Origin of the sequence: Romboutsia sp. MSSM.1001216sp_RTP31141st1_G3_RTP31141_220114, assembly GCF_039031195.1 — a bacterium.
GTDB lineage: Bacteria > Bacillota > Clostridia > Peptostreptococcales > Peptostreptococcaceae > Romboutsia_C > Romboutsia_C hominis.
The window spans coordinates 173,015-230,685 of record NZ_JBCIUO010000003.1; the positions used below are offsets into that span (position 1 = coordinate 173,015).

Below are 57,671 nucleotides of genomic sequence, written 5' to 3' on the forward strand. Positions count from 1 at the left end.
TTTTTCTATCTTGTTAGCTATATCTATAGCTAACTCTTTATCTTCATCAAACTTGCTATTTATAGTTGATTTATAAATAGCATTATATATCTTACTTTTATCAAAGCTCTCTTTTGTTCCATCTCTTTTTATTATATTTATCATTAGCTAATCCCTCATATTAATATTTTATATTTTGATTATTAATATCTTTCCTTAATCTAGTTTAAATTATTAATATAAAAAACTAATTAATTTTATATATACTTTTAGTTTAAGTAATAATTTAGTATATTCTTAACCTTAGGTACTACATATTCACTAGTAGATTTATTTATATTCTCTACTATCATAGATATAGCTATTTTGGGGTCATCTTCATTTACTGCAACAAACCATCCATTATTAATACCGCTATTATCATCTTTACTATTTTTAATTTCAGCAGTTCCAGTTTTCCCCATTATATTTTTACCTTCTATTTTAGCAAGATATCCAGTTGAATCTTCATCGTTTATAGCACCTTTAAAGCATTTTTTTAATTCTTCTATATATTTCTTATCTATAGCATTTTTATATACTTTACTTTCTTTGTTTTCACTTATAACAAGTCTTGGTATCATTATATTTCCATCATTAACTAAAGCACTATAAGAAAGTACAACATCTAGTGGTGTCATTAAAATTTCCCCTTGACCATATCCTGTATCTCCTAAAAGAATTTCATTGTCTAATTTCCCATTATTAGATATTTGAGAGTTTTGCATAGGATATTCAAAAGTAATTTTTTCTCCTATTCCAAATTTTTTAAGACCTTTTATATAATCTTCTTCTCCTAATTTTATAGCCTTATCTGCAAAGTATATATTATCAGAATATTTTACTGCATCGTATAGATTAACAGGTCTTTTTGTATCTTTTACTCTTGTTACGCTATAATTCCCCCAACTACTATCCTTTTGCCAACTCTCCCCCTTTATATCCATGTATTCGTTAGGATTTATAACTCCACTTTCTAATCCAATACTAGATGTAATTAGTTTTATAGTTGACCCTGGAGAGTATGAATCATTAGCTCGATTTTCAAACTGTATATTATTTTGATTTTCCCACTTATTAGCTATTTCTTTAGTCTTGTATGTAACCAGTGTATTAGAATTATAAGATGGAGAACTTACCATAGCTAATACTTCTCCATTTAGAGGATTAATTGCTATAGAAGCTCCTTTATCTCCTTTTAATTCATTGTATATACTATCTTGAAGTTTAGAGTCTATAGATAACTTTATATCTTCTCCATTTCTTTGATTTACTTTGCCTATTTCTATTTTCTCATTTCCTCTTTTTAGATAAGCCTCTACTCCATCAATTGCTCTTAGTCTATCTTCATATATTTGTTCTAATCCTGCTTTTCCAATCTTACTAGTCTGTGAATATCCTTTACTTTTTTCTAATTCTTCTTTTGTTATATTTCCTATATATCCAATTAAATTTCCCAAAGCTTCACTATTTTTATATACTCTAGACACTTCTTCTTTTATACTAATGCCTTCTATTAATTTCAAATTATTTATTCTATCATTTTCGTACGGTGATACATTTAATAAATGTACTAACTGGCTACTTGGCTTATCTTTTATTGTATCTTCTATATATTCTTTGCTTATATCTAGTATTGTTGCTACCTTGTCTATATTTTCTATTTTGTTTTTATTAAATACTTCTGGATGTATATAAACTGAATTTACATTAGAGTCAATTGCTAGTTCTTCGTCGTTTCTATCTAATATTTTTCCCCTAGTGGCCTTTTTGGTTTCTACTCTTACTAAATCTCCTTTTTTCATATTAGGTAGTATTAAACTTTCATCCCATAGTATTTTATATCTATCATCTTCCTTAACTAAATTTATATTTAAATTATCATAATCTAATTTGCCTACGATAGTGTTTATACTCATAGATGCTAATATTTTTAAATCTTTATCAATCTCTTTTATTTTTATATTTATATCTCTTGCGTTTATTGAGCCATAAATTTTTTCATATCTATTTGTAAATTCTTCATAGGATATCTCCTTCTTGGATTTAATAGATATATTTTCATATAATTTATCAAACTTTCTATCGTTTAAATCCTTAGTAAAACTATCTATAATTTGTTTTACTTCACTTTCATTGCTACATCCTACAAACAATAATGTAATCATAATAATTACCCCTAATAATATAAGTATTTTTTTTAATCCCCCCATAAAAATCCCCCCTATTTAAAATATTTAGATTTTATTTTATTTACCTCATCATGCTTTATAGCTATTGCTTTTCCAACCTCTCCTCCTAGTATATTCCATACATAGTTATGAACTTCTACTGCATTATCAAAATCACCTTTTTTCCAATTTAATAATTGTCTATTTAGATATTCCTTAACACCATTATCTTTTATATATCCTAAAGAAGTTATGGCTATATCTACACTTTCAGGTGTTATCTCTACCATCCCATACTTTCTATCATCTATAGCTTTTATAATACTATTTGCCATTTCATGTATAAACTGTATGCTTTGATATTCACTATTTGGCATATATAAATTATTTACTTGTACGTTATCTTCCTCTTTTATATCTTCATTTTTTTCTTTATCTGAAATTTTAAGTTCTTTATTTAAGTCTTCATCTGTTTTATTTACCTTGTACTCTGTAGTTTCTACTACTTCAAACTTTATACTACCATTTTCATCTAACTTAGCTTTTGGTATATATTTATCTACTCCTATAAAAGATGCTATTTCATCTACTTGTAAAGTGTCATTTATAGTTTGGAAGAAATTTTTAACTGGTGGTAACTTGTGTGCAAGCACAGGGTTATATATACCAACAGATAATATAATCCCTAGGCTTGCTGCTATATACATAAATTTCCTTTTGCTTTTTTCTATCTTAATATCTTTTTCTGCATTATTTATGGCATTTTTTATTAAAATATTTAAGTCACTTGGAACTTCAATTGACTCTATTTTTTCTTTATCTATGTAAAAATCATTAATTTCTTTATCTATGTCTTTTATATCTATATCTATATCAATTAAATTATCTTCAACTTTATTTTTTTTACTCATTCCCATAGCCCTCCTTTAATATACTTTTCATATCTTTTATTGCTTTTCTTAGATGAGTTTTTATAGTATTAATAGGACGGTCTAGTATATTTGATATTTCTTCTACCTTTAAATCTTCTATATATCTAAGTATAATTGCATCTTTATATTTATCTTCTAATTCATCTATAGCATTGTATAAATCTATTTTTGTTTCAATCTTATCATCTATTAAAACTTCTTTTGTATATGAATTTTCATTATGTCCTAAATCTATCATCCCATTTTTTCTTAAATAATCATTTGTTGTGTTTATAAGTATTTTACTTATCCAAGTTTTAAAATACTTAGGCTCTTTTAATTTTTGTATATTCTTGTATGCTTTATATACTGTTTCTTGAAATATTTCCTTTGCATCTTCCTCATATTTACACCTTATATATATTTCCTTGTATAGTCTTTTTGAGTATATATTTATCAATTTCTCAAAAGCTTCTTTATCACCTTTTATTGCCTTTTCGGCTAGTATTACTTCATCCACTTTTTTACTCCCTTCTTACTTTCATTTCTGATTACATTTATTAGACTCTGGGTTTTAGTAAAAAGTTTTAACTTTTTTATAAAAATATAAAAAATACTAGAAAATTTTATTCTAGTATTTTCAGCAAATATTTTAAGTTTACCTTTTATATTTTTATACCATATACTGTAGTTATAATAATGTTATAATTTTTATATATATTTTTTAAGTCAATAAATTTAAAATCTTATTAATACCTTTATTATATCAATATACTTATTTTTTCAAAAAACGGTATTAATAAAGCATATATAATAATGTTACTAATCATTATATATATTCATTTTTTCTCCCCTTGCAAAGCCTATTACTTTAATACCTAATTCTTTTGATAATTTCATAGCCATATCAGTTATAGCTGATCTTGATACTATATATTTTAAATTTAAATTAAAGCATTTTAATATTATTTCAGATGTTATTCTTCCACTTGTAAGTATTAATTTATTATTTATATCTATATTATCTACTAAACACTTCCCTATTACCTTGTCTAATGCATTATGTCTTCCTATGTCTTCTTTAAAAAATAATATCTCTTTAAAATTACTAAGAGCTACACTATGTACCCCACCAGTATTTTTAAATACTTCTGATTTTTCATTAAATTTATTTATAAGCTTATTTATATTTTTATAATCTAACTTATCTATATTTAAAGTATCATCAAGTTTTATTTTTAACTTTTTTAAAGACTTATAATATATACTCCCTTTACCACAACCACTAGTTATAGCTCTTTTTTCATTTAACTTATTATTTATATTGTTTTTATTAACTATTTTTATATCTACATATCCTTCTTTTTCAAATACATTAATGCTATTAATATCATTATATGAAGTTATTATCTCATCTGAATACAAAAATCCTACTGCTAAATGTAGTAATGAACTTGGAGTACATATTAGTGTTATATATTCATATTCGTTTATATATATAGTAAATAAATACTCTACCACTATATCATCATCAACTTCTATTAATTCCCCATTTATGTATCTTTTTATTTTATATTTTTTAACCACATCCATAGCTATATATTTCCTTTTTATAAGAATCTAGTTCTTCTCTTGTATTTAAGTTTGTAAACATATTTTCATTAAATTTATTATTTTTAAATTCATCTTCTTTAACATAATACACATTTTTATTATTTCTTTCAAAAAAGCTTATTATAGATTTTCTATTTGAGTTTAATATATAATCTTTCATTTCATATCCTAATTTTTTTTTATAAGCACCATGAAAAAGCTGTATTTTATCATTTAATATAGATATATAAATATGAGATTCCTTTTTACCTTTTATGTCTTTATTGACCATTGCTTTAATGTATTTTATATAATTATCATCTAAGACAGGCATATCACAAGCTATTATATAAGCATATAAACTACTACTATTTTTAAGCCCTACACTTATTCCTGCCAGTGGTCCCATACCCTTTATTTCATCCTCTACAACTTTGTACCCTAAATCTTTATAATACTCTTTTTTATTAGTCACTATTATTATTTCTTTAAAGTGTTTTTTAAGCTTTTTAGCAATATCTAATATTAATCTCTTTTCATTGATTACTAAAAATTGCTTATCAAACCCCATTCTACTACTTTTTCCGCCAGCTAGTATTATAGCTGTATTTAGATTATCCATATTAATCACCTTTATATTAAAGTAGTGTTTTAAAAATAAGGATATAAATTAATTTATATCCTTATTTACTATATTTTAAGCATGTGCTAATTCTTTATTTCTTATTTTTTCTACTTTTATAGCACATACCTTTAAATCTGGTACTTTACTCACCTTATCTAATGTAGTATTAGTAAGATAATTTGCAGCTCCATCAGCAAAGTGGAAAGGCATAAAAAATACATCTTCATCAACTATATCAGTTATTCTTACATAAGTTTCTATTTCTCCACGCTTTGAAGATACCTTTATTTTTTCATTTTCTTTAAATCCTAGCTTATTGGCTGTTATTGGATTTACTTCTATATATGAATGTGGTGCCTTTTCATTAAGACCCTCTACCTTACCTGTCATTGTTCTGGTATGATAATGATATAATATCCTTCCATTAACTAATGTATATGGATACTCTTCACTTAAACCTTCAAAACTTAATGTATAATCACAAGGAACAAATGTTGCTTTACCTTTTGCAAATTTATCTGTATGTAATATTTTAGTGCCCTCATGATTAATGTTGGTACATGGCCACTGTAATCCTTTCATTTCTATTCTTTCATAAGTTATTCCAGCGTATGATGGTGTTAATTCACTAATCTCTTTCATTATTTCTTTTGGAGATTCATAGGTTTTATCATATCCTAATTTATTCATGATCTCCATCAATATAACCCAATCAGGTTTTGAATTATATACAGGCTTTATAGCTTCCCTTATTCTTTGAACTCTTCTATCCGTATTTGTAAATGTTCCATCTTTCTCTGCAAAAGATGCAGCAGGTAAAACTACATCTGCAAGTTCTGCTGTTTCAGTTAAGAATATATCTTGTACAACCAAGAAATCTAGTTTTTCTAGAGCCTTTTTTATATGATTTATATCTGGGTCTGATATCATAGGATTTTCACCCATTATATATAAAAACCTTATATCGCCATGTCCTATAGCATTAGTTATCTCTGGAACTGTTAAACCTACCTTATTAGGCAATTTTACTCCCCATGCATTTTCAAATTTTTTAACAATATCTTCATTTAATACACTTTGATATCCTGTAAATACATTCGGTAAAGCTCCCATATCACATGCACCTTGCACATTGTTTTGGCCTCTAAGTGGATTTACTCCAGTATATTCTTTTCCTAAATTACCGCATAAAAGTGCTAAATTTGATATACTCATTACATTTTGGGTTCCTGTTGAATGTTGAGTTATACCCATAGAGTAAAATGTTGCACTGTCATTAGTTGCATATATTCTAGCAGCTTTTATAATATCATCTTTATCTACTCCACATATTCTAGCACCTTCCTCAGGTGTATAATCTTTAACTAATTCTTTTAAAGCTTCATAGTTTTCAGTTCTTTCTTTTATATATTCATCATCTTGTAAATTTTCAGATATTATAACATTCATCATAGTGTTTAATAAGGCTACATTTGTTCCAGGATTTATCTGTAAAAATACATCAGCTCTTTTAGCTAGCTCTATTTTTCTTGGGTCTGCTACGATTAATTTCGCTCCTTTACTTACTGCTTGTTTTATTTTCGCTCCTATAACAGGATGATTTTCTGTTGTATTAGAGCCTATTACAAATATAGATTCTAAATTACTTACCTCTTCAATGCTATTTGTCATAGCACCACTACCTAATGTAGTTGCAAGACCTGCAACTGTTGAGGAATGTCAGAGTCGAGCACAATGGTCTACATTATTAGTTCCCATTACTCCTCTTATCATTTTTTGGAATAAATAGTTTTCTTCATTACTACATCTTGCTGAAGATAGCCCTGCAAAAGCATCACTACCATAAACTTTCTTCGTTTTATTAAAGTTTTCTAATATGTAGTCATATGCTTTCTCCCAAGTAACTTCTTCAAATTTTTCACCAACTTTTATTAGTGGATTTTTAAGTCTATCTTCATGATTTATAAATTTGTATCCAAATTTACCTTTAACACACAGTAGTCCATCATTTACTTCACCAAATACTGGTTGAGATCCTACTACCTTATCATCTTTAACTTGTAACTCTAATTGACATCCCACTCCACAATAAGAACAAGTAGTCTTCACTTTTTTAGTGTTGTAAAAATCTGCATTTTTAGGAACTAGTGCTCCTACTGGACAAATTGATACACAATTACCACAAGATACACAACTTGATTCATTTAAATTTTCTCTAAAGAATGGAGTAATTTCAGTTTCATAACCTCTATCAACTGAACTTATAGCACTCACTTCTTGTAATTCTTCACATACTCTTACGCATTTTTTACAAAGAATACATTTATTTGGGTCATAATAAAAAAATGGATTACTGTCATCAATAGGCAATTTCTTAGGCTGGTTGTCATATTTAGGTTTGAAATTATTTAGATATATACTTGAATAGTCTTGTAATTTACATGAACCTGATCTTGCACATGTTGTGCACTCTAATGGATGGTCTGATATCATAAGTTCTAATATTTCTTTTCTTGCGCTTTGTACTTTCTTGCTATTTGTTAATATTTCCATTCCTTCTTTTACTATTTTTCCACAAGCTACTTCTAAATTTTTACTTCCTTTAATCTCTACTACACACATTCTACATAGTCCGCTTGGATTTAATCTTTCATCATTACAAAAGTTAGGCAATTCTATTCCTATACTTTTACAAGCATTAAAAATTGTGGTTCCTTTTTTAACACTAACTTTAGTATCATTTATAATTATATTTACCAAAGTATTACCCCCTATTAAAATTTAACTGTTTTAATATTTTCAACCATATATACTTCTATTCCTTCTATAATATGATATTTTATATTAACTTATGAAAAAAAAGCCTATGAAAATACATAGGCTTTTTTTATTTATTAGGTTTTTTATATACACTTTTATGAATGTACTCTGTATCTATTACATTTCCATTTGAATCTTTATATTTTCTATAAGTTTTTGATGCATCTAAACCATTTTGTTTAAATGCCTCTACATATATTTCTATATTTTTTTTATCACTATCATTTCCATATATCCTACAAGTTAAAGTACCATTTCCTACTACGGTTTTCACATATACAGGATGGTTATATTGATTTTTAAATCTAAAATCAGTTCCACCGTCATTTACCATAGCATCTCTACCTATTGGAACATAAGTTGATAATAAGGAATGATTAGTTATTGAAATTAGCTTAAGCCCAGATTCTAAAACTGCATTATATAAAGTAGTAGAAACTTGACATACGCCTCCACCTAATCCATCTTCTAGCTTTCCATTTATAATAACAGGTGCATCCTTATATCCATTAGCCTTATTTCTCACCCCTGTATATTCATTATATGAGTATTCTTCACCAGGCATTAAAAGTACATCACTACTTTTATTTCCCGCTACTCTTATATTTTGTACTCTCCCAGTTAAAGATGTAGAAAACTTAGTTGTAAATTCTCCTAATAAAGTATTTACACTTTTAGCATCTTCAGTTTTAACATGAGGTTTTTTTATATTTACCTTTAAATTTATATCACTATAGTTTTTATTCTTTATATTATTTAATATTACATCTTTAGTGTTTGCTATGTCTAATTCTTTACCAATTGTTGATGGTGATGTACTAATTCCTCCATAATTTGATATATAAACTTTCGCATTAATCATATCAACATTTATATCTTTTGATATATTTTGTATTTTTTCACTAAGCTTAGCCTCATTGTAATTAGAATTTATATTGAACTCTTTTTTATCCTTTCTAAGTGATAAATATCGTTTTATGTTTTCTATGTAACTATCAGTTTTAGTATAGTTATAAGCTTTATCAATTACATTTTTTGTATCATAAGTTAGATCTATATCATTTGGAGATATCTTATATGATTTATCTTCATACAAAAGATTTATGTCACGTGGTGATATATTTTCATCTACAACTTTAATAGCTTCTTCTTTTGTCATATTAGATACATCTACATTTTCTATATATATGTTTTTTGCTATTTTATCATTATAAATACAATTTTTATTAAAATAATTAATCATAATTCCAAGTATAAATATTAACCCTATACTAGATATAATAGATGTCTTTCTTTTATTCTCTTTAAGTCTATAAGACCTAGATGACTTTTTTTCTTTACTCATTACTCCACCTCATTTTAAATTGTAATTAAATTATATTTGATTAAATTTTTTCAAACAAGATTAGAATAAAATGTGTAACTTTATTGTTACATTTTATCTGAATTTACAGATTATTGGATAATGATCTGAATAGTCTATCTTATCTATATAATAATCATCTATAGTTATTAGTTTGTCTGAGAATATATAATCTATTCTAGCATCATTTTTTATAAATGTTCCTTTTTGGAAATTTCCTGTATAAATAGCTACATCATTATACGTATTTATACTTAAATTTTTCTCATTTAAATCTCCGCATATTATAATCTTATTCGGTAGTTTATTTGAGTAATTTAATATCTCATTTATCTGAATATACCTTTCGTTTTTATCTAATCCTAAGTGGGTATTTATAATATTAAACTTTCCATTTTTAGAAAATACGTTTGTATATAAAAATCCTCTTTGTTCTTTTTTACTAGTTAGCAACACGTGTTCGTGTACGTCTATTTCATATTTTGAAAAAGTGCATATACCATACATCATATTTTGATTTATAATATTTGCACAAAATACTCCATCCATATTTAAGTTTTGTTTTAACTTCGCAAACTGTGGATACAAAACTTCTTGTAGGCAAATAACATCAAATTCTTTGCTCTTTAAGTATTTAGTTATCTTATTTAAAGTGTTTTTATTATTTAAATCACTAGCCTTATGTATATTATATGTTACCATTTTCATACCAAAGCCTCCTTAATTACACTTATTTATAAAATATTAAAACCTAGCTTAGACATGTTATCAGCTAAGCTAGGTTATTTTTTAATGCTTAATTTCCTTTTGAATTTTTGTAAACCTTCCCTTACTACCTATAAATATAAATCCTGTTCTATTATACAATTCATTTAACTCACTTAAACTTACTTCCCCATTTTTTAAATTAGATAATGTTATCTCCTTTATATTTCTAGTAGTTATCATCCTTAGTAACACTCCTTTTTAAAATCTTTATATCTCATTATATTTTTAAACTTTTTTAAATATTACTATTTTTTAAATTATTTATATATTTTAATTTTAAAACAATCGTTCCTTTACTTTTCTTACATTTTAGATTATATACCAAACAACCGTTCTTAGCAATAGCAAATATACATTTTTTGATATTAATATTATTTTTTATTTTTCTATGTATATTTTGTTCTGTTTTTTATAATTTATTTAAATACTATATTTTGTCTAATCTTTATGTATTTTTTAAAAATATTTGAATTTTAAGGATTATCATTGTTGCAATTTGAGGAAAACTATTTATGTTTGTAATATTATCTTGCCTTTATTTTATTGTTTATTTCTTCTCCAAGTACTACTATTATATTGAGGGGATATAAAAAAAGGGGGATGAATGTGAAAACTACAGTTAATAAGACCATTCCATTTAAGCAAAGAGATAATGATAAAAACAATAATATAAAGCCTGATAATAAGTCTAATGTCTATGGTAAAGTCATTCCTTATCCTAGGTTTAAAAAGAAAAAAGAAAAAAGTGTTAATTTTATCAAGAGTAATAAAATATTTTTCATTATACTTTCTATAGTATTATTCTTTAGTTTGATATTTTTTATAGATACAACTCTTTTAAAAGGTAAGATCGGTCCAACTGGAAGACCTTTATCAATTAATAAACAAACTAATATTGCTGTTTCTGATAAAGAATTCAAAACTTATTCTGAAATTCTAGAAAAAGATATAGTTAGTGTATTGTCTATAAACAGCAAGTATAATATATCCCCTAATTCTATGCATAAAAATGGAGATAGAGTGTATGTTCAAGGTGATATACACATAAACGGCAAAAATAGCCAACCTTTTGATGCAATACTCGATAATAGCAATACTAGCTCGATTGTTATAAATGGAGATGAATATGTAAAGTAAAATATAAATATATAATCTTTAAAGTAAAAAAATAGGTAAAAAGCAATTAATTGCTTTTTACCTATTTTTTATAAACTTATTATTTCACCTGTATTATTAGTATTATATCCGCCTAAACTTTTAACATTTTTTAAAAATTTATTGTCTTTTATTACTTCGAGTAGGTTTTTTATAAACTCAAGTTCTAGGTATTCAGTTTTAATAAGTAAATCATATTCTTCTTCACATATAGGTATAAAATCTAAATCAAATACTTTAGCTGCTGAATATACACCTAATCCACAATCACAATCATCATTTTGTATTGCTTTGGCTAGTGACATATGAGTTAATTCTTCCCTTTCATATCCTTTTATATCACTCTTTTTTATGTTTTCTTTTTTTAGTAAATAATCAAATAACACTCTAGTTCCAGAACCTTTTTGTCTATTTATATATCGTATATTAACCAAATCTTTAATTCCTTTTATATTAAGTGGATTCCCTTTCTTAACTATTAAACCTTGTGTTCTATTTACAAGTTTTATTATAGATACATCTTCATCTATATATTTCTTTACATAAGATTTATTATAAGTTTCACAGTCTACATCAAATAAATGTATTGGAGCTATATGGCACTCATCCTTTTTTATAGACAATATTCCTTGAAAACTACCAACATGAGTTGAACTAAGCTTAAATTTTCCTTCAGTTTTTTTAGTCAACTCATTATTTATTAGATCCATAACTATATCATGACTTCCTATAGATACTATTGTTTTTTCTATTTTGCTTATATCATTCAATAGTTGTACATCTACATAGCTACCTTCTTCTATTCCTTCTATATTTTGAGGTATTGTTATAACTCCATCAGCATGTACTAAGCTAGTTACAGTTCCCGCTCCTCTTTTTATAGGCGTAGCGACATATTCATTATTTATATTTCCTACTTTAACTCTTACAAATTCTTTATACTTTAATGAACTCATTATTCTCTTTGTAAGTCTTGCCCTTATAACATTCCTTTTTTCTATCTCTTTATGTGTAAGTTTTGATATTACTTCTTTTACTATGTTTTCCATTACAACCCATCCAGATACAGGATATCCCGGTATTCCTATTATAGGTTTATTTTGACCATATCCAAGTATTGCAGGTTTTCCAGGTTTTATAGCTATTCCATGTATCACTACTTTTCCTAATTCTTCTATTATGTCATATGTATAATCTTCTCTACCTTGTGATGAGCCTGCGTTTATAAGTACCATATCGCACTCACTTAGTGCTAATAGCACACTTTGCTTTATTTTATAATAATTATCTTCTACTATTGGATAAACAACAGGTGTTGCTCCATACTCTAGTATAAGCCCTTCAAATAATTTAGAGTTAAATTCTATAATATCTCCGATTTCAGGTGTTTTATATCTATCTATTAATTCTGTTCCTGTTGGTATAATTCCTACCTTAAAATCTTTAAATACTTTTACTTTATCTACCTTTGCACTTATCATAGATGCTATATCTTGAGGTCTTATTTTATGAAAGCTTGGAACTATCATCTCTGTTTCAACTATATCTTCCCCTAAGCATCTTATATGCTGCCAAGGAATTGCCGGTTTATAAATTTTTATTTGTCCATCCTTTTTCTCTAATAAATCCTCTACCATTATAACTGCATCAAATTCCTTAGGTATAGGATCTCCTGTATCTACTTCTATATATTCTTTATCCTCTTTTAAAGTTATTATATTTTGTTCATTAGCCATAAATGTAAGTTTTGATTTTACTGCTACTCCATCCATTGCAGAACAGTTATAAAATGGAGATGATAACTTTGCAAAAACAGCATCACTTGTAACTTTGTTTAAACATTTATCTACATCTATAAATTTAGTATCTATTTTTTTTAGACTTAATATTTCATTAATATATTTTTTTAATCCTTCTTCTAATGAAATATTAGATAGATATCCCTTCATATCCTTCCCCCTATATTTACTATGATTAAATCTTTAAAAAGTATATACTTTAACTATATCTCCATTTTTTATACCTTCTAATTCTCTATCGATTTTTACATATCCATCACACTTTGCAAACTGCTTTATAGTACTTGATTTTGAAAATATAGGTACACATACTAGCCTATTGTCTTTTTTCTCTATATTTACACCTAAATATTCTTCTCGTCCTTTAGCCTTATGATAGTTGTATGTAAATTCACAAAGTGTATATTCTTCCTTATCTATATTATATAAACTTTTTATATATTTCTTAAATATTGCCTCTATTACAAAGGCACAAGATAAAGGATGACCTGGAAGTCCCATTACCAATTTATTACATATACTTGCTATTATAGTTGGCTTTCCTGGTTTTATAGCTATACCTTCTACTAAGACTTCACTATTTTCAAAGCTTTCTATTGCTTTTAATGTTTCGTCTTTTTTACCTACAGAGCTTCCTCCCGATATTAAAATTATGTCACATTCATTGAGAGCTTTTTGGATTAAATTTATTATGTCATTAAGATTATCTTTTGCTGATGGGTATATGATAGGATTTAAATTTATGTTTTTTAATTGACCATATAGTATGTATGCATTTATATCTTTTATCTTAGCTTCTTTTATATCTTCACTTATATCTAATATTTCATCTCCCGTTGATATTATACCAACAGTAAGTTTTTCATAAACATCTACTTCTTTTATATTAGCTCCTGCTAATACTCCAATATCTCTTTCATTTATAAGATGTCCTTTTTCATATAATACTTCATTTTCTTTTATGTCTTCTCCGACCTCTACTATATTTTCATTAAATGATATAGAATTTTGTATGAGTATATCTTTTTCATTTAACACTTCACAATATTCTATCATTACAACTCCCTGTGAATTTTTTGGTACCATAGCACCTGTTGGAGTATACACACAAGTTTCTTCTTCTAATAAAGTATTACAAATTTTTCCCATATAACTTTCGTCTATTTTTTTTAAGCATACAGGATTTGATTCACTAGCTAAAAATACATCATTAAATAATACTGAATATCCATCTACTAATGATTTTCTAAAGTGAGGTACATTTATATTTGATTTAATATCATCTGATATATATCTATTTAAGCCATCTATTAAACTTACTTTCTCAGAAATTATATCTTTTTTAAATTTATTTTTCATTATTTCTAATACTTTATCTACTGTTGTTACATCAAATAATTTCATAACTATCCCCTTTTAATAACATTAAATAGCAATACTAACTCCAAGTATTGATTTTGCTAGTATTTTTTTATCTTTATCATTTAAAATATCTTTTTCCATTAAAAGTTTGCAAAAACCTAGCTTTTCACATTCTTGTAATGTTTTATTTTTCTTAAAAAATTTACCTTCATTTATAAATAATGGTTTATAATACGAATAGTTATTTATAATATCTTCAATAAAATTTTCTAAATCTACTATTTCTGTATCAAAAGTCTTTTTGTATGTGTCTATTCCTCTAGCTAATGTTATACTGTCTAATCCATAAAAGTTTGATATATTATTTATATCGCTTGCTTCTTTTTCGCTAAATCCGTATCCTTTTATTTTGCTCAAAGATGTATTTTTACAATTTAGACAACATCCATAACAAGTATTATTCTCATCATACCAATTAATATTTGACTTATTAGTTATTTTTCTAGCTATAGAATCATTATATTTTTTTAATGTTGGTATATCGTATGGTATTAAATTTTCTTGTTTCTTTAGTACTATAGCTTTTATATTTTTATCTGCCATTAATTTTCCTAATCCATTTTTTCCACAAGATTTATTATTTCTAAATATTATTTTAGAGAAATCTATTTTTTTAACTGATGCCAATCCTATTGATGCGATTTCTAATTCATTAGTACTTAATTCTTCTTTTATAGACTCAACAACTTTATCATAATCTTTATCTATTAGGTGACTTGCTTCTTTTATTTTTACACTTTCCTTATCTATATATAAATATATAGGTGTATCACTTTCTCCTTCAAACACTAAAAAATCATACCCATTACATTTCATAAAATGTGCAAAATGACCTCCAGTTTGAGATAAAGAATTTTTATCATATACCTTAAGTTTGTTGAGTCCAACTACACCATAACCTGCTAAAGATGGAGCTTCAAATACTAAATTATTATTACTTAAATTTATTTTGTGTTCGTCATACTGATGCACTGACTTTACCTTTTCGTTTTTTAAGTTTATGTATAGAATTTTTCTCATCAGTTACCCCCTCCCCTAATGTTAATTATATCACTGTAGAATTAAATATTATGTCATTTTTTAGACTATATATTGTAAAATTCTATGTTTTATAAAAAAATATGGGTAAATATGATATTATATATAAATAGAGATTATTATAATTTCCTCTAGATTGGAGAACTAAAATGAAAGATAAATACATTATTTATTTTATTAGTAGAACAAAAGCTAATATGATAAAATTCATAGAAAATAAATTAAAAGAAAATGACTTAACTGACTTAATACCAACTCATGGCAATATACTAACTGCGCTTTATGAAAGTGATAAAAAGCTCACTATGAAAGAAATTTCAAAAAAAATTGGTAAAGATAAGTCAACAGTTACTTCTTTAGTAAATAAACTTATAGATTTAGGATATGTAAAAAAAGAAAAATGTACTAAGGATAAGCGCGTTACTTATATAAGTTTGACTCAAAAAGCAAAAAATATTGAAGATAAATTTAACTTTATATCATCTCAAGTTAAAGAAACTGCTTATAAAGACTTTACAAAAGAAGAAAAAGAAGAATTTCTTAGATTACTTAGAAAACTTAGTTCTAATTTTAAAATTGAAAATGATAAGTATATATAAAAAGTGCCTCTATAAGAGACACTTTTTTAATTAGTCTATAAATGTAACTACTTCTTCAAGTGGTTTACGAGGTGGCTTAGGAGGTGTATTTTCTTCAGCTACACCTAAAGATATCATAGACATTAATTCAAATCCTGGTTTATCAAATCCTATTAACTTTTCTATTTCAGTTTTTGCATGAGTAGGTCCTGTCATATAGCAAGTTCCATATCCCATTTCTGTTGCTGCTAATAGGAAGTTTTCAACTGCTGCACCTATTCCTTGAGCTGCTGATTGAGGAGATACTAAAACATCTAACACTTCTTGAGGTGCGTTATTTTCTTTTAATATTTTATATTCTATCATTTTATATTCTGATCCATATACCATTATTACTACTGGAGCATTTTTAAAGCATGTATAATATTTAATTACACTCATATGTATTTTTCTATCTTTTTCAGTTTTTGCTAATTCACCTATTTTTTCATGGCTTTTAGTTACTATATCAGCCATTTCATTTATTACTTCACGGTTAGTAAGTACTACAAAGTGCCAGTTTTGTTGATGCTTTGGAGATGGGGCTTCTGTTGCTGCTTCTAGCATTCTTAATATGTCTTCTTTTGGTACTTCTTCATCTTTAAATTTTCTTACACTCTTACGATTGTATATAAGGTCTAAATTTGCCATTTTACTTCTCCTTTTGATGTTTTATATAATTATACTATATACATATGTTATAGTATTATCACTAATTTAAATATAATTGCTTATTATTTATAAATAGTTTGTCATCAAACTAATTGTATACTAAAAAATAGTTTTATGTCAAACTTTTTTATATTTTATATAAAAATATCCTATAAAATGAAATTTTTTAATTCAATTTACAGGATATTTTCTTTTTCATTATTTAATTTTAATATTTATATTTACAAATATTTAATCTAATATGTTTTATCTATCTCTATAATATTATATTCGCCATATAATAAGTCTATAAAAAGTACTTTGTTTCTTAATATTTCACCTTTATTAAGTAACACCTTTATAGCTTCACTAACTTGTATAGATGCCACTAGACCTGGGGTAAAAGAAGGATTGCTTAATTTATTATCTGTTTCTTTTTTATATTTATATATATAATCTAGATTATTATCTCCTGGATATATAGTACTAACTTGACCATACCATCCACTTATAGCACCATGAATTAGTGGTATATTTAAGGCTTCACAATATCTTTGAAGTATAAATCTAGTGCTTATATTATCTAATGCATCTATAACTACATGACAATTATTTATAATCTTTTCACAGTTATTACTATCTAAATGCTCACTAACTATATCTATGTTTACATTATTATTAATTAATTTTATTCTTTCTTTAGCCTCTATAGCCTTATTTTTCCCAATATTATTTTCATTACACAAGATTTGCCTATTTAAATTGCTTATATCAAATGAATCTTCATCTACTAATTTTAAATAACCTATACCTATCCTTGATAGCATTTCTATTACATATCCACCTAAGCCGCCGCATCCTACTATACAAATTTTAAAATTTTTTAATTTATCATTTTCAACCTTAGTTAAAGTTCCTATATTTCTTTCATATCTTTTATTCATCAACCACCACCAACTGGCGGGAATATAGATAAAATATCCCCGTCCTTAAGTTTTCTATCAAATCCTCCATCCATACCATTTAGTAAAAGTATGGATACTTCTTCTTTGTCTATATTTAAAATTTTTAGTATATCAATTATATTCATATCCTCTGCAATTTCTAATACTTGTTTTTTCTCTCTTCCTTCTCTAAATGTTGCAAATAACCTTATCTCTATTTTCATGCTATCCCCTTAATAAATTTATATATTAATTTTTTGCAAATATATTTCCTATATACTCTTCAAGACCTAGTGCTTTTAATGTTTCATCTAATGGTATCCCATTTTCATCCCAACCCCTAACTTCATAATATTTAGGAAGTAGTTCATCTAACCTATGAACATGACCCTTAGTTGGTCCATTTGGAATTGGATCATATATTAGCCTATCTGGTAAAGTATCTTGACTACTATCTATTCCTGCTTTTAAATTAAATATTTTTTCTAAAGTCCATATTCTATCGCCTGCTTGAAGTAATGTTTCAGGTGTATATATTTCTCCACATACTGCATTATACATATCTACATAATCATCAAGTCCTAGTCCAAAGGTAGTAAATACACAAAGTCCTAACGAGTCTATAACAGCAGTCAAATCATGAAATACCTTTGCATAAGCTGGTTTGCCTTCTACTTCTAGTTTATTTAATTTTTCAGGTACTCCTAGTATCTCTGGATTTATCATATATCCTTTTATATGACACCCTCCTCTGTTATTAACTGCATAAGTTATACCATGACCTTGTATTCCTCTTGGGTCATATGCTGGCAATTCTTGTTTTTTGACAGTCATAGAATACTGAGTTGCATCATACTTTTCACACAATCTATATGCACCATCTGCTAATAAATCTCCAAATCCTTCTCTTTTAGCCATTTTTTCAGTCCACTTAACTACAGCTTCAACATCACCCCAGTTAAGGGATAGTTTGTCATCTTTGATTTCTTCGTCTTTTATATATCCTCTTTGATAAAGCTCCATAGCCGTTGCGATAGTTGCTCCTGCTGATATAGTATCTAATCCATATTCATTACAAAGCATATTTGCTTCATTTATAGCATGTAAATCATATACATCACAATCTGACCCATAAGACCAAAGGGTTTCATACTCTGGTCCTCCTACCTCTTTACCATTTTTAAGTTTAACTACTCTACCACAAGCTATAGGACATCTATAGCAAGCGTGTTTTTTAACTAATGTATTTTCAGTCATTGTCTCTCCACTAATTAAATCCGCCTTATCAGTGTATGATTCTTGAAAGTTTTTAACTGGATGAACTCCATTCTCATTTATTATATTAACTAAAATTGCAGTACCATAAGTTGGAAGCCCCCCTCCAGCAACCGGATTATTTCTAAGTATATTTACCTTTTCAGCATTTACCCTCTTAACTAATTCTTCATTAGCTACATTTACCTTTTTGCTACCTTTTACAACAATAGCTTTTAAATTTTTAAAACCCATTACAGCTCCTACTCCACCTCTACCTGCAGCTCTATCTACATCATTCATAATTGCTGATATAAGAGATAAATTTTCTCCTGCTGGTCCTATGCAAAGTACATTAGCTTTATTATGCTTTTTAGATAATTTTTCAGTTATTTCACTAGATACCATTCCCCAATAATCACTAGCATCTTTTATCTCTACTTTATCATCTTCTATATATAAGTATACTTTATCATCAGATTTACCTTCTATTATTAACATATCATACCCTGCATTTTTAAGCTTAGTTCCCCACTTTCCACCTGAGTTTGATATAGCTATTGTTCCTGTAAGTGGAGATTTTGTTACTACCATATATCTTCCACTTGTAGGCATAGGTGATGCTGTTAATGGGCCTGTAGCTATTATAAGCTTATTTTCAGAACTTAATGGTTCTACCATAGGATCTACTTCATCAATAAAAGTTTTTACACCAAGACCTCTAGCCCCTATATATTTTTTAGCTAATTTTAAATCTAAATTTTCTACCTCAATAGTCTTTTCACTTAAATTTACTCTTAATACTTTTCCATTATATCCATACATAAATTTCTCCTCCTATTTTTATTTATAGTAACCAAAAAAGCCTATCTAAAAGTAACCATACTTTTAGATAGGCTAAAAATCCGCATAAAAAGGAAAGGTTACTACACTTTTCTCCTTTCCAACAGGAGGCATAAACATTTCTATTTATACCCTACCGTTTTATTAACCATAGCATAGCCTTAGGTTAACAAAATCGGAGAATTTATATTTAATTAAATAGTAGTATTTAAATTGATAAATGTCAAATACAATCATATGCTAAACCATTTTTTTATTCCTTTTTTAACTGGCTTAAAATATTGTTTTATCCCCCCTTCTAATATCTTAGTGTCTATACCTAAACACCTTGAATAAAAAGCTACTATTGGACTTCTAAGTCTTCCCTGAGAACATCCTAAAACTATTGTTTTTTCTTTGTTATTAGATAACCTAAGTAAATCTCTTTTAATATTTTTTCTATTTTTTATAAGCCCTATTAGTATTATAGGAAAAGCTATCATAATATATTTTTTTAATAGTTTATGATCTTTTTCATCTATAACAGGTACATTATATTTAAACAATGGCATTTTTTCAAATTCTTCTTTTGATCGTACATCTATTGTTACCTCATCTTTTATATCTTCTAATTTAATATACATTCCACCTCAACCACTTTTTAACTTTTCTGTATTATACCACAATAATAGATTATTGTCCTTACTATATACTATTATCTAGTATAGACTATAGTGCTTCTTTTATTACGGCAAAAGGTCGTATAAAATACTTTATACGACCTTTATATTATCTATTTTTCATAAATCTATCTCTATTCCTATATTTTTAGCCATGTCAATCATGTTAACTATTAATATTATAGGCTTTTTATATTTCATAAGTTGAGTTGTTAAATAAAGATTTCTAGATAAATTTGATGCATGTACTATATTTACTATTACACCTGCATTATCATTTTCTAAGTATTCTTTTGAAATTTTCTCTTCATTAGAAAAAGTATCCATTGCATAAATTCCAGGCAAGTCAACAATTTTTATATTATCATTTATATTCCCCTATTTTTTTTTATAGTTACACCTGGCCAGTTGCCTACACGTTGTTTAAGACCTGTTAATCCATTAAATAAAGTAGTCTTACCAACATTAGGATTTCCTAATAATGCCACACTAATCATAATTTCCCCCATTTTGTTGATTTTAATATTTATTATCATTTAATTAATATTATTCATTACTTAAAGTTATTAACTGATAATATATAATTAAAATTATCTAACTTTTATTTTGTTTTAGTAGCTTATTACACTTACATTCATTACAGTTTCCTAAACACTCATCCACCATCTCTAAACATTCTAAAAATGCACATTTGCTACTGTTTTTATGTCTAATTATCGGTATATTTTTCTTTTTTGCATGCTTTTGTACTACATCTATCATTTTATGAGATACTACTGATGTGAATATTACAAGAGCATCTGGACTTCCGATTGATTTATTTAACTTACTTGACATGTTCAAGTAAACTTTAGTTTTATGACCTTTTTCTTTTGCTAAATTTATGTAATCTTTTTTTAACTTTTCATTACCTCCAACTATTACTAAGTTCACAATATTTCACCTCTCATACTTCTATACTTAAATAATAGTACTTTGATTATTGATAGTCAATACTTATTGATATTTATTTTCATTTATCATTTGTATATTTATTTTTACATAAACTATATAATAACTATTTAATTAAATATAATAAGAAAAGCTATAAAATATATATTTAAGTCTATATTTTATAGCTTTTCTTATTCATACTTATTTTTAAAACTTTAATTTAGTAATTTATAAATTTTATTATTATAAAATACTACCTATTTTTTTATACTATCCTTTAATGCTTTACCTACATTCTTTCCAGTATTTAATGTTTCTTTTCCTACATTATATCCTGTTTTAATAGCTTCTTTTCCTACATTTAAAGTTCCGCCAACAGCTTCTTTAGCAACATTTCCTACGCCATTTATAACTTCTTTACCTATATCTCCAACTGGCTTTGTTACTTTCTTTACAGTCTTGTCTAATTTATTTGCCAATCTTCTCAACTCCATAAAATATATTAAGGGAATTCCCTTAATATATTTTATGACTTATATTGGCACATTGTTACAACCCTATATTATTCACTTCTTCTACTTTATATATTTAAATATTAAAAATTAGAATTTATCTTTTCTATTATTTGTTGTTTTGGCATAAAACCTACCATCTTATCAACTGGCTTTCCATCTTTAAATATCATAACTGTAGGTACAGTACTTACACCATATTTTCTAGCTAATTCTAAACATTGGTCTATATCTACTTTACTAAAGCTAGCTTTATTTCCTACATCCTTTGCAGCTTCCTCAAAAACTGGTGCCAACATCTTACATGGGCCACACCAAGTAGCAAAAAAATCTACTACAGCTATCCCTGATCCATTTTCTATTTTAGAGTTAAACTCTTCGTCATTTATTATTTTTACGAATTCTTCCATACTAATTTATACTTAACTTTATTAAGTATATCTCCTTTCTATTTTTATTTTAATTTTATTTATATTTTGTATTATATGGTTGCATTTCATCATATGTCAAAGCTTTAGGCTTTTGTTTATAATGTATTTTCTTACTAACTGATTCATTTTCATTTTCTATAGCATTTCTTATATCTGTATATGTTTGTGCATGATTAACTAAATCAGTTAACTGTGGATTTTCATCTAATATTCTTTTACTGTTATTTACTTTTCTCATATAAACATCCCTTTCTTTTCTTTTTATTAGATTTCCACCTATGTTTTTTTTAATGCATACTTTAAACCAATTGTGGCTTAGTAATAAATGTATTAAAAAACGCATAAATCCAAATTAATGGATTTATGCGTTTTAATTTCCAATAAAAATTTCATATATAATATCTAAAGTACATAGTCATTATTTTTAATTTAAGTATCTATCAGTAGATTTATAATTAATTTAAAATTTATAAAAAAGCATCTATATTCTAGATGCCTTACTGGTGCCCAGAGGCGGAATCGAACCACCGACACGGGGATTTTCAGTCCCCTGCTCTACCGACTGAGCTATCTGGGCATATGGCGGAGAGGGTGGGATTCGAACCCACGGTGCCGTTAAGCATCACTGGTTTTCAAGACCAGCTCCTTAAACCACTCGGACACCTCTCCAATGATTTTTATCTCTTATATTTATTAATATATCATAAATTTTTACATTTTTCAATAATTTTTATATTTTTTCCTTTTATTTCAAAAACTATATAAAATAGAAATGAGCATTTCAAATACTTATTTCTATTTTATATAGTATCTTTTAATCTCATTATATTATGCATAATATGGTATATTATAAACTAAGAATCTTTCATTAACATCTTTCTTATATAACTTTTCTAACTGTATTTCTTCTTTTAGCATAAATGGTGTCTCATTTTCTATATAATATATATAATCATCACTAGGATAATACAATATTAACTCAATATACCTTTCACTTTTATATACTGAATCTAATATATTTTCTACTATCTTCCTAAATATCTGTACTGAAAATGGATTAAAAAAATAAAAGCTATTATCTTTACTTTTTATTTCATAATCTTGTGCATAGCAACATTTAAATTCTATTTTTTCTTTACCTTTCTTATGTTCACTTACATACGCTTCTTTATTTTTAATACATTCTTTATAATACTTTTCCTCCATTTCTATTCCAACTACATTAGAATTAAATCTATAATTTATATAAAAGTTTAGCCTACCTTTCCCACATCCAAAATCAACTATAAAATCATCTTCATTTAAGCTGTATATTTTAAACAATTCGTCTAAACATTCATATGATGTAGCTTGATATGGATGATAATGCCTTACTTTTTCACTCCATAATTCTTCTCCTAAAGTATCTATATTTAATAATTTTTCATATTCTTTTTCTGTCATTTATTTCATTTCCTATCTAAATATATTTTTTATTGAAACTCTATTCAGATTAGTAATACCATTTAGATATAATTTCTATACTTTCCTTTGATGGATAAAAATTTTTATCTTTTCCCTTTTTTCCTACTGCAAATATAGAAAATCCTTTTATGTAGTCTTTATCTTCAAATACAATTTTATAAGCGTTAAAACATCTAGCTTGTTCTTTTCCATTTTCTACATTGGACACTTCACTATTCCATGGATGTGTTGCTGCATTATCTTTTTTAGGAAATCCTAATTCAGCAAAGTAGATAGGCTTATTATATTTTTCATAGAATCTATATATTTCTTCGACCACATTTTGATTTCTATTATATATAGTAGTAGAGTTTAAAGCATTTACTAATTCTTTTACTGTATTTTCTTTTTTATCACTAAGTTCAAAATAAGCTGCTATAGATATAAAATCTACTTTAGAAAATATTTTATTATTTAATTTTTTGTAATAATCCTCATTACTCTTTCTATCCCAACTAGCTGTATACCACCATGTAGTCTTATATGTTACTTCTCCCTTAAATCGCCCTTTAACAAAATTAACTATATCACACCAGTTATCTTCATACATCTCTAACTTTGAGAAATTTGATGCTATAATCATTATATCTACATCGTACTTATTTGCTATATCCTTAATTAAAATATTTAATATATTTTTCCAATCTTCAAAGAATTTTTCCTTATTTACGGGGTTATAATCAGTTTCATATTTACTTCCATTAGCTATCCACGGATATGCTTCTAATATAATATTTATACCTTTTGATTTCAGTATTTTTATTAATCTTATGGCTTTTTCTTTACTATAAGAATTTATTTTCATATTATTTGAGTCTAAATCTGGTATTTCTATAACTATAGGTACATTAACAGTATTCACTTTCAAATCATCTATATCCTTTAAAGCTTGTTCTATTTCATAATCAGTTGATAAGTTAACAGATTTTATCTTTTCTGTTATAGTATTATTTTTGTTAGTACTTTTAATAGCAAAAATAACGCTTAGTATTACTAATGAAGTAATTATTATTAATATTTTTTTTCTCATAGCTCTCCTATCTTTTTTAAATATAAAATACTAAGCATTAGTTATAAAGCTTAGTATTTTATATTTATATATTATTTTTTATATTTTAAAGCTAATAAAACTGTTGCTGATATAACCATTAAAAGTAATACTGATGCAACTATTATAAACTGTTTACTTTTATTATCTAGTTTATTTACTTCTTTAGTCTCTTTATTTTCATCTACATCATCTAACTTATAATTTAAATCTTTTATATTTCCTTCTCTATCAATTACTATAGTATCGCCTTTTAATGACTTTGTGAGATCTAAATCATTTAAATATCTAGTACTTAATGCTAAATCCTTCATTTCTGTTGATGCAATAACCATCATACCCTTATCTTTATTATATGGCGATTTTGTAAGTTGTATAGATGATAGTTGTTTTGAATAATCTCCTATGAATTTTATCTTTTCGTTGCTTTCAAATCCTAAATAATCTTTATTAAATTTTAAATTTAGATATTTATTAACATCTTTTATAGTTAAATTATTAGTTGGAGTTCCTATTATTATTAAATTACTTTTTTTATCATCTGATTTTAAATCACTTGATTTTATAAATCTTATATCTCCATTGTTATATTTAATACTATGACCTATATAGGATATTATACTACCTATTTGCGTTAATGCTGTTGAGTCTAATTTATCGGGTACTACAACTACTGTATCATTAACTTTATCATCCTTAACAAATGGATACGGATAATTTTTCATAGTTAAATTATTGGTATCATTGTAATCAAATTCTATATATGATTCATTTGATATATATGCAAATGGGTTATCAGTATCTCTAGTTACACAAGCTAAATCTAATAGTTCTAAATTAAATACAATTTTGATTTGATAATAATTTTGATTTAAAGTTTCTTTTGGAAGGTTAAGCTCTACGGTATCATTATTGGCATTTTCCTTTGTTAGTTTCTTGCTTCCTATAGGTATATTATTTACATATATAGTTACTAAAGATCTTTCAAAATCTAAATTCTCACCATATCTAATATTTAAATTTATTTTACTACCTTCTTTAACTTCTTTACTTTTAGGTATACTTATATCTATTATTGATTCTTGTGTAAATGGTCCTTTCAATGTAATATTATCATAACCTAAATCTTTAAAATTCAATCTATTTTTATTTTTATAATTATATATGTCATCTACATCCGTACCTTCATTTATAATTATGCTATCTTTGTTTAATTCATTTATTAAATCTTTACTATTTATAAGTTTGCTAGCTTTTTTAAGTAGTTCTTCATTATTGGATATTATGATAAGCATTTTTTTATTTTTATCAAATATTGAATTTGTATTTTTTATAATACAATTTTTATCCAAATCTTCTTTTTCTTTTGCAGTTAATAAATTAAGTATTTCACTTGAAGTATTACTTTTATTGCCTATATATATAACATTTTTATCCTTGTTTTTAAATTGAGAGTATAGATTTATATCAAAATTAACATTATCATTTATTATTTTTTCTCCAAAACCACTACTAAGTATCATAGCCGAAGTTAATTCTTCACTTGAATAATTATCTGGTATTAATATACTAGTTTCTAATTCATTTCTTCCATTTTCATTTATATAAGTATCTTTGTACTCGCTTATCAAATTAGATGTTGGCTTATAATTATAGGATACACTTATATTTGATTCCTTATGTACTACTAACCAGTTAGCTGTATTTGAGTCATCTCTACAAACCTTATCAGAAATAGTTTTATAAGCTTTTATCTCTACTTTATTATAACCTGTCTTTATTAAATCTTTTGGTATATCTATATTTATTTCTTTTTTATATTCCTTATTTCCATCTAATCGTTCTGAATGGATTGGCACATCATTTACAATTATTGTTATTGTAGAATAATTCACATCTAATAGTTCACTTTTTGTAAATACTAAGTTAATCTTAGTTTTTTCAACTAAAGCATTTTTAGGAACTTCAAAATATTTATTAGTACTACTTATAACCCCATTCATAGTTATGTCATTTTTAAATTTGTAATTTTTTACATTTTGCTGTGCAAAAACTATATCACAGCTTGTAAAACTAATAATTAATGATATCATTATTGCTATTAATCTCATTTTATTTTCTCCTAAAATCGTTCGGTTTTATACCACTTAACTTCTCTTTTGTGTATAGCGTCAGAAAAATACCCAACCATTCCTTTTATAGCAACAAATAGCCACATTTGAGAATATGTAAAATACATAAGCCCAACTAAAAATATATTGCTTAAATTACTCTCTCCCTTTTCCATACTAAGTGTTATAGATACCTGTATTACAAATAGTATATATGATAGTATCCATATAGTAAAAAAATCAAATGGGATATTTATAGTTACTATTTTAAATATTCCTAAAATAAATATTATATCTGATAATACAACAGATGTTAAAAATAGAAAATATACTGAAAAGAAGTATAGTATATCAAACAGCACTCTATTTTGTTTGCCCTTAAATAAATTAGTAATATACTTAACTAATACATATATATTTCCCTTTACCCATCTTGTTCGTTGCTTTATCCATACATTTACAGTTTCTGGTTCTTGCTCCCAGGTTACTGATTGAGGGACATATGTTATTCTTTGTCCCATTTTATAAATCCTAAAACTTATTTCTGTATCCTCTGCTATTGCCTTTGTGTCCCATCCTCCTAATTTTTCTATAGTACTTCTTCTAAGTACAAAATTAGTGCCTGGTATAGTACAAAGACCTAATAATTGTTTTCTACCTGCTTGAGCTATCCATTGAAAACTTAGAGTTTCTATATTTATAAACTTAGTTAATATGTTTTTATGCTTGTTTCTAGTTCTAAATTTTCCTATAACAGCCCCTAGTTTTTCATCTTTAACTATGGTCTGTATCAAATATCTTAGTGCAGTTTTTTCTGGTGTATTGTCAGCATCATATATTGCAATATATTCTCCCTTAGATATTTGATATCCTATATTTAGTGCATTTGATTTTCCTTTACCACCTGTTATATTATCCGTATTTATGATGGTAAAATTATAATTTCTATATCTATTTTTTATATTTTCTAATATTTCCTTGGAATTATCACTAGAATTATCATTTATAACGATAAGTTCCATTTTATCTATAGGATAATCTAGTAGTAATAAAGATTCTACAGTTTTACCAATTACCTTGCCTTCATTATGTGCTGGTACTAGTATTGATACAAAAGGGAACTCTTTTAATTTTTCATCTTTAAATTTAAGACTCTTTAAATAATATATATATCCACTTATAGCTAGTATTATATTTGTTAAGAGTATAGCCCATATAGATGATAAGGAAATTAAAAATATATAATCTACTAAACCTATCATAATTATCTCCTTGTAAACTTTCGTCTATTTATAATCTTAAATACTATAAAGATTAATATAAATATTAGCAATACTACAACAACAAACTTTACAACTATATCATTTAACTTATTTATAGACTTATTAAACACTAAATCATTGTGTTTTCTTATAGATTTATACTTATCATAACTTGTTATTATATTCTTGTTATTTGATTCTATTTTTATATCATCTATATTTATATAGTTGTTTTCTTTTTTTAAATCTAAAAAGCTTACATTTTTAGATTTAAGATATTCTATACACTCTTTTAAATAGTTTGTGTCTACATCAGTATGGAAAAAAAATCCTCCAGTATGACCTCTTACCATAGATAGTTTATAATAATTATATTTTATTTTATCTACCGCTAATTTGTCATCTTTAGCTATATATCCTAAATTTTCCGGTATTAGTGTATTAAAATTTTTACTATCTTTTATTATATATGGAAATGTACTCATATTAAAAATTTCACTATTATTTTGGTATCTCCCCATATATGTAGATATGTATTTTTTGATTTCTTTATACCCATCTTGAATCATAGCATATTTTTGTGCTTCAAATCCCAATGGGTATATATCATTTTCTATACATAATCTTAGTCCACTTAATAACCTATTTTTAATATATATATTTATATCTTCACTTTTACTATTTAATATCTCTTTATTAAAAAATTCATACTCATCTTCATCTGATTTTTCTTTTCTATTATGATAGTATCCATTTAATATAACACTACCACCTTTATCTTGCATATATTTTATAGTATTTATAAAATTTTCATCTAGAGTGATTAATTCTTTAATACTCTTATCTCGATAAGTAGGTGTTAAAGATATTATGAATGGTATATTTTCTTCATATAAATAATTAGCTAAATCCTCTAATTTTTTTGTGTCACTAAGAGGATTTACATCTTCTATTTTTACAAATATTTTACTTTCTTCAAAAGAAGTTCGTTCAAAGAAATCATTTAACGTATCTTCAAATATATAAGATTCATACATGTTCCAATCAGATATATAATACAAATTTTTATCTTGCAATATATATGGGTATGTGTTATATCCATCACTCATAGTAGCAATAATATTACTTTTACTACTTGGTTGTATTATGTTGTAATCACTTTCATTTTCTAATACTATATCGTCTCCTTTATAGTTTAATCTTGTTATATTATTATTTTTATATATGTACTTTATTGAATATTTATTATTATACTCTAGTAAATTTGCAATTTTATCCCCTATCCAGTATATACGTTTATTGTAATTATTAATATCTTCTAAAAATATTTTATTCTCTATATTATTGTTTATATTTATAACAAAGACATAGTCATAATTGTTTAAACATCCTTTTTTATAATCATTTATATTAATATTGTCCACTTTATTATTAAATACGTATAGTAGCTCATTAAGGTGATTTACTGTATTAACATTAGACTTAAATTTAGTTTTAGTTTCATAAACTATAAGAGATTTTTTATTGCTATTATTTTCACTATAAATTCCACTTGAACTTGCTAAAATTATACTAATTATAATAGTTATTTCTATTATAAATTTTTTTTTAAACATCATATTGTAATTCCTCTTGTACATATGTTTTATATTCAATAGGAGACTTTATATTTTTTTTATACTCTACTGCTGCTATTTTTGTGTCTATATTTATGTAATTTTTATTATTTTTCAAGCTTAGACTAAGTTCATCTATACCTGTTTTTATTCTTTCTTTTACTATATTAGCACCAAATTCATCTGTATTTGGCATTATTATAGCTATAGTATCATTTTCTATTGTGTATCTTTCATCTTCTATTCTTGTAGACTTTACAACTATATTGCTTATATCCTTCATTAGTTTGTTAGTTTTAACTTCCCCAAGTATGTTCTTTATTTCTTTATAGTATGGTAAGTTTATAAGCATTAAAGATAATTGAGTTTCATGCCTTTTAGCCTTACTCATCTCTCTTTCTAGATTCATATAAAATGCTTTTATATTAAATAATCCTGTATCCTCATGTATAGTAACCAAATTTTTATATTCATTTTCTAGCTTAAGATTTGATTGTTGAAGATTATTTATACTATTTGTAAACTTTCCTGTTGTATAAGATATTATTGGCATAAATATCATCCATATATAAGACATATATGTTATTTCTACATTTTTCGTTAGATCTATATAAAATATATATGCTGCATATATAAATATAGAAACTGATGTTGCTATAAGCCCTATAATTATTCCCCCTGTGTAAGTCATAATTATAGTAAAAAATGTTATACAAAACATTATAAAACTTAAATTTTGTGTTTGAAATTTAATATCAAATACAAATAACATGGTAATTATAAATAACTCTAATATTAGTCCTAAAAAATATCCATCTATCTTTTTGGAAATTCTATTCATATTTTCACTACTTTCTTTTATTCATTCTTCTGATTAAATTTAATTTTGATATATTTTTTCAATAATATCGACAATGTATTTGCTTGCAAGCCCATCTCCATAAGGATTTGAAGCCTTTGACATCTCATTATATAATTTTTTGTTAGTTAGTAATTCCTTTGTGTATTTATATATGTTCTCTTCATTTGTACCTACTAATTTTAAAGTTTTAGCCTTAATCCCTTCTGGTCTTTCGGTAGTTTCTCTCAATACAAGAACTGGCTTCCCAAGAAATGGAGCTTCTTCTTGTATGCCTCCACTATCTGTTAGTATTAGATATGACTTATTTAATAAATTATGAAATTCAACTACACTTAAAGGTTCTATTACATGTACCTTTTTATTACCTTTGAATTCTTCTTTAACTAAATCTCTTATTTGAGGATTAAAATGTATTGGATACACTATTTCTACATCATCAAATTCCATAGATATTTTATTTACTGCTTTAAATATATTCTTCATATTGCTACCTAGATTTTCTCTTCTGTGGCATGTTAAAAGTATCATTCTGTTTTTTCCTATTTTGTCAGTTATTTCACTTTTGTATTCCTTATCTATAGTGGTTTTTAATGCATCTATTGCAGTATTTCCAGTTATATATATTTTTTCAGGATTTTTTCCTTCTTTTATCAAATTATCCTTTGATTTTTCTGTTGGTGCAAAGTGTATATCAGCTATAACAGATGTTAACTGTCTATTTAACTCTTCTGGAAAAGGAGAATATTTATTATAGGTTCTTAAACCTGCCTCTACATGACCTACTTTAACTTGATTATAAAAAGCAACTAAGGATGATATAAACGTTGTAGTTGTATCTCCATGTACAAGTATTATATCTGGCTTTACTTCTTTTATAACTTTATCTAACCCATTCATTATATTCGTGCTTATTTGAGACAAAGATTGATTTGACTTCATAATATTTAAATCATAATTAACCTTTATGTTAAATACGTCTAGTACTTGATCTAACATTTCTCTATGTTGTGCTGTTACACAAACTATAGACTCTATATTATCTCTAGACTCCAACTCTTTAACTAAAGGTGCCATTTTTATGGCTTCAGGCCTAGTCCCAAATACTGTCATTATTTTCATTTACTTCACCCCTGTATATTATTCCATAATAATTTTTATCTATATTATTATCTCTCAATATATTACATTAACTACAATATGATGTCAAAATTTATTGTTATTTATTATTTTTTTGTAGATTATATTTTTATTTTGATATTATTTATTATATTTTTTATTACTAAATTTATTCTATCAATTATAAATTAAGCATACCATTAAACTGTTAATATGTTCAAAGGTATGCTTCTCTTATATTTTAGTATTTAATATAAATTAAGCTTCTTTACATAAATAAGTATTCCCATCAACTGATTGTATAACACCTAAACTACCTAATTGACCAATTGCATATATAGTATATATTCTATCTGGATTTAATTTAACCCTTAACGGAAAAACTACATCTTTACTTTCACTTACTACTAATTTTACATTATACGTTCCTGGGTTTACATCTACATAACTAGTTCCCTCTCTAAATCCGATATCTTCAAAGAATGTCTCTCCATTTACTAGTATATCTACTGCTGGTGCATTTGGTGATAAATGTATAACTCTAAATGTAGAATATTCGCTTGATGGTTGTTTTTCTGAATAGTCTTTTATAACTAATAAAGATAAATCCCCTATATTCCCTGTCACTGCTACGGTATACATTTGCCCTTCATCTACTTCAAGCATTTGATTTATAACTGGATTTTCAGTAGTTCCAGATAAGTATATACCTACTGTATGTTCTCCTTCTTCTAACTCTACATACTCTGTAAATTCCATAAAATCTAATCCGCTAAATACAAGTGCCCCATCAATATAAATGTCTACTTTACCGATTTGTGGAGCGGCCTGAAATACTCTAACTAAAGATTTTCCTTCTTTTATTTGTAAACAATCCATTTTAAATCCCCCTTGATGACAATGTTCATTCTTTATATAATATGTGTCCATTATTTTATTTGTTACTTTATAAGTTGATTTCATATATTTTCATTTTTTTAATGCAATGTTTGTATAGATAAACTACTATTAAAATATAAATATCTTATACTAGATTTAATTAAATTGAGGTGATTTTTATAAAAACTTTAGTTATACAAATAGATGTTAATTCTAATAAATTAAAGAATATATCCACTATAGAGAGATATATAAATTTAGCCATTAATAAATCTAAAATAGATTTAGTTATACTTCCAGAAATGTTTTGCTGTCCTTATGATAATAAGAATTTTCCTGTTTATTGTGAGGTAGAAGGAGGAAATCTTTATAATATTTTATCTGATATAGCTAAAAAATATAATATATATTTGGTAGCTGGATCCATTCCTGAAAAAGATAATAGTAAAATATATAATACTTCTTATGTTTTTGATCGATGTGGAAATAAGATAGCAAAACATAGAAAAATACATCTATTTGATATTTCTATAGATGCTGGCCAAAAATTTTTAGAATCTGATACATTATCATCTGGAAATGATGTTACAGTATTTGATACTGAATTTGGAAAAATTGGTCTTTGTATTTGCTATGATTTTAGATTTTTTGAGATATGCAAAATAATGGTTGATAAAGGCGCTAAGGCTATAATAGTTCCTGCATCATTCAACATGACTACAGGACCTATTCATTGGGAGCTACTATTTAAATCTAGAGCTGTTGATAATCAAGTTTATACAATAGGATGTTCTTCTTCCCGAAACAATAATTCTTCTTATATATCTTATGGAAACTCTATTTTAGTTTCTCCATTTGGGGAAATATTAAATAGATTAGATGAAAAAGAGGGCTACTTTATAGCAGATATCGACTTTTCATATGTTGAAAAAATAAGAAATCAACTACCTTTATTAAAGCATCGTAGAAATGATTTGTATAATGTATCATATACAGATAATTCTAAAGTATAAATTTATTTTAATATATTATCTTAGTTTAATTTATTTGTAATTATTGAACTAAGTTTTTAGCTTTGTCAAAATCTAATACATAGTTAATAATAGATATCAACTTACTCCCTACTTCTATATCTTCATCACTTGCTAACCTTATATATATTCTTAACTCTTCCCAAAGCTTTTCTTTACCTAGATCTTCATTGCTTATATTATGAAGATCTCTTATTACTTCTATAAGATTTATTTTTTTAATTTTATTTAGTGTATCATGATTTTTAATATAATCTATTGAAGAATCTACTAATTTAGTTAATTCCTTTTTATATTCTCTTATACTTAATTCTTTTTTGTATCCTAATAATTCTTTCATTAATTTTTCTAAATCAGATTTTGAGTAATTCCATACTCTACCATCATATTTTTTTATATTTTCTATACATGAATTATATTTATCTATTAGTTCTTCTAATCCTATAACTATTTCTAAATAGTTATTTTCTTCAATTAAGTTTTTACATCTATTTATATCCTTATCAATCTCTCTTATTGTTTTATTCACATTTAGTCCTCTTTTCTATTTTAATTATAATTTTTATTATTATATATAATATATCAATTTACTTAGTTAATAAACATATTTTATCTCACTATTGTTATTTAAAATATTATACCTTTTTAATATTTTAGTTTATCTAATCTATTAATATAGAAAATATTTACTTTTAACAAAAAATAGCATAGATAAAATATCTACGCTATTAAATAATATTTTGTAATTTAATTTTTTACTTTATATTTATAAATATTATATAAATTATATATATTTATAATAATTATAAGCGCATTAGATATGGCAACAGGATATGCTTTTACATATAATCCGTAAACTACAAATAAAAAACATCCTATAGAATTTATAATTCTAAGCTTTACTATAGATGTCATCGTTAATGATATAACTATAAATAAGGATGCTGAATATCCAATCCATTCAATAGGGTCAAAGCTAATCATAAAATTATCTCCTTTTTATTTCTTATAACTATTATTTGATATTTATATTTTTATATAACTATTTTATTATTATAGTAGTATTAATAGGTATATTATCATACATCCATCTAGCATTTTCTGTAGCTAATCTTATACATCCCATACTTATAGCTACTCCAAGTCTATCATCTATTACATAAAGTCCCTTAGGATCATATAGTATTGAGTGGTAATAGTAATCATCTACTATATTCATTGCATATTTTGCTGAACTTTTTTCTCCCCCTATAGCAGGATACTTTATACCTGACTTAAATATACCCTTTATTGTAGGAGTTGAGCTTTTTCCTACAGTGCTACTCCAAACGTGCAGTACCTTAAATCTATAATCTACTTTTTTTAATATATAGGTAAGTTTATCTTTAGTAGATGTAATTATAATATAGCCTGTATCACTTTTTATATGATTCTCATTTACAAACTCTTCCATATTTTTATCAAATTTGCTGTAATCTATCTGTCTATAGTATCTATTCATAAATAATATTTCACCTTCTCATAATAATATTTATTATAATTATGCTAATTATAAACTTTATGTGATATTTCAGTTAATTTAACTATTATTGTACGAATGTAAAAATATTAAGTTTATTTTTTACACTCGCTAAACTGATTGGTATTACTTAACTGTAATAATTATCTACTAATTTTTGAAATATCATAATTTCCTTAAGCGTAAAAAAAGTGAAGTTTTAAAACTTCACTTTTTAAGTATTATTATGTTTCATATACTTATATGATTTAACTATACATCGAGCTTGATTTATAGTATATATTGATATTTCATAGGATGATGTTATTATAAAAGTCGATACTACTCCTACTAAGAAATCATAGTCACCTAATGCCATAATCTCCTCCAGTATTGCTTTTATTATATTATATGAAACTAAAATTTTATAGTTACATTAAGCTACTTCTTTTTTCCTTTTATTAACTTTATTTAAGTTTGGAATACCAAATGTTATAGCTATTATTCCACAAGCTAACATTAACCAAGGATAATGTAGATATTTAATTAATTCAACAGGAGATATTCCTACCATCCCTGCAGCTGTTAATACTTGTGCACCATATGGAACTATGCCTTGCCAACAAGATGAGAATATATCTAATATACTTGCAGTTTTTCTATTATCTATATCAAATTTTGTAGCTATATCTTTTGCAAGTGGCCCTGCTGTTACTATTGCTATAGTGTTGTTTGCTGTACATAAATCTACTATACTTACTAATGCTGCTATACCAAACTCTGCACCTTTTTTAGTTTTTATTTTACTACTTATAAAATTAAGTATAAAGTCTATTCCACCATTTAATTTTATAAGTTCTACAAGTCCTCCGATTATTATAACAAGTAGACATAATTCATACATTCCTGATATACCACCTGATATAGCTTCTATAAATCCAAATAACCCAAATGAATTTGTAAATAATCCTATTGCACCTGCAAATACTACTCCAAAACTAAGTAAAACAAATACATTTACTCCACATAAAGCTCCTAATAACACTCCTAAATATGGTAAAACTTTTATAAAATCATATCTATAGCTTGTGCTACCACCTAAACTATACCCTGATGTTATAGTAGCTAATAATATAGCAGTTATAATAGCTGCTGGTAAAACTATTAAGAAATTTACTCTAAATTTATCTTTTAATTCACATCCTTGAGTTTTGGTTGCTGCTATTGTAGTGTCTGATATCATAGATAAATTATCTCCAAACATAGCTCCACCTACAACAGCTCCTATTACTAATGGTGCTGGTATTCCTGTTTTAGCTGCAATTCCTATGCCTATTGGCCCAAGTGCTGCTATTGTTCCCATTGATGTTCCCATAGATATAGATATAAAACATCCTATTACAAATAACCCTGATACTAAAAGATTAGGAGGAAGAATTGATAAACTTAAATTAACAGTTGAGTCAACACCTCCCATTGCCTTAGCTACACTTGAAAAAGAGCCTGCAAGTATAAATATCATAATCATAGATATTATATCTATATTACCTGCACCTTTACAAAATACTTCTATCTTTTCTCCTAAACTAACTTTTCTATTAAGAGAAAATCCTACTATAGTTGCGATTATAAATGCTACTATTGCTGGCATTTTATAAAAATCCCCAGTTATTACCCCGCTACCTAAAAATACTATTAAAAATACACCCAGTGGTAATAATCCTAATATACTACCTTTTTTTGCTTCTTCTTTCATAATATACCTCCCTTTATATTAAAACTTCTAAAGAGTATAATTTTAATTTATTTAAATATACCTGATATTTTTTAATAAAAAAAACCTGAGATAACTCAGGCTTTGACAGCAAAAATTATACTCTCATCTTTCAGCTTATGCTGCAGGATTTAGCACCCGTATAATAATACTGGTTGCTGGGCTTCGTCGGGCCAGTCCCTCCGCCACTCTTGATAAGAATTATTTAATTATTTATATAATAGTTAATTTTCACAATTTTGTCAATATTATTTTTTAATTATTCTAATAAATCTACTTATAAATTATATATATTAATTTTTTATACATCTTAATTTATTATGATATATTAGCAAATAAAAAAAGTCATAATTAAATTACGATTTAATTATGACTTTTATGACTATTTATTAATAAATACAGATTTTAATATATTTAATATTTCAGTAAATATCTCAACATTAGATTTTACATTTTCTTTAGCCACTACTATATCTGCTGTTACATCTGTTGCAACTTCCGCAACGTCTTTTACATTTTCACTAATATCGCTGATATTATCAACTAAATTAGGTAATTTACCTACTACTGTATGTATGTCATCAGAATTTGTTGATACCACTGTATTGATATTTTTAATAAATTCATTAATATTTTTTAAAGTTATTATTAAAAATATTAATGCACCTATACCTAATAATGCTAGTATTATATATATTACATTTAAATCTATGTACATAATGTTATTCTCCATAGCAATTATTCTTTATCCTTAGCTTCTTGTGGAGCTTGTAATAATTCTACAACATTAGTATCTACTACGTCTTCATTTTCTTTCTTTTTACTATCTAAATACTCTTTTATTCTTCTCTTAGATTCATTTACATTTGTAGTTAATTTTTCTTTTGTTTTGGCAGCCTTTTCACTTACATTTGTGTTTATATCTTTAGCTGTATTTTTTATATCTTCTCTAGTTTCTTTTCCTGACTTAGGAGCTAATAAAACCCCACCTAGTATTCCTGTTATAGCACCTGTTGCAACACCTAGTGTAGCTATTTTTATCTTTTTATTTCTTTCTTTTGCTTTTTTAGCTTTTTTCTTTTGTTCTATTTTTTTTGCTAAACTCATGCTCATCACTCCTATTGTTAATTTGTATTATACTATTTTTTACTATTTTTCTAATATTTCTAATACATATATACCCAAATTAGTAAGTTTTAAAACAAAATAATTTATTTTTCTATTTATTTTTTTATATTTCAGCTAAATTAAATTATATAAATTAAACTTACATTTTATTTATACGTATGCACATAATAATATAATAATTATGGAAGGTAGGAATTGCTATGAAACATAAAGATATTAAAAAATTTAGTATATTACTTTACATTATTTATATTTTATCTATAATATTTTTTCTATTTAACAAAGAATTTGGAAAAAGCGTAATTAGCTTAATTTCGCTTATAATTACTTTTGTGCTTACTAAAGCTTATTTAAAAAACTTAGCTATACTTGACTACCCATTGTACATAATTGGAAACATTTTTATATTATCTTCTTTTTTACTAGGTTCATGTTATGGACTTTACGATATAATCCCATTTTATGATGATTTTCTTCATTTTTGGTCTGGATTTATATCTGTTAAAATTGGATTTAATATACTAAAAAATATTAGTAGTAAAAATAATAAACTTTTAATATGTATGATTCTTTTCTTCTTTGCAATGGGCATATCAGCAATTTGTGAAATATGTGAATATTTACTAGATGTCTTATTTAAGATGAATACGCAATCTGGCGGTTTAAAAGATACCATGATGGATTTAATAGATGCTTCATGTGGTGCTTTTTTTATGATTGTATATTACTATAGAAAGTATTTAAGGTAAAATATTATATTAAACTCAACACTATTAAATATAAACAAAGCTACTTAACATATGTTAAGTAGCTTTGTTTATATTTAATATATCTTTTTACAGTAATCATTGTTGAATATAAATAAACAATAAATTATTATATATTTTTCTATAAAAGCTAAATTGTTTAGCCTAGCCTTTTAATAGCTCCTTGGCTTACTTAAGAATTCTTGAACACGTTTCTTCTCTTTCTCACGTTTAGCTTCTTGTTCTTCTTGCTCTTGTTTTAATGCATCTTCATATTTAATGTATTCTATTCCAGCTTCTTCAAATAGCTGCTGGCCTAAGCCTGTAGGATACTCTCCTTTAAATATTACTTTTTTTATTCCTGCTTGAATAATAGATATTGAGCAAAATACACAAGGTTGAGTAGTAGCATACAATGTAGCTCCTTCACAGCTTATTCCATGTTTAGCACATTGTATTATAGCATTTGCTTCAGCATGCCCAGCTCGACATAGTTCTAAGCCTTGTCCTGAAGGTATACCTCTTTTTTTTCTCTCGCAATAGCCAATATCTGAACAATGAATAGTTCCAGCAGGACTTCCATTATAACCTGTAGCTATAATTTGCTTTCCTTTTATAATTACAGCTCCTACTTGTCTTGAAACACACGTACTTCTAACTTTACTATCTTCGGCTATATCCATCGCCCACTCTGTAAATAATTTTCTCATATGATATGCTCCTTCTGTTCATTTATTATTTATAAATATCTTTATATGTCAAAATCCCTATAACCTTAGTTAAATCTAATCATTATACCCGCATCTATAATCTTATTTTTTATTTTCTTAAAATCATCTTAACTCACACGTCATTATTTTTTCAAGAGTTATTATAAATTTGTAATATTTAACTACTTATTTAACATAAATGTATATAATATATTTTTTTAGTAATAATATTACTATCCCTTTAATCATGCTCCTTAGTCATTAATTTTATATAGCTTTATTTTTCAGTTTATTATTAAAAAAAGACAGAAATAAATTCTGTCTTTTTTTAATAATAGCCCTTAAGCATCTACTTAAAGGCATAATATATATTTATATAACATAAAGTTTTGAAATTATCTTATCATATTTACCTCTAGCCAAGCAAATACCACCTGCATACTTTATATATTCTTCTTCACTAAGTTTTCCTTCTTCAACTTCACTAAATCTATCAATAATATTAGAATTATCTAAAAAATCTTCTACACTTTCTAATATACAAATTAAATTTATCTTAAACCCATCTGAATTTAACTTTCTTTCTTGTTTTTCTTCTTTTAAATACACTACTTCATGTTCTTTGTCTAACGTAACCTTTACGAAATCTGAAAGCCTCTTTTCTGTTGGTAATAATACTGAATATTTTTCCATATCTAAAAATATTTCATACAATTCTTTTAGTCTTGCTAACTCTGAACTCATCCTTAATCTCCTTTATATAGCCTACCTATTAATCGTGGTTATACTTTGTACTTTCATTATAATTTCATCTACTTAATCCGTCAACTTTTTACACTAAAATGGTTTTAATTACTAAAAAAAGCATTGAGTTGTTTACTGACTTTCAACTCAATGCCTGTTAATTATTTATTTTTTTTATTATATTCTCTTAGTAGCTGTTCTTCACCCATTTCTACTAATCTTCTACTCATCACACCACCTAAGTTTCCACCTATATGTCCATTTTTATATGATGTATCATTAGATCCATCTATATGACTATTTGACATTCCTAGTTCATTTGCTATTTCTAGTTTCATTTGATTTAGAGCTTGTTTAGCATTACTTATTGCTGGTTTTTTAGACATTTTAATACCTCCTTAAACTTTCTTATATATTTTTATCAAATTTAAATGATATTATTATGTATTTTTGATTTATAAGATTATTAAAATGCTTTTACCTAATATAAAACATTAAACTAAAAAATCACTTGGTTTTATCCAAGTGATTTTTTTATATTAAGAAATCTTCATCTTTTAATTCTTCATATACACCTTTTTGATATCCATTACCTTTAGTCGAGAAAAAGTCGTGATTTTTGGTTTCTGTACTTAGCCCATTTAGTACTATTGGGTTTATTTCACTTACTTTATAATATTCATTAAACCCTAAATTGTCTAATGCCCTATTAGCATTGTATTTTAAGAAATTTATAACTTCACTTTCAAGACCGCTATCTTTGTATATAGTGTTTGTATAGTTTATTTCATTTTCCATTAAATCTTCAAGTATTTTGTACATTCTATCTTTTAATTCTTCTTTTTTAGCTTCTTCAAACTTTTCATATATTTCTTGAGAAAGAAGTCCTATATACTTTCCATGTAGTGATTCATCTCTAAGTATAAGAGATATTATTTCTCCACTTGCAACCATTTTACCTTGGCCTGCTAGATATAGTGGATAGAAAAAACCTGAGTAGAATAAAAAGCTTTCTAAGAATACACTTGTTACCATAGATAAATATAAACTTTCTTCATCTTTTGTATTTTTATATTGGGCTAGTACTAAGTCCGCCTTTTTCTGAAGTGTTTCTTCACTTTCTATCCATTTAAATAATTCTTCAATTTCATCATTAGAAAGCAGTGTCATAAATATAGATGAGTAACTTTTAGCATGTATTTCTTCCATAGTTCCCATAAATGATAATACTGCTTTTCTTTGAAGGTTATCTGTAAGGCTCATCATAGATGGTACCCCATCATTTCCTTGCTTAGTGTCTAGTAATGTAAGTCCACCTAATACTTTTTTATATAATTCTTTTTCTTTTTCATTTAATTCATTAAATACTTTTAAATCTTTTGAAACTGATATTTCCTCTGGTAACCAAAATTGTTTTACATTTTGTTCCCAAAAGGCTTGAGTAAATCCATCATCTTCTTTATTCCAGTTTACTGCTTTGTGTATTTTTTCTAATTTAAATGTCATAGTACTCCCCCTTATACTGAACACATAAGACACTCATTGTTGTCTCTAGTCATTTTAGTTCTTGTGTAGTAAAGACTTTTTAGTCCTTTTTTGTAAGCATATATATATAATCTAGCTATATCTCTAGTTGTTTTATCATCTGTTACAAATAATGTTGTTGATATACCTTGGTCAACATGATTTTGGACTGTTGAAACTATATCTATAACTTTTCTCATATCCATTCTATATGCAGATTGGTAATAAAGCATGTTTTCATTAGTTAAAAATGGCATAGGATATATAGTTGTAGAATCACCATATGTTCTAACTTCAACCGGCTCTGTAATTGGCATTATACTTGATGTTGCATTTTGAACATAACTAATACTTTGAGTTGGTGCTATTGCTATTAAGTATGCATTATATAATCCATGTACTTTTACTTCATCTAATAAAGCTTCCCATTCTTTAGTTGTAGGTATATGTATACCTTCAAACAATTTTTTTACTTTATCTGTCTTAGGTAAGTATGAATTTTTATAATATTTTTTTAATACATTACTATCTTTTCCTTTTGCATATTCTGATTTTTCAAACCCAACAAATGTTTTATTTCTCTCTTTAGCTATATTCATAGATGACTTTATAGCAAAATGTCTAACCATTGCAAAAAATACATTACAAAAGTCTATTGCTTCTTCTGATGTATAAAGTATATTTTCTCTCACTAAGTATCCATGTAAATTCATAGCACCAAGACCTACTGCATGTGACGAATCATTTCCATTTTTGATTGTTGGCACTTCATTTATACTAGTGTTATCAGAAACAAAAGTTAATGCCCTTATTGCAGTATCAATCGTATTTTCTATATCTTTATTATCCATTACATTAGCAATGTTTAAAGAACCTAAATTGCAACTTATATCTTGTCCCCATATATTTTCTCCAGCATATCCTTTTATATTTGATGGTGTTTGGTATTGAAATATTTCACAACATAAATTAGACATTTTGATTTTACCAACGTCTTTTAGTATATGTTCTCTATTTGCAGTATCTAAAAATACAACATATGGGTATCCACTTTCTTGTTGCATCTGTGCTATCTTTGTTAGCATTTTTCTAGGATTTATTTCTTTTTTTCGTATATCTTCATCATTTTTTAAAATATCATACCATTTTTCCATATCCATCTCATCAAGATTTATATTATATTTTTTATAAACAGAATGAGGATAAAATGCATAAGCCACCTCATTTTTCTCTGCCAATTCCATAAATTTATCTGGTATTAATGCCCCTAAAGATAATGATGCTAATCTTATTTTTTCATCTGCATTTATCTTTTTGGTATCCATAAGTAATTCAAAATCTGGATGAAATACACTTAAATATACAGCCCCGGCACCTTGTCTTGCACCCATTTGGTTAAAGTAGGTAAATGACTGTTCTAGCATTTTAGCAACTCCTACCACACCGCCTGCTGCTCCTTCTATGTCTTTAATAGGGTCTCCTGAAGCTCTTAACCTTGATAAATTAAGCGCTACTCCGCCACCTATTTTTGATAGATGATTTGCTGATGAAATTGCATATGATATACCTTCTGTACTATCTTCTATAGATATCAAAAAGCACGATACCATTTCTCCTGCTCTAGCTCTACCTGCATTTAAAAATGTAGGTGTTGCTGGTTGAAATTCTTGTTTTACTAGTTTCTCTGCCAATTTTTTTACTAAGTCTTTATCACCATTTCCAAGTGCTAAAGATACTATGAGAACTTTATCATTATAGCTTTCTAATATTTCTTTATTGTCATTAGTCTTAAGTGCATAGTTTTGATAAAACTTATTTGCACTCATATATGAATTAAATTTAAATCCATAATTTTTTATGATTCTTTCTATTTCTTTTATAAAGTCTATATCATATCTTTCTATTACTTCTTTAGAATAGTAATTATTATCTATTAAATATGATAGCCTTTCTTCAAGACTATTAAATACCTTTGTTCTAGGTTTTATATATTCATTTATATAACTGTATAATGCTTCTTTATCTTTTTCTAATTGATATTTTCCTTCTTTATTTTTTATTATGACTTGATTATTTAGTTCTATCCAGTTCATTTTTCCCACCTTTTATTTAATGTTTTACTAATCATTATCTACCACTTATAGATATAATATTTAAACCAAATACTATATATTGTATATACACCAATAAAAGTATTCTTAATCTATTATTATATTTTATTTTTTTTATTCTTTTTAATATATAGTTTTTTCAACACATAAGGCATTTATAATTTTTTATAATTGCTTTTTTTATTTACAAATAATATTCATTATGATATTCTTAAGTTAAGTGGGAACTTATATTTTATATAAGTATTACGCTAGCCCAAATAAAGGCACTTATCTTTTGATAGGTGCCTTTCCGTTTTTATAAGTACAAAAAATTTCTTTACAATACATAAATAAAGAACTACAATGTTTTTGAAAAGATATCTAACTAGGGGTGCCTTTTAGGCTGAGAAATGATAAATTCATTAACCCTTCGAACCTGATGTAGTTTATACTACCGTAGGAAAGTTACTTTTGTGTTTATTAATAGCTATAAAACAAATATAGTCTATTTATTAATACATATTTTGAGAAGCTTTGCCTTATGGTAAGGCTTTTTTTATTTATTAAAATATAATAAGGGGGATTTTAATATGATGTATACTACTCAAATGGATGCTGCTAAAAAGGGGATAATTACTAAAGAAATGGAAATAGTAGCAAAAAAAGAAAATATGGATGTTAATATTTTGAGAGAGCTAATATCTAAAGGTAAAGTAGCAATACCTGCTAATAAAAATCATAAATCTTTAAATCCTGAAGGTGTAGGCGAAAATCTAAGAACCAAAATAAATGTAAATTTAGGTATATCAAAAGATTGTTGTGATATTGATGAAGAGATGAAAAAGGTTAATTTGGCATTAGATATGAAAGCCGAAGCTATAATGGATTTAAGTTCTTTTGGTAAAACCAAAGAATTTAGAAAAAAACTTATATCATCTTCTAATGCTATGATAGGAACTGTTCCTATATACGATGCTGTTGGTTTTTACGATAAAGAATTAAAAGATATAACTGCTAAAGAATTTTTAGATGTAGTAAGAAATCATGCAAATGATGGTGTAGACTTCGTTACTGTACATGCTGGTATAAACAAAGAAACTGCATCTGTTTTTAAAAGAAACAAAAGACTTACTAATATAGTATCTAGAGGCGGTTCTTTAATGTATGCTTGGATGGAGCTTAACCAACGTGAGAACCCTTTTTATGAATACTTTGATGAATTACTTGATATATGCGAAGAATATGACTTAACATTAAGCCTTGGAGATGCTCTAAGACCTGGGTCTATAAATGACTCTTCAGATGCTTGTCAAATAAAAGAATTAATGATATTAGGTGAACTTACTCTAAGAGCTTGGAAACGAAATGTTCAAGTAATAATAGAAGGTCCTGGACATATGTCATTAGATGAAATTGAGTCTAATATGTTACTTGAAAAGAAACTTTGTCATGGTGCACCATTTTATGTGCTAGGTCCTATAGTTACAGATATAGCCCCTGGATATGATCATATAACAAGTGCTATTGGAGGTGCCTTAGCTGCTAGTTATGGAGCTGACTTTTTATGTTATGTAACCCCAGCAGAACATTTAAGACTACCTAACTTAGATGATGTTAAAGAAGGTATTATAGCTACTAAAATAGCTGCTCATGCTGCAGATATCGCAAAGAAAATTCCTAAATCTAGAGATATAGATAATCAAATGAGTAAAGCTAGACAAGAACTTGATTGGGAAAAAATGTTTGAACTTGCTATTGACCCACAAAAAGCTAGAAGATATAGAAAAGAGTCAACTCCTAAACATGATGATAGCTGTACAATGTGCGGTAAGATGTGTTCTATGAGAAATATGAATAAAATAATGAGTGGTAAAGACTTAAATTTATTAAGAGCAGATAATTAGTTACATACTTAATTTAATATTATAAATATCTATTATATTCTTTGCATAACTAAGTTTCATCATATTTTAATGATTTACAAAAGAATACATAAAGTGGTATACTGTCCTTTATAAATATATATTTTTGGAGGAATATTAATGGCATTTATAATATTAATATTAGGTTTTATTTTCCTTATAAAGGGTGCTGACATATTTGTCGATGGTGCTGCTTCAATTGCTAGAAAATTTAATGTTCCAGCTATGGTTATAGGTCTTACTATAGTAGCTATGGGTACATCTGCACCTGAAGCCGCAGTAAGTATTACATCTTCATTAGCAGGTCAAAATGATATGAGTGTTGCTAACATCGTAGGCTCTAACTTTTTTAACATACTTGTAGTGTTAGGTGTATCTGCAATAATTGCAAAGTTACCAGTTCAAAAAGATACTATAAAAAAAGATACTCCATTTTTAATAGGTATAAGCTTTATGTTGTTACTATTTTCACTTGATTTACATATAAATAGATTTGAAGGTATTTTTTTCTTATTAGTATTTGCCTACTTCTTAATAAATACTGTAAAAAGTGCTAAAAACTCTAATAATGAAGAAGACTTATCTGGTGGTGAAAGTGCTATAGCTATAGAAGCTGAAGTAAGTGAAGATGTTCCTATGTTTAAAACAATTATATTAAGTTTAATTGGTATAGCAGGAATTATTGTTGGTGGAGATATGGTTGTTGATTCTGCCACGACTATTGCAACATCATTTGGTATGAGTGCAAACTTAGTTGGACTTACAATAGTTGCAGTTGGTACTTCACTTCCTGAATTTGTTACTTCTATTATGGCTATAAAAAAGGGTGAAACTGAAATAGCTATAGGTAATGTAATAGGCTCAAACGTATTTAATATACTTTTAGTTTTAGGTTTAGCTACAACTATAAGTCCGATATCTATAAGTACATTTGCTCTTATAGATATAATATTTATGACATTTATAACAGTTTTACTTTATATCTTTATGAAAAAAGATAATTGTCTTGTAAAAAAACAAGGTTTTATATTAATAGCTTTATATATAGTATATATGATATATACTATAGTTAGGTAATCTAAAAAAGGAAGAACATAATTATGTTCTTCCTTTTTATTCGCTTATTATATTTGTATTATTTATATTCTTATATTCTAATTTATTTATTGCAAATATAATTCCAAAACTTATGATAGAAATTATTATTGAGCATATAAATATGGCTTTCATTCCATATAAGTCTATTATATTTCCATATATAAGTTTTATAACTGATGACCCAATTCCTATACAAAAAGTGTATATAGTCATGGCTGTAGTGTATAATTTTTTTTCTACTACGTTTCCTATAAAGTCAAAAACAGTTATAGTCATTATAGCTATTGCTACACCATGAGAAGCTGATGCTAATATAAATAATGCTATATTATTTGTAAATGTATATATTATCCATCTAATAAAAAGTGCAATTGCACTTACAGTAATCATTTTTGTATTTCCATATTTTTTTAAAAGATCTTTGGTCTTAACCATAAAATAAAGTTCTGGAGCTACCATAAACACAGTCAACATTCCTACAAGTTCCTTGCCTGCTCCTAAGTTTAATAAATGTATACCTTGGTAGGCGCTTACCCCATCACTTAAAGCAACAATACTTATACTTGCTAAAAGTATTAACACATATTGTTTATTAGTAAATAATTTTTTTATATCTACTTTTAAATTTAACTTTTCTTTAGACTCCATTTCTTTAGGTGTATTTAAATATGGAGTTATAAATAAACATAGTAGCATACTAAACATAAACATGTAGAAAAATGCCAAATCATTTCCTGTTAAATTCATTATATGACCACAAATAAAAGCAGATAGTGCATATCCTATAGAGCCTAATACCCTTACTTTTCCATAATTTTTATTTTGTTCTTTACAATATGAAGTTGTTATAGTATCTGCAAGTGGCAATAATGAATTTCTAAACATTTCAAAAAATATCGCTACTATAAATATCGGTATAAAAGACGTTGTTTTTGAATATAAATATCCCAGTAAAAATGCTACTAATACATTTATCCATAATATAAGCTTTTGTTTTTTTATAATATCACTTATAATCCCCCATATAGGTACAAGTGCTATACCAATTATAGATGGTATTGATACTATAATCCCTATTTGCGATGGACTAAAGTTTAATGTTTTTTCTAAGTATACAGGTAAATAAGTCATAAATGACCCCAATCCTATAAACATACATAAGTATTTTATATAAAATTTAGACATAATATTCCTCCTCTTATAAGAATATACCATAATATTGTTAGTTTTTGTACAATCATTTTTTTATATTTTTTAGAAAATTTAGGTATATTTATTAGTATTTAAGGTAATTATTTAAATAAATAAAAAAAGTGTGTACATTTACTTAAATAAGTGTTACACTTAAATTACAGTAAATCAAGAAATAATCTTGATGTAGGTTTATAGGAGAATTGAAAATGATTCAAGGAATAGTAAAATGGTTCAATAGTGAAAAAGGATTTGGATTTATATCTGTAGAAGGTGGAGATGATGTATTCGCTCATTTCTCAGCTATACAAGTTGATGGATTCAAAACTTTAGAAGAAGGTCAAAAAGTAAGCTTTAATATAGTTGAAGGTGCTAGAGGTCCTCAAGCTGAAAACATAACTATATTATAATCATATAGATACGTTTTAAAGACTCAAATTTATTTGAGTCTTTTTTATTTATTAATTTTAATAATTATAAATTTTCTGAATATAGCAACAATTAAAAATGTCTATGTGATTTTTTACATAGACATTTTTAGAAATACAAAAGTATTTATAGATACAATGTTTTATAGTATATAATTTACATATCTTTTTTATCTCGAGTTACATCATTTATCCAATTGCCACTTTTAACTCTTATAAATCCAACTATACCTTTTAATATTTCATCACTTTTTAATAGAAAAAATACAATAGGTATTGGTAAATTAAATATAAATGCACCTATAAATCCAAGTGGTATAGATAATCCCCACATAAATATCATTTCATATTTAAATACATACTTATTATCTCCTCCTCCTCTTAAAACACCCATCATAAGATTTGAAGATAAAGACCTAAATAATGCTACTATAGCTGTTGCTGTCATTATTTCTTTTGATATTAATTTCGTTTCTTGTGATATATTATAAAATCCTAATATGGCATCCTTACATAAATAAATCATTAAAGCTGATATAACTCCAACTATTATGCTTAGTATGCTTATTGTATTTGCATATTCTTTTACTTTTTCATAGTTTCCTTTACCTATAGCATTACCTATTATAACTGATGAAGCACTAGATAATCCTTGTATAAATAAAGTTGCAAATTGATTTACTACATTATTTATGCTATTTGCTGCAACTACACTAGTCCCCATCCTACCAACTATTATAGATATCATAGACGATCCTACTGACCAACATAGTTCATTAAAAAATATGGGATATGTTACTTTTACATAATCATTAAATATTATTTTATCTATTTTCAAAATATAATTTAACCTATATTTTATTTTACTTTCTTTAAAAATTATATATGCAAATATTATAAAAAATTCTATTATCCTAGATATAACAGTTGCAATAGCTGCTCCTTTAATTCCTAATGGACTTATCCCAACCCTTCCAAATATTAATATATAATTTAAAAATATATTTATAAATAAAGATATACTATGTATGATCATAGGTATTTTAACAGTTTTAATGGACCTAAGTACACCAACAGTAGAAACTGTTAATGAATAGAATACATAACTTATACTAACTATCCTTATATACTTCTCCCCCATTGATATAACTGATATATCATCTGTAAATAGCTTCATAAATGCACCTGGCATAACCATAGCCACTAATACAAATAATATTGATAGTGCTATACTTAGCCAGTATGTAATAGTAATTACCTTGTGTATTGATTTTATATCTTTTTTCCCATAATATTGAGAACACATAACGTTAGAGCCTCCAGAAAGTCCAAACATTAATATCATCAATATAAAAAAAAGATGATTAGCTATAGCTGCTGATGATAACTCTACTTCGCCTAATTTACCTAACATAACAGTGTCTGCCATATTAACAGATACTGTTATTAGATTTTGTATAGCTATTGGTATTGATATATCTATTATACTTTTATAAAATAATTTATCTTTTGTCATATACACTTATATTCATTCCTTTCACAATTACATATATATCTTTTGTATTATTTAAAAGTTAATACATATACTTATTTACTTATTTAGGTATATAAAAAAGACTAAGATTTAATCCTAGCCTTTTTATGATTAATCACATCTATATGTAGTTTTTCGTATTTTTGATTTTATATTCTAATTTTTAACCAAACATTATATCCATTATATCATCTACTGACATTTTACTAAGAATATTTCCACTATCTATATTACTATCTATAAGCTCTTTTACTAATTCTTTTTTCATTTCTTGTAATCTTATAATTTTTTCTTCTACTGTGTCTTTAGATATTAGCTTTATAACATTAACAATATTTTTTTGCCCTATTCTATGAGCTCTATCACTTGCTTGATTCTCTACTGCAGGATTAAACCATGGATCAAAGTGTATAACTATAGATGCACTAGTTAAATTTAAACCTGTACCTCCTGCTTTTAACGATATTAAAAATACATTATCATTATTTTTATTAAAGTCATTAACTAGATTAACTCTATCTTTTGGGTTAGTTTTTCCATCTAAATAACTATAGCTTATATTTTCATAGTCTAATCTATCTTTTACTTTCTCTAATACTTTTGTAAACTGTGAAAATACTAATATTTTTTTGTCTTTATTTTCTTTTAACAATTTTACAAGCACCTCTAATTTAGAGTTTTTTATCTCATAGTTTTTAACCATTAATTCAGGGGCTATTGCTAACTGTCTAAGCTTAGTTAAGTAAGATAATACAGACATATTATCATTTATTTGAATTTTATTTTTAGCTAAATTAAGTAAACCTAAGTATGCCTTTTTATGTTCTTTGTTAAGCTCTACATAATACTTTTGCTCAATTTTTTCTGGTAATTCATTTATAACTTCTTTTTTTGTTCTTCTTAATAAAAATGGTTTTATAAGCTTTTTTAAATCGTCTATATTACCTTTGTCTAAAAATATTTTTTTAAACTTTGATTTATCATATAAATATCCTGGCATTACAAAGTCAAATATAGACCATAACTCTATTAAGTTATTTTCTATTGGAGTTCCAGTTAGTGCAAACTTAACTTTTGCATTAATTTTTTTTACAGACTTAGCTATTATAGAATCTGGATTTTTTATATTCTGGGCTTCATCTATTATACAGTAATCAAATTTTATATTTTTATATTTTTCTGTATCGTTTTTGTAGGTTGTATAAGTTGTAAGTATTACATCATAACTATCTATATAGTTTATAACATCCTCTCTTTTAGACTTATAAGCTAGACCTATTTTTAGATTAGGAGAAAATCTTTTAAATTCTTCAAGCCAATTATAAATAAGTGATGTTGGTGTTAATACAATAGCTTTTTTATTTTCATTAGATTGTAAAAAAGCTATTGTTTGTATTGTTTTACCTAACCCCATCTCATCTGCTAAAATTCCTCCAAACTCATATCTAGACAAAGTTTTTAAAAATTCATATCCTTCAATCTGATACTCTCTAAGTTTTGCATCTATATTAGGCTGATCAATTTTTAAATTTTCTACTTTTTTAAAGTTCTCGACTATATTGTCTATATTATGACTTCCTTTTATAATAGAACTATCATTATCTTCTATATATTTTTTTAGATATAGTGATTTATTATTGTCTATTTTCATAGAAGTAAGATTTTCATACATCCCCAAAGTATCTATTAGTTCTAATGATTCTTTTAAATTCTTCTCACTTAAATCCAAGTAATTTCCACTTTTAAATCTATATAATTTATTGTTTTCTTTATATGCATTATATATATTTTTATATTCACCTTCACTTATTCCATCTATTTCTAGTCTTGCATTCATATAACCATCTTTTGATGATAATATATTAAATGTTATATTTGGATTTAACTTTGTGCCTTCTTTACTTTCATATTCTTTATCATTATTTAAATCTTCTATACCCTTTAGTACTATCGCTACTATGTGAGAGCATAAATTATTAGATTTTATACTTTGTGACTCTGAAAAACAATCACAACTTACATTTGATATTTCTCTAGTTTTAGTATTTATACTTATCATTGATGTATAATCTCTTCTTCTTTGTTCATCTAACACAGTTCCATAAAATATACATTTACTGCCATTTTGTTTAGCATAATTATTTAAAATTACTCCATTTTTGTATATGTAATGTCCAGAATTGTATTTACTTCTATCTGTATATGTTTTTAATATTTCTTCTATATTTATATTCATTTTATCCACCTTGTTTAATTTTTTGTAAATCTAATTTATCACTATAAAAAAAGAAAAGCTACCCTTTTTGTAAAAAATAAGTGTAGGACGTGTCCTACACTTATTTTTTACTTAATATATACTTAAAATTGATGTTAAACTAGGATCATTTAATAAATAATCAAAGTAACTATGGGCTGAAGTATATCCAATTCCATACTTTTCATTTTTATTATCTACATTTTTATATTCTTCTAAAGCACTCTTTACTGTATTATAGTCCTTCATATTATTAACTTTGTATATATCTCTTTTATCGTTAGGTATATTTGATACATAGTTAGGCTTCATAAAATATCTTGCATCATCTACTTTATGTTCATCACTAAGCTTTTTTAATACTTGACCATTTTTTCTGTGCATTATATGATCATCATATTTATAGTGATGTGCTATATGTGTAACGCTTCCTAACTTTTTTTCAAAGTTTAGTATAGTCTTTTCCATTAGATCATAATGAGTTCCTGGTTTTTTAGCTTCATCTGCTAGTATTATTACATTATCTTTTTTTACTCCTAGTTTATTTAGACATGCTTTAAACTCATTGTTTCTTAGTCTTTCTTTTTCTTTTCTATCTATACCCTTAAATTTTGGGTTATTTTTAAACACATTAACTCCCGACCCATCTGATACTAAAGTTACATATACATTGTCCGTTCCACATTCTTTAATAGCATCTACTATAGCAGTTCCTCCCCATAAAACCTCATCATCTTGATGTTGTGGGTAAAATACCACATGATCTTTAAATCTTTTAATATTGCCATTATTATACTGAGAGTATGCTGTATGTACACCAAATATTACTAACACAACTATTATTATCCCCATTATTTTTTTATCTTTTTTGTCTTTCATTTTCACACCACCTACTATTTTTATTTATATGTCGAAAATAGTCGTCTTTAAGCTTATTTTATATTAGCATACTTTACATCTAAATTATATGAAATTTAATATATTGAAATTTTTTTGTTACCGTTTTGAAATTTTTTTGTTACTTTTTAAATGTTTTTTATATAAATTAAGCTTTATACCCTTAATAATTTTAATAATTGAAAAGAAATAGGGGATAATTAGCCATATCACTATTTATCCCCTATTTCTTTTACTCTATTTAATAAAAACTTACATTTTTTATTACTCTGCATCAAAATCTATATGAAACTTTCCTTCTGGTGAATTTATATCTAAATAAGATAAATTAAAATTTTCATCCATTACGTCTATTTTATATTCAAATAAAACATCATCTTCTTTCTTAGACATAAATATGTAGCTACCATTATCTTTATCTTCTATTTCATCACATATTTCTTCATATATTTCTTCACCACTTACACTTCTTTGGTATCCAGAATTTTTTATTTTCTCTTCTATTAATCTGTATATTTCTTCCATGTTAAACTTCCTTTCTAGTTAAACTACTATATATTATATACTTACATAGTATTTGTTAATTCATAATTATATCATTTAAATATACAGCATAACAATATTTATAAAGTTATTTTCTCTAATATAAGTTTATTTAACCTTTACATATATTGCGAAATTATATTATATATAATATGCTTATCTAAGAGGTGATAATATGAATATATTAGAAAATGATAAACTTATAATAGAATCTAAAAATAGTGGTGCTGAACTAACTAGAATATACTCTAAAGATCTAAAAAAGGAAATACTATGGAATGGAGATAGCACTCATTGGTCAAGACACTCTCCTATATTATTTCCTATAGTCGGTAGATTAAAAGACAACAAAACTTATATAGAAGATAAGTTCTATAATATGAGTCAACATGGATTTGCTAGAGATATGGATTTTGAAATTATTTATAATGATAATACCTCAATAACTTATAGATTAATATCTAGTGATGAAACTAAAAAACTATATCCTTATTCTTTTGAACTTTTAATAAAATATACTATTATTAATAATAGCATAAATACTAATTGGATTGTTTTAAACAAAGATACAAAAGATATGTATTTTTCAATAGGAGCACACCCGGCATTTAATATATATGATGATTTGTGCAATTACTACCTAGAGTTTAAATCTAGAGATATAGTAAAAAGAATAAACTTAGAGGGTCCTTATTTTAATAGTGTAAAAGAAGTTTATAATTTAAATAATTTAAGATTAGAACCTAAGATTTTTGAAAAGGATGCATTAATATATACTAATATAGATAGTATTAACTTAAAATCTAATAAATCTAAAGATTACATAAACCTTAATTTTAAAGATTTTCCACTAGTTGGAATATGGACTCCTTACTACAAAGATACAAACTCTACTGCTCCATTTGTATGTATTGAACCATGGTTTGGACTAGCTGACAGTGTAAATTCGGATAAAATATATACTAACAAAGCTTATATAAATAAACTTAAACCTTTAGAGTCATTTAATAGTTTATATACTATAACTATAGAAAAAGAGTAAGGATTAACTTACTCTTTTTCTATATGTTAATTATCTTTATTAATTAATTTTTTATATGGTTTTTGTATAATTATATCTACAACTTCGCCTATTGCTATGTAAATTAATATTTTTGGTTCTGTAAAAGTTATATAAATAAATATACCTATTATAATGACTATTAATCCTATAATTTTTATTAAAATCTTTTTATTGTCTTCATCATAGTCTAAATCGTCTAAGCATCTGTCAAAATCTTCTTTAGCTCCTAAGCTATAAAGTCTTTCACATACAAAAGCTACCCAAAATAGTGGCATATTTACATCATAAAACAATTTATATGCAACTAGAGCTAATATAGAAAATAATAAAGATGAAATAACTACATTATCCTTACTCTTAGCTTTCACTTAAATCATCCTTTCCATATATAAAATATCATACAATATTACTTTTTTCTACATAATTTCTAATTTATATTATAAAAATAAAGAGCTGCCTTATAAAGCAACTCTTTATTTTTATCCAATTATAGCATCTTTAATTTTTCTATTTATGTTATCCATATACTTATCTCGTTTTATTTTGTATTCATTATAAGAGTCTATATTTCTACATATGCTATTTATTTCATTTCTAACTACATTATTTATACTATCTAAACTTTGTTCATATAATATCTCTATAGAATCTATTTGTATTAATGTACTTGCTACCTCCATATATATATCATGTAATATATATTTACTATCTGATTTAAAATTAAGCTCTAGCTTACCTTGATGTTTTATAGGAACTATTTTTTCTTTTATAAATAATATAAAGTTTTCAAAATCCTTTTTATTATTAAGAGGTTCTACTTCAAATAATATCCTAAAGAATAAGTTCCATATAAATTCACAGTTTAGCTTGCTCATTATAAAGCTACCTAGTTTTTCACAAAATTCATCTTCAAATTCAGGGCTCTTACCAAATTTTATTTTAGAGTTAAAGTCTATATCTTTCTTGGCTATCTCATTTAGCCTCATAAGACCTTGTATTGTTGTATCTTCACTTATATCTAAGCCATCTTTATTCTTATTAAATGAATAGTTTATAATAGTTTCACAAGGCTTTTTAAAATCTACTATAAATCCTATATCTTTTTCCATTTTTTCAGCAAAAGTATCATATGCAATTTTAGCTAAAAACTTTTCCATAGACTTTTGCTTTAATGTTTTATCTTTTGAAGTGTTTTCATTAAAAGATTTATAAACAGATAAAAGCTGGTTGTCTATCATTGCTAGATTATTTTTTATTGATGCCATAACATCACTTAAAAATTTATCTACCATTACATAAGTATTATTTTTATATATAACTTGATGTTCTATATCACTCCAAAATATATTTACCATGGATTTTATCTGTATTTCAAAATTTATTTTGTTTTTTCCATATGTAAATAAACCATTTATTCTATATATTTCAAATCCATTTTTTTGTTTTCGTGGCTGCTCTTTATCTAGCCTTATCTTAACCTTGTCATTACTTTTATTATAAAAATATATATTATCATCTGTAGTATCAAAATAAGACTTTAATACTTTATATATTAATTTCTCTTCTTCTATAAATCTACACTCTAGTCTTACACCTATTAAGTCTGATAGATTATGTATAAGCTCTTGTGGTGTCTCATATCTTTTTAAATATCTATTTCTTATTATTTTTTCTCTTAAACTATATTCTGTTTTTACTCTTGAATTAACATTTAAATATTCTTGGTCACTAGATTCAAGTATATTTTCAAAATAGTTCTCTAGTTCTTTTGATAGCATATTTAATGTAGGTGTTAAGGAGTTTAATAAATCAATTGACTCGTCTATAAATTCAAATTCTTTAAGGCTCATAATATTCTCCTATTTCTTTTTAGTACTTAAATTTTACACAAAAAAGGGACATTTATCAAATGTCCTTTTTAAATTTTACTGTATACTTATACCAAAATGAGTATTTTAAATAAATTTAGTAAATACTCATTTTTAGCATACATTATATATTATTTATTATTTTTCCCTTAAGTATTTTAAATTCTACTTCATCTATTACACCTAAGTCGTATAAATTTTTTATCTTTAATAATTCATTTCCTACATCATAGGATAAATTTTCATTAGAGTTATTAATTTTATAATTCTCTTTTAAATTATTATCAGCAATTGGCTCTACATTATTACTTATAAATGTATTTTCATTTACAAATATTTCTTTGCTACTTATTATGTCTTCTACTTCTATATTATTTATATCTCTTTGTAATATATTGTTGTCATATACCCTTACACTTTGAACTCTTACTAATTTTTCTATATAATTTTTTATCATAAGACTATTTCTAAGCTTTAAATTATCATTTTCGTAAAGACTATAGATCACTTCTTTTAAGCTGTCTTTTGATTCTTTACTTAATATAAATCCTTTATTAGTTAATATGTCTAGGCATATTTCATATAATTCAATATTTGTATAGTCCTCAAAGTCTAACCATATAGGGAATCTATAATTTAAAGACTCATTTAATAAAACTAATTCTTTCATTTTATCTTTTTGGCCAGATAAAACTATTTTT

General features: G+C 25.7%; 60 protein-coding genes, 2 tRNA genes and 3 riboswitches (2 of these 65 running past the window's edge). Of the genes, 8 read left to right on the top strand and 54 right to left on the bottom strand.

Annotated elements, in window-relative coordinates:
• The 10 genes from ABCP60_RS07705 to ABCP60_RS07750 form a co-directional block, all read right to left on the bottom strand.
• Nucleotides 1-144, bottom strand: partial view of an adenosylcobalamin-dependent ribonucleoside-diphosphate reductase gene (locus tag ABCP60_RS07705; protein ID WP_195238228.1) — the beginning only. 1,965 nt of this gene lie to the left of the window's left edge; only the first 144 of its 2,109 coding nucleotides appear in the window; it begins with the start codon at nt 142-144; its stop codon lies beyond the left edge, outside the window.
• A 104-nt stretch (nt 145-248) separates the two neighbouring features.
• Nucleotides 249-2,231 (bottom strand): penicillin-binding transpeptidase domain-containing protein, encoded by a 1,983-nt coding sequence (locus ABCP60_RS07710; RefSeq protein ID WP_195238230.1) that lies wholly within the window; start codon nt 2,229-2,231, stop codon nt 249-251.
• An 11-nt stretch (nt 2,232-2,242) separates the two neighbouring features.
• Entirely contained in the window at nt 2,243-3,100 is an 858-nt protein-coding gene (locus tag ABCP60_RS07715) for a DUF6241 domain-containing protein (RefSeq protein ID WP_166505615.1), read from the bottom strand.
• Nucleotides 3,093-3,620, bottom strand: coding sequence for a sigma-70 family RNA polymerase sigma factor (locus tag ABCP60_RS07720; RefSeq protein WP_092925260.1), 528 nt, complete (start codon nt 3,618-3,620; stop codon nt 3,093-3,095). Before ABCP60_RS07720 ends, ABCP60_RS07715 begins: the two co-directional genes overlap by 8 nt.
• Nucleotides 3,621-3,922: 302 nt before the next feature.
• A complete protein-coding gene (gene fdhD / locus ABCP60_RS07725) occupies nt 3,923-4,693 on the bottom strand; it encodes a formate dehydrogenase accessory sulfurtransferase FdhD (RefSeq protein WP_092925258.1) in 771 nt (256 codons plus the stop codon).
• The gene (locus ABCP60_RS07730) at nt 4,680-5,315 is read right to left on the bottom strand and encodes a molybdenum cofactor guanylyltransferase (protein ID WP_343101557.1); all 636 of its coding nucleotides are present in this window, start codon (nt 5,313-5,315) and stop codon (nt 4,680-4,682) included. The genes fdhD and ABCP60_RS07730 overlap by 14 nt, the downstream gene beginning before the upstream one ends.
• Before the next feature lie 75 nt (nt 5,316-5,390).
• Nucleotides 5,391-8,078, bottom strand: coding sequence for a formate dehydrogenase subunit alpha (gene fdhF, locus ABCP60_RS07735; protein WP_166505618.1), 2,688 nt, complete (start codon nt 8,076-8,078; stop codon nt 5,391-5,393).
• A 127-nt stretch (nt 8,079-8,205) separates the two neighbouring features.
• Complete coding sequence (locus ABCP60_RS07740) at nt 8,206-9,483, bottom strand: VanW family protein (protein WP_195238234.1); 1,278 nt, start codon at nt 9,481-9,483, stop codon at nt 8,206-8,208.
• 93 nt (nt 9,484-9,576) lie between these two features.
• Complete coding sequence (locus ABCP60_RS07745; RefSeq protein WP_195238236.1) at nt 9,577-10,209, bottom strand: endonuclease/exonuclease/phosphatase family protein; 633 nt, start codon at nt 10,207-10,209, stop codon at nt 9,577-9,579.
• An 81-nt stretch (nt 10,210-10,290) separates the two neighbouring features.
• Entirely contained in the window at nt 10,291-10,449 is a 159-nt protein-coding gene (locus ABCP60_RS07750; RefSeq protein WP_092925248.1) for a hypothetical protein, read from the bottom strand.
• Nucleotides 10,450-10,875: 426 nt separating this feature from the next.
• Between ABCP60_RS07750 and ABCP60_RS07755 the strand changes: the two genes are divergently transcribed.
• Nucleotides 10,876-11,406 (top strand): hypothetical protein, encoded by a 531-nt coding sequence (locus ABCP60_RS07755; RefSeq protein ID WP_343101558.1) that lies wholly within the window; start codon nt 10,876-10,878, stop codon nt 11,404-11,406.
• A 68-nt stretch (nt 11,407-11,474) separates the two neighbouring features.
• Here the strand turns inward: ABCP60_RS07755 and ABCP60_RS07760 are convergent, their stop codons facing one another.
• Genes ABCP60_RS07760 through ABCP60_RS07770 form a run of 3 tightly spaced genes read right to left on the bottom strand, consistent with a single transcriptional unit; the run spans nt 11,475 to nt 15,665 of the window.
• Nucleotides 11,475-13,373 (bottom strand): molybdopterin biosynthesis protein, encoded by a 1,899-nt coding sequence (locus tag ABCP60_RS07760; protein ID WP_195238238.1) that lies wholly within the window; start codon nt 13,371-13,373, stop codon nt 11,475-11,477.
• Nucleotides 13,374-13,406: 33 nt separating this feature from the next.
• Complete coding sequence (locus ABCP60_RS07765; RefSeq protein WP_195238240.1) at nt 13,407-14,627, bottom strand: molybdopterin molybdotransferase MoeA; 1,221 nt, start codon at nt 14,625-14,627, stop codon at nt 13,407-13,409.
• Nucleotides 14,628-14,648: 21 nt separating this feature from the next.
• Entirely contained in the window at nt 14,649-15,665 is a 1,017-nt protein-coding gene (locus ABCP60_RS07770) for an aldehyde ferredoxin oxidoreductase N-terminal domain-containing protein (protein ID WP_343101559.1), read from the bottom strand.
• Nucleotides 15,666-15,832: 167 nt separating this feature from the next.
• On the opposite strand from ABCP60_RS07770, the gene ABCP60_RS07775 reads away from it, so the two are divergent.
• Nucleotides 15,833-16,282 (top strand): MarR family winged helix-turn-helix transcriptional regulator, encoded by a 450-nt coding sequence (locus ABCP60_RS07775; RefSeq protein WP_092925238.1) that lies wholly within the window; start codon nt 15,833-15,835, stop codon nt 16,280-16,282.
• A gap of 30 nt (nt 16,283-16,312) precedes the next feature.
• On the opposite strand, the gene ABCP60_RS07780 is transcribed toward ABCP60_RS07775, so the two are convergent.
• The 21 genes from ABCP60_RS07780 to ABCP60_RS07880 all read right to left on the bottom strand — a co-directional run bounded on the left by ABCP60_RS07780 (nt 16,313) and on the right by ABCP60_RS07880 (nt 32,924).
• Nucleotides 16,313-16,951, bottom strand: coding sequence for a nitroreductase family protein (locus ABCP60_RS07780; protein WP_343101560.1), 639 nt, complete (start codon nt 16,949-16,951; stop codon nt 16,313-16,315).
• Between the two features lie 257 nt (nt 16,952-17,208).
• Nucleotides 17,209-17,895 (bottom strand): HesA/MoeB/ThiF family protein, encoded by a 687-nt coding sequence (locus tag ABCP60_RS07785; RefSeq protein ID WP_092925234.1) that lies wholly within the window; start codon nt 17,893-17,895, stop codon nt 17,209-17,211.
• Nucleotides 17,895-18,119, bottom strand: coding sequence for a MoaD/ThiS family protein (locus ABCP60_RS07790; RefSeq protein WP_166505623.1), 225 nt, complete (start codon nt 18,117-18,119; stop codon nt 17,895-17,897). Before ABCP60_RS07790 ends, ABCP60_RS07785 begins: the two co-directional genes overlap by 1 nt.
• Before the next feature lie 25 nt (nt 18,120-18,144).
• Complete coding sequence (locus tag ABCP60_RS07795) at nt 18,145-19,974, bottom strand: aldehyde ferredoxin oxidoreductase family protein (RefSeq protein WP_343101561.1); 1,830 nt, start codon at nt 19,972-19,974, stop codon at nt 18,145-18,147.
• Nucleotides 19,975-20,069: 95 nt separating this feature from the next.
• Nucleotides 20,070-20,185: riboswitch (molybdenum cofactor riboswitch) on the bottom strand.
• A gap of 40 nt (nt 20,186-20,225) precedes the next feature.
• Nucleotides 20,226-20,615: a rhodanese-like domain-containing protein gene (locus ABCP60_RS07800; RefSeq protein ID WP_092925228.1), complete on the bottom strand. Its 390-nt coding sequence runs from the start codon at nt 20,613-20,615 to the stop codon at nt 20,226-20,228.
• Between the two features lie 156 nt (nt 20,616-20,771).
• Complete coding sequence (locus ABCP60_RS07805; protein WP_334292231.1) at nt 20,772-20,978, bottom strand: FeoB small GTPase domain-containing protein; 207 nt, start codon at nt 20,976-20,978, stop codon at nt 20,772-20,774.
• Nucleotides 20,979-21,019: 41 nt separating this feature from the next.
• On the bottom strand, nt 21,020-21,148 hold the full coding sequence (locus tag ABCP60_RS07810; protein ID WP_343101562.1) for a FeoB small GTPase domain-containing protein: 129 nt from the start codon (nt 21,146-21,148) through the stop codon (nt 21,020-21,022).
• A 97-nt stretch (nt 21,149-21,245) separates the two neighbouring features.
• Nucleotides 21,246-21,584, bottom strand: coding sequence for a DUF2325 domain-containing protein (locus tag ABCP60_RS07815; RefSeq protein ID WP_092925226.1), 339 nt, complete (start codon nt 21,582-21,584; stop codon nt 21,246-21,248).
• A gap of 257 nt (nt 21,585-21,841) precedes the next feature.
• Nucleotides 21,842-22,063 (bottom strand): hypothetical protein, encoded by a 222-nt coding sequence (locus ABCP60_RS07820; RefSeq protein ID WP_240275741.1) that lies wholly within the window; start codon nt 22,061-22,063, stop codon nt 21,842-21,844.
• A 116-nt stretch (nt 22,064-22,179) separates the two neighbouring features.
• Nucleotides 22,180-22,506 carry a thioredoxin gene (gene trxA / locus ABCP60_RS07825; RefSeq protein ID WP_195238244.1) on the bottom strand — a complete coding sequence of 109 codons (327 nt, stop codon included), beginning with the start codon at nt 22,504-22,506 and terminating at the stop codon, nt 22,180-22,182.
• A gap of 55 nt (nt 22,507-22,561) precedes the next feature.
• Nucleotides 22,562-22,765, bottom strand: a complete 204-nt coding sequence (locus ABCP60_RS07830) for a hypothetical protein (RefSeq protein WP_092925220.1) — start codon at nt 22,763-22,765, stop codon at nt 22,562-22,564.
• 263 nt (nt 22,766-23,028) lie between these two features.
• Nucleotides 23,029-23,104, bottom strand: a tRNA-Phe gene (locus tag ABCP60_RS07835).
• A gap of 3 nt (nt 23,105-23,107) precedes the next feature.
• Nucleotides 23,108-23,196 (bottom strand) — tRNA-Ser (locus tag ABCP60_RS07840).
• Nucleotides 23,197-23,355: 159 nt separating this feature from the next.
• Entirely contained in the window at nt 23,356-23,970 is a 615-nt protein-coding gene (locus ABCP60_RS07845; protein WP_343101563.1) for a methyltransferase, read from the bottom strand.
• Nucleotides 23,971-24,019: 49 nt separating this feature from the next.
• The gene (locus ABCP60_RS07850; protein WP_092925216.1) at nt 24,020-25,060 is read right to left on the bottom strand and encodes a cellulase family glycosylhydrolase; all 1,041 of its coding nucleotides are present in this window, start codon (nt 25,058-25,060) and stop codon (nt 24,020-24,022) included.
• Between the two features lie 71 nt (nt 25,061-25,131).
• Nucleotides 25,132-27,189 carry a cellulose biosynthesis cyclic di-GMP-binding regulatory protein BcsB gene (locus ABCP60_RS07855; protein ID WP_092925214.1) on the bottom strand — a complete coding sequence of 686 codons (2,058 nt, stop codon included), beginning with the start codon at nt 27,187-27,189 and terminating at the stop codon, nt 25,132-25,134.
• A gap of 11 nt (nt 27,190-27,200) precedes the next feature.
• The gene (locus ABCP60_RS07860; RefSeq protein ID WP_166505626.1) at nt 27,201-28,451 is read right to left on the bottom strand and encodes a glycosyltransferase; all 1,251 of its coding nucleotides are present in this window, start codon (nt 28,449-28,451) and stop codon (nt 27,201-27,203) included.
• A 2-nt stretch (nt 28,452-28,453) separates the two neighbouring features.
• Nucleotides 28,454-30,070 carry a DUF2334 domain-containing protein gene (locus ABCP60_RS07865; protein WP_176698668.1) on the bottom strand — a complete coding sequence of 539 codons (1,617 nt, stop codon included), beginning with the start codon at nt 30,068-30,070 and terminating at the stop codon, nt 28,454-28,456.
• Nucleotides 30,060-30,908, bottom strand: coding sequence for a diguanylate cyclase (locus ABCP60_RS07870; RefSeq protein ID WP_343101564.1), 849 nt, complete (start codon nt 30,906-30,908; stop codon nt 30,060-30,062). The genes ABCP60_RS07865 and ABCP60_RS07870 overlap by 11 nt, the downstream gene beginning before the upstream one ends.
• 39 nt (nt 30,909-30,947) lie before the next feature.
• A complete protein-coding gene (gene wecB, locus ABCP60_RS07875) occupies nt 30,948-32,048 on the bottom strand; it encodes a UDP-N-acetylglucosamine 2-epimerase (non-hydrolyzing) (protein WP_176698667.1) in 1,101 nt (366 codons plus the stop codon).
• A gap of 255 nt (nt 32,049-32,303) precedes the next feature.
• Nucleotides 32,304-32,924, bottom strand: coding sequence for a DUF4397 domain-containing protein (locus ABCP60_RS07880; RefSeq protein ID WP_166505629.1), 621 nt, complete (start codon nt 32,922-32,924; stop codon nt 32,304-32,306).
• Nucleotides 32,925-33,094: 170 nt separating this feature from the next.
• On the opposite strand from ABCP60_RS07880, the gene ABCP60_RS07885 reads away from it, so the two are divergent.
• Entirely contained in the window at nt 33,095-33,937 is an 843-nt protein-coding gene (locus ABCP60_RS07885) for a carbon-nitrogen hydrolase family protein (protein ID WP_343101565.1), read from the top strand.
• Nucleotides 33,938-33,977: 40 nt separating this feature from the next.
• Here the strand turns inward: ABCP60_RS07885 and ABCP60_RS07890 are convergent, their stop codons facing one another.
• The 7 genes from ABCP60_RS07890 to ABCP60_RS07920 all read right to left on the bottom strand — a co-directional run bounded on the left by ABCP60_RS07890 (nt 33,978) and on the right by ABCP60_RS07920 (nt 38,334).
• Nucleotides 33,978-34,484 carry a hypothetical protein gene (locus ABCP60_RS07890; RefSeq protein WP_092925202.1) on the bottom strand — a complete coding sequence of 169 codons (507 nt, stop codon included), beginning with the start codon at nt 34,482-34,484 and terminating at the stop codon, nt 33,978-33,980.
• Between the two features lie 218 nt (nt 34,485-34,702).
• Entirely contained in the window at nt 34,703-34,939 is a 237-nt protein-coding gene (locus tag ABCP60_RS07895) for a YgjV family protein (RefSeq protein ID WP_092925200.1), read from the bottom strand.
• 58 nt (nt 34,940-34,997) lie between these two features.
• Nucleotides 34,998-35,456, bottom strand: coding sequence for a L,D-transpeptidase (locus ABCP60_RS07900; RefSeq protein ID WP_092925198.1), 459 nt, complete (start codon nt 35,454-35,456; stop codon nt 34,998-35,000).
• A gap of 232 nt (nt 35,457-35,688) precedes the next feature.
• Entirely contained in the window at nt 35,689-35,832 is a 144-nt protein-coding gene (locus ABCP60_RS07905) for a hypothetical protein (RefSeq protein WP_166505632.1), read from the bottom strand.
• 57 nt (nt 35,833-35,889) lie between these two features.
• On the bottom strand, nt 35,890-37,209 hold the full coding sequence (locus ABCP60_RS07910) for a Na+/H+ antiporter NhaC family protein (RefSeq protein ID WP_092925196.1): 1,320 nt from the start codon (nt 37,207-37,209) through the stop codon (nt 35,890-35,892).
• Between the two features lie 120 nt (nt 37,210-37,329).
• A riboswitch (SAM riboswitch) is annotated at nt 37,330-37,428 on the bottom strand.
• 181 nt (nt 37,429-37,609) lie between these two features.
• Nucleotides 37,610-37,945, bottom strand: a complete 336-nt coding sequence (locus ABCP60_RS07915; RefSeq protein ID WP_092925194.1) for a hypothetical protein — start codon at nt 37,943-37,945, stop codon at nt 37,610-37,612.
• 20 nt (nt 37,946-37,965) lie between these two features.
• Entirely contained in the window at nt 37,966-38,334 is a 369-nt protein-coding gene (locus ABCP60_RS07920; RefSeq protein ID WP_240275736.1) for a YtxH domain-containing protein, read from the bottom strand.
• Nucleotides 38,335-38,555: 221 nt separating this feature from the next.
• Between ABCP60_RS07920 and ABCP60_RS07925 the strand changes: the two genes are divergently transcribed.
• Nucleotides 38,556-39,104, top strand: coding sequence for a hypothetical protein (locus tag ABCP60_RS07925; RefSeq protein WP_092925190.1), 549 nt, complete (start codon nt 38,556-38,558; stop codon nt 39,102-39,104).
• Nucleotides 39,105-39,274: 170 nt separating this feature from the next.
• Here the strand turns inward: ABCP60_RS07925 and ABCP60_RS07930 are convergent, their stop codons facing one another.
• The 5 genes from ABCP60_RS07930 to nrdE form a co-directional block, all read right to left on the bottom strand.
• Nucleotides 39,275-39,811 (bottom strand): cytidine/deoxycytidylate deaminase family protein, encoded by a 537-nt coding sequence (locus ABCP60_RS07930; protein ID WP_092925188.1) that lies wholly within the window; start codon nt 39,809-39,811, stop codon nt 39,275-39,277.
• 372 nt (nt 39,812-40,183) lie between these two features.
• The gene (locus tag ABCP60_RS07935; RefSeq protein WP_092925186.1) at nt 40,184-40,555 is read right to left on the bottom strand and encodes a hypothetical protein; all 372 of its coding nucleotides are present in this window, start codon (nt 40,553-40,555) and stop codon (nt 40,184-40,186) included.
• A gap of 161 nt (nt 40,556-40,716) precedes the next feature.
• Nucleotides 40,717-40,941, bottom strand: a complete 225-nt coding sequence (locus tag ABCP60_RS07940) for an alpha/beta-type small acid-soluble spore protein (protein WP_343101566.1) — start codon at nt 40,939-40,941, stop codon at nt 40,717-40,719.
• A 148-nt stretch (nt 40,942-41,089) separates the two neighbouring features.
• Nucleotides 41,090-42,061: a class 1b ribonucleoside-diphosphate reductase subunit beta gene (nrdF, locus tag ABCP60_RS07945; protein WP_343101567.1), complete on the bottom strand. Its 972-nt coding sequence runs from the start codon at nt 42,059-42,061 to the stop codon at nt 41,090-41,092.
• Nucleotides 42,062-42,072: 11 nt separating this feature from the next.
• The gene (gene nrdE / locus ABCP60_RS07950; RefSeq protein ID WP_343101568.1) at nt 42,073-44,172 is read right to left on the bottom strand and encodes a class 1b ribonucleoside-diphosphate reductase subunit alpha; all 2,100 of its coding nucleotides are present in this window, start codon (nt 44,170-44,172) and stop codon (nt 42,073-42,075) included.
• 377 nt (nt 44,173-44,549) lie between these two features.
• Nucleotides 44,550-44,652: riboswitch (TPP riboswitch) on the top strand.
• A 110-nt stretch (nt 44,653-44,762) separates the two neighbouring features.
• Between nrdE and thiC the strand changes: the two genes are divergently transcribed.
• Together thiC and ABCP60_RS07960 are read left to right on the top strand one after the other, a co-directional pair.
• A complete protein-coding gene (gene thiC / locus ABCP60_RS07955) occupies nt 44,763-46,076 on the top strand; it encodes a phosphomethylpyrimidine synthase ThiC (protein ID WP_092925177.1) in 1,314 nt (437 codons plus the stop codon).
• Between the two features lie 138 nt (nt 46,077-46,214).
• Nucleotides 46,215-47,171 (top strand): calcium/sodium antiporter, encoded by a 957-nt coding sequence (locus ABCP60_RS07960; RefSeq protein WP_092925175.1) that lies wholly within the window; start codon nt 46,215-46,217, stop codon nt 47,169-47,171.
• Between the two features lie 36 nt (nt 47,172-47,207).
• Here ABCP60_RS07960 and ABCP60_RS07965 read toward each other — a convergent pair whose 3' ends face one another.
• A complete protein-coding gene (locus ABCP60_RS07965) occupies nt 47,208-48,377 on the bottom strand; it encodes an MFS transporter (protein ID WP_166505637.1) in 1,170 nt (389 codons plus the stop codon).
• A gap of 215 nt (nt 48,378-48,592) precedes the next feature.
• On the opposite strand from ABCP60_RS07965, the gene ABCP60_RS07970 reads away from it, so the two are divergent.
• Nucleotides 48,593-48,793, top strand: a complete 201-nt coding sequence (locus ABCP60_RS07970) for a cold-shock protein (RefSeq protein WP_092925171.1) — start codon at nt 48,593-48,595, stop codon at nt 48,791-48,793.
• Between the two features lie 175 nt (nt 48,794-48,968).
• Here ABCP60_RS07970 and ABCP60_RS07975 read toward each other — a convergent pair whose 3' ends face one another.
• The 4 genes from ABCP60_RS07975 to ABCP60_RS07990 form a co-directional block, all read right to left on the bottom strand.
• Nucleotides 48,969-50,327 (bottom strand): MATE family efflux transporter, encoded by a 1,359-nt coding sequence (locus ABCP60_RS07975; protein ID WP_343101575.1) that lies wholly within the window; start codon nt 50,325-50,327, stop codon nt 48,969-48,971.
• Between the two features lie 181 nt (nt 50,328-50,508).
• Nucleotides 50,509-52,581, bottom strand: coding sequence for a DEAD/DEAH box helicase (locus ABCP60_RS07980; RefSeq protein WP_343101569.1), 2,073 nt, complete (start codon nt 52,579-52,581; stop codon nt 50,509-50,511).
• 111 nt (nt 52,582-52,692) lie between these two features.
• The gene (locus ABCP60_RS07985) at nt 52,693-53,478 is read right to left on the bottom strand and encodes a PIG-L family deacetylase (RefSeq protein ID WP_166505640.1); all 786 of its coding nucleotides are present in this window, start codon (nt 53,476-53,478) and stop codon (nt 52,693-52,695) included.
• Between the two features lie 282 nt (nt 53,479-53,760).
• Nucleotides 53,761-54,021, bottom strand: a complete 261-nt coding sequence (locus tag ABCP60_RS07990) for a hypothetical protein (protein ID WP_092925163.1) — start codon at nt 54,019-54,021, stop codon at nt 53,761-53,763.
• A gap of 193 nt (nt 54,022-54,214) precedes the next feature.
• Between ABCP60_RS07990 and ABCP60_RS07995 the strand changes: the two genes are divergently transcribed.
• Nucleotides 54,215-55,081 (top strand): aldose 1-epimerase family protein, encoded by an 867-nt coding sequence (locus ABCP60_RS07995; protein ID WP_343101570.1) that lies wholly within the window; start codon nt 54,215-54,217, stop codon nt 55,079-55,081.
• A 26-nt stretch (nt 55,082-55,107) separates the two neighbouring features.
• Here the strand turns inward: ABCP60_RS07995 and ABCP60_RS08000 are convergent, their stop codons facing one another.
• The 3 genes from ABCP60_RS08000 to ABCP60_RS08010 all read right to left on the bottom strand — a co-directional run.
• On the bottom strand, nt 55,108-55,470 hold the full coding sequence (locus tag ABCP60_RS08000; RefSeq protein WP_092925159.1) for a hypothetical protein: 363 nt from the start codon (nt 55,468-55,470) through the stop codon (nt 55,108-55,110).
• Between the two features lie 111 nt (nt 55,471-55,581).
• A complete protein-coding gene (locus ABCP60_RS08005; protein WP_166505642.1) occupies nt 55,582-56,952 on the bottom strand; it encodes a GTP pyrophosphokinase in 1,371 nt (456 codons plus the stop codon).
• Between the two features lie 142 nt (nt 56,953-57,094).
• Nucleotides 57,095-57,671, bottom strand: partial view of an AAA family ATPase gene (locus ABCP60_RS08010; RefSeq protein WP_195238270.1) — the 3' end only. The gene runs 2,990 nt beyond the window's last position; only the last 577 of its 3,567 coding nucleotides appear in the window; its start codon lies beyond the right edge, outside the window — the gene reads right to left on this strand; its stop codon occupies nt 57,095-57,097.

Excerpts from the sequence above, each read along its gene's own strand:
- ABCP60_RS07710 (WP_195238230.1), bottom strand. The coding sequence starts at position 2,231 with ATGGGGGGATTAAAAAAAATACTTATATTATTAGGGGTAATTATTATG.
- ABCP60_RS07715 (WP_166505615.1), bottom strand. The coding sequence starts at position 3,100 with ATGAGTAAAAAAAATAAAGTTGAAGATAATTTAATTGATATAGATATA.
- fdhD (WP_092925258.1), bottom strand. The coding sequence starts at position 4,693 with ATGGATGTGGTTAAAAAATATAAAATAAAAAGATACATAAATGGGGAA.
- ABCP60_RS07730 (WP_343101557.1), bottom strand. The coding sequence starts at position 5,315 with ATGGATAATCTAAATACAGCTATAATACTAGCTGGCGGAAAAAGTAGT.
- ABCP60_RS07740 (WP_195238234.1), bottom strand. The coding sequence starts at position 9,483 with ATGAGTAAAGAAAAAAAGTCATCTAGGTCTTATAGACTTAAAGAGAAT.
- ABCP60_RS07745 (WP_195238236.1), bottom strand. The coding sequence starts at position 10,209 with ATGAAAATGGTAACATATAATATACATAAGGCTAGTGATTTAAATAAT.
- ABCP60_RS07750 (WP_092925248.1), bottom strand. The coding sequence starts at position 10,449 with ATGATAACTACTAGAAATATAAAGGAGATAACATTATCTAATTTAAAA.
- ABCP60_RS07760 (WP_195238238.1), bottom strand. The coding sequence starts at position 13,373 with ATGAAGGGATATCTATCTAATATTTCATTAGAAGAAGGATTAAAAAAA.
- ABCP60_RS07765 (WP_195238240.1), bottom strand. The coding sequence starts at position 14,627 with ATGAAATTATTTGATGTAACAACAGTAGATAAAGTATTAGAAATAATG.
- ABCP60_RS07770 (WP_343101559.1), bottom strand. The coding sequence starts at position 15,665 with ATGAGAAAAATTCTATACATAAACTTAAAAAACGAAAAGGTAAAGTCA.
- ABCP60_RS07775 (WP_092925238.1), top strand. The coding sequence starts at position 15,833 with ATGAAAGATAAATACATTATTTATTTTATTAGTAGAACAAAAGCTAAT.
- ABCP60_RS07780 (WP_343101560.1), bottom strand. The coding sequence starts at position 16,951 with ATGGCAAATTTAGACCTTATATACAATCGTAAGAGTGTAAGAAAATTT.
- ABCP60_RS07785 (WP_092925234.1), bottom strand. The coding sequence starts at position 17,895 with ATGAATAAAAGATATGAAAGAAATATAGGAACTTTAACTAAGGTTGAA.
- ABCP60_RS07790 (WP_166505623.1), bottom strand. The coding sequence starts at position 18,119 with ATGAAAATAGAGATAAGGTTATTTGCAACATTTAGAGAAGGAAGAGAG.
- ABCP60_RS07795 (WP_343101561.1), bottom strand. The coding sequence starts at position 19,974 with ATGTATGGATATAATGGAAAAGTATTAAGAGTAAATTTAAGTGAAAAG.
- ABCP60_RS07800 (WP_092925228.1), bottom strand. The coding sequence starts at position 20,615 with ATGTATATTAAATTAGAAGATATAAAAGATGAGGTAACAATAGATGTA.
- ABCP60_RS07805 (WP_334292231.1), bottom strand. The coding sequence starts at position 20,978 with ATGGATACTTTTTCTAATGAAGAGAAAATTTCAAAAGAATACTTAGAA.
- ABCP60_RS07810 (WP_343101562.1), bottom strand. The coding sequence starts at position 21,148 with ATGATTAGTGTGGCATTATTAGGAAATCCTAATGTTGGTAAGACTACT.
- trxA (WP_195238244.1), bottom strand. The coding sequence starts at position 22,506 with ATGGAAGAATTCGTAAAAATAATAAATGACGAAGAGTTTAACTCTAAA.
- ABCP60_RS07830 (WP_092925220.1), bottom strand. The coding sequence starts at position 22,765 with ATGAGAAAAGTAAATAACAGTAAAAGAATATTAGATGAAAATCCACAG.
- ABCP60_RS07845 (WP_343101563.1), bottom strand. The coding sequence starts at position 23,970 with ATGACAGAAAAAGAATATGAAAAATTATTAAATATAGATACTTTAGGA.
- ABCP60_RS07850 (WP_092925216.1), bottom strand. The coding sequence starts at position 25,060 with ATGAGAAAAAAAATATTAATAATAATTACTTCATTAGTAATACTAAGC.
- ABCP60_RS07855 (WP_092925214.1), bottom strand. The coding sequence starts at position 27,189 with ATGAGATTAATAGCAATAATGATATCATTAATTATTAGTTTTACAAGC.
- ABCP60_RS07860 (WP_166505626.1), bottom strand. The coding sequence starts at position 28,451 with ATGATAGGTTTAGTAGATTATATATTTTTAATTTCCTTATCATCTATA.
- ABCP60_RS07865 (WP_176698668.1), bottom strand. The coding sequence starts at position 30,070 with ATGATGTTTAAAAAAAAATTTATAATAGAAATAACTATTATAATTAGT.
- ABCP60_RS07870 (WP_343101564.1), bottom strand. The coding sequence starts at position 30,908 with ATGAATAGAATTTCCAAAAAGATAGATGGATATTTTTTAGGACTAATA.
- wecB (WP_176698667.1), bottom strand. The coding sequence starts at position 32,048 with ATGAAAATAATGACAGTATTTGGGACTAGGCCTGAAGCCATAAAAATG.
- ABCP60_RS07880 (WP_166505629.1), bottom strand. The coding sequence starts at position 32,924 with ATGGATTGTTTACAAATAAAAGAAGGAAAATCTTTAGTTAGAGTATTT.
- ABCP60_RS07895 (WP_092925200.1), bottom strand. The coding sequence starts at position 34,939 with ATGATTAGCTTTGACCCTATTGAATGGATTGGATATTCAGCATCCTTA.
- ABCP60_RS07900 (WP_092925198.1), bottom strand. The coding sequence starts at position 35,456 with ATGAATAGATACTATAGACAGATAGATTACAGCAAATTTGATAAAAAT.
- ABCP60_RS07905 (WP_166505632.1), bottom strand. The coding sequence starts at position 35,832 with ATGGCATTAGGTGACTATGATTTCTTAGTAGGAGTAGTATCGACTTTT.
- ABCP60_RS07910 (WP_092925196.1), bottom strand. The coding sequence starts at position 37,209 with ATGAAAGAAGAAGCAAAAAAAGGTAGTATATTAGGATTATTACCACTG.
- ABCP60_RS07915 (WP_092925194.1), bottom strand. The coding sequence starts at position 37,945 with ATGTACATAGATTTAAATGTAATATATATAATACTAGCATTATTAGGT.
- ABCP60_RS07920 (WP_240275736.1), bottom strand. The coding sequence starts at position 38,334 with ATGAGTTTAGCAAAAAAAATAGAACAAAAGAAAAAAGCTAAAAAAGCA.
- ABCP60_RS07925 (WP_092925190.1), top strand. The coding sequence starts at position 38,556 with ATGAAACATAAAGATATTAAAAAATTTAGTATATTACTTTACATTATT.
- ABCP60_RS07930 (WP_092925188.1), bottom strand. The coding sequence starts at position 39,811 with ATGAGAAAATTATTTACAGAGTGGGCGATGGATATAGCCGAAGATAGT.
- ABCP60_RS07935 (WP_092925186.1), bottom strand. The coding sequence starts at position 40,555 with ATGAGTTCAGAGTTAGCAAGACTAAAAGAATTGTATGAAATATTTTTA.
- ABCP60_RS07940 (WP_343101566.1), bottom strand. The coding sequence starts at position 40,941 with ATGTCTAAAAAACCAGCAATAAGTAATGCTAAACAAGCTCTAAATCAA.
- nrdF (WP_343101567.1), bottom strand. The coding sequence starts at position 42,061 with ATGACATTTAAATTAGAAAAAATACACAAAGCAGTAAACTGGAATAAA.
- nrdE (WP_343101568.1), bottom strand. The coding sequence starts at position 44,172 with ATGAACTGGATAGAACTAAATAATCAAGTCATAATAAAAAATAAAGAA.
- thiC (WP_092925177.1), top strand. The coding sequence starts at position 44,763 with ATGATGTATACTACTCAAATGGATGCTGCTAAAAAGGGGATAATTACT.
- ABCP60_RS07960 (WP_092925175.1), top strand. The coding sequence starts at position 46,215 with ATGGCATTTATAATATTAATATTAGGTTTTATTTTCCTTATAAAGGGT.
- ABCP60_RS07965 (WP_166505637.1), bottom strand. The coding sequence starts at position 48,377 with ATGTCTAAATTTTATATAAAATACTTATGTATGTTTATAGGATTGGGG.
- ABCP60_RS07970 (WP_092925171.1), top strand. The coding sequence starts at position 48,593 with ATGATTCAAGGAATAGTAAAATGGTTCAATAGTGAAAAAGGATTTGGA.
- ABCP60_RS07975 (WP_343101575.1), bottom strand. The coding sequence starts at position 50,327 with ATGACAAAAGATAAATTATTTTATAAAAGTATAATAGATATATCAATA.
- ABCP60_RS07980 (WP_343101569.1), bottom strand. The coding sequence starts at position 52,581 with ATGAATATAAATATAGAAGAAATATTAAAAACATATACAGATAGAAGT.
- ABCP60_RS07985 (WP_166505640.1), bottom strand. The coding sequence starts at position 53,478 with ATGAAAGACAAAAAAGATAAAAAAATAATGGGGATAATAATAGTTGTG.
- ABCP60_RS07990 (WP_092925163.1), bottom strand. The coding sequence starts at position 54,021 with ATGGAAGAAATATACAGATTAATAGAAGAGAAAATAAAAAATTCTGGA.
- ABCP60_RS07995 (WP_343101570.1), top strand. The coding sequence starts at position 54,215 with ATGAATATATTAGAAAATGATAAACTTATAATAGAATCTAAAAATAGT.
- ABCP60_RS08005 (WP_166505642.1), bottom strand. The coding sequence starts at position 56,952 with ATGAGCCTTAAAGAATTTGAATTTATAGACGAGTCAATTGATTTATTA.